Source organism: Actinophytocola sediminis, assembly GCF_054779715.1.
Genome location: NZ_BAAGXS010000011.1, coordinates 1 through 57,671 on the forward strand (window position 1 = coordinate 1; position 57,671 = coordinate 57,671).

Annotated in this window: 47 protein-coding genes and 1 tRNA gene (1 of these 48 running past the window's edge); 30 read left to right on the forward strand and 18 right to left on the reverse strand. The window is 70.2% G+C overall.

Annotated features, from left to right (window positions below):
• The 4 genes from eccD to ACYVIP_RS06905 all read left to right on the forward strand — a co-directional run.
• A partial coding sequence (eccD, locus tag ACYVIP_RS06890; RefSeq protein WP_460393232.1) for a type VII secretion integral membrane protein EccD occupies positions 1-1,007 on the forward strand: 1,007 nt, incomplete at its 5' end.
• A gap of 6 nt (positions 1,008-1,013) precedes the next feature.
• Positions 1,014-2,456: a type VII secretion protein EccB gene (gene eccB, locus ACYVIP_RS06895; protein WP_460393234.1), complete on the forward strand. Its 1,443-nt coding sequence runs from the start codon at positions 1,014-1,016 to the stop codon at positions 2,454-2,456.
• A 117-nt stretch (positions 2,457-2,573) separates the two neighbouring features.
• Positions 2,574-3,497 (forward strand): RCC1 domain-containing protein, encoded by a 924-nt coding sequence (locus ACYVIP_RS06900; protein ID WP_460393236.1) that lies wholly within the window; start codon positions 2,574-2,576, stop codon positions 3,495-3,497.
• Between the two features lie 226 nt (positions 3,498-3,723).
• A complete protein-coding gene (locus tag ACYVIP_RS06905; RefSeq protein WP_460393238.1) occupies positions 3,724-4,611 on the forward strand; it encodes a DUF2382 domain-containing protein in 888 nt (295 codons plus the stop codon).
• Positions 4,612-4,663: 52 nt separating this feature from the next.
• Here ACYVIP_RS06905 and ACYVIP_RS06910 read toward each other — a convergent pair whose 3' ends face one another.
• The 4 genes from ACYVIP_RS06910 to ACYVIP_RS06925 all read right to left on the reverse strand — a co-directional run bounded on the left by ACYVIP_RS06910 (position 4,664) and on the right by ACYVIP_RS06925 (position 8,635).
• A complete protein-coding gene (locus ACYVIP_RS06910; RefSeq protein ID WP_460393240.1) occupies positions 4,664-5,728 on the reverse strand; it encodes a cobalamin-independent methionine synthase II family protein in 1,065 nt (354 codons plus the stop codon).
• 67 nt (positions 5,729-5,795) lie between these two features.
• A complete protein-coding gene (locus ACYVIP_RS06915) occupies positions 5,796-6,935 on the reverse strand; it encodes an RNA polymerase sigma factor (protein WP_460393572.1) in 1,140 nt (379 codons plus the stop codon).
• An 8-nt stretch (positions 6,936-6,943) separates the two neighbouring features.
• Entirely contained in the window at positions 6,944-7,351 is a 408-nt protein-coding gene (locus ACYVIP_RS06920) for a YciI family protein (protein ID WP_460393242.1), read from the reverse strand.
• 96 nt (positions 7,352-7,447) lie between these two features.
• Complete coding sequence (locus tag ACYVIP_RS06925; RefSeq protein WP_460393244.1) at positions 7,448-8,635, reverse strand: NAD(P)/FAD-dependent oxidoreductase; 1,188 nt, start codon at positions 8,633-8,635, stop codon at positions 7,448-7,450.
• 156 nt (positions 8,636-8,791) lie between these two features.
• On the opposite strand from ACYVIP_RS06925, the gene sigJ reads away from it, so the two are divergent.
• The 4 genes from sigJ to ACYVIP_RS06945 all read left to right on the forward strand — a co-directional run bounded on the left by sigJ (position 8,792) and on the right by ACYVIP_RS06945 (position 13,828).
• Entirely contained in the window at positions 8,792-9,715 is a 924-nt protein-coding gene (sigJ, locus tag ACYVIP_RS06930; protein ID WP_460393246.1) for an RNA polymerase sigma factor SigJ, read from the forward strand.
• A 74-nt stretch (positions 9,716-9,789) separates the two neighbouring features.
• Positions 9,790-10,842 carry a serine hydrolase domain-containing protein gene (locus ACYVIP_RS06935; protein WP_460393248.1) on the forward strand — a complete coding sequence of 351 codons (1,053 nt, stop codon included), beginning with the start codon at positions 9,790-9,792 and terminating at the stop codon, positions 10,840-10,842.
• 80 nt (positions 10,843-10,922) lie between these two features.
• Positions 10,923-12,068 (forward strand): glycosyltransferase 87 family protein, encoded by a 1,146-nt coding sequence (locus tag ACYVIP_RS06940; RefSeq protein WP_460393250.1) that lies wholly within the window; start codon positions 10,923-10,925, stop codon positions 12,066-12,068.
• A complete protein-coding gene (locus tag ACYVIP_RS06945; RefSeq protein WP_460393252.1) occupies positions 12,065-13,828 on the forward strand; it encodes a glycosyl transferase in 1,764 nt (587 codons plus the stop codon). The genes ACYVIP_RS06940 and ACYVIP_RS06945 overlap by 4 nt, the downstream gene beginning before the upstream one ends.
• A gap of 65 nt (positions 13,829-13,893) precedes the next feature.
• Here the strand turns inward: ACYVIP_RS06945 and ACYVIP_RS06950 are convergent, their stop codons facing one another.
• On the reverse strand, positions 13,894-14,466 hold the full coding sequence (locus ACYVIP_RS06950) for a hypothetical protein (RefSeq protein ID WP_460393254.1): 573 nt from the start codon (positions 14,464-14,466) through the stop codon (positions 13,894-13,896).
• Between the two features lie 200 nt (positions 14,467-14,666).
• Here ACYVIP_RS06950 and ACYVIP_RS06955 point away from each other — a divergent pair, with 200 nt between their 5' ends.
• From ACYVIP_RS06955 to ACYVIP_RS06975, 5 genes are all read left to right on the forward strand, one after another.
• On the forward strand, positions 14,667-15,644 hold the full coding sequence (locus tag ACYVIP_RS06955; RefSeq protein WP_460393574.1) for an ArsR/SmtB family transcription factor: 978 nt from the start codon (positions 14,667-14,669) through the stop codon (positions 15,642-15,644).
• Positions 15,645-15,728: 84 nt separating this feature from the next.
• Positions 15,729-16,127 (forward strand): TOBE domain-containing protein, encoded by a 399-nt coding sequence (locus ACYVIP_RS06960; RefSeq protein WP_460393256.1) that lies wholly within the window; start codon positions 15,729-15,731, stop codon positions 16,125-16,127.
• Positions 16,128-16,919 carry a molybdate ABC transporter substrate-binding protein gene (gene modA / locus ACYVIP_RS06965; protein WP_460393258.1) on the forward strand — a complete coding sequence of 264 codons (792 nt, stop codon included), beginning with the start codon at positions 16,128-16,130 and terminating at the stop codon, positions 16,917-16,919. It abuts the gene before it with no gap.
• Positions 16,916-17,737 (forward strand): molybdate ABC transporter permease subunit, encoded by an 822-nt coding sequence (gene modB / locus ACYVIP_RS06970; RefSeq protein ID WP_460393260.1) that lies wholly within the window; start codon positions 16,916-16,918, stop codon positions 17,735-17,737. The genes modA and modB overlap by 4 nt, the downstream gene beginning before the upstream one ends.
• Entirely contained in the window at positions 17,716-18,786 is a 1,071-nt protein-coding gene (locus tag ACYVIP_RS06975) for an ABC transporter ATP-binding protein (protein ID WP_460393262.1), read from the forward strand. The genes modB and ACYVIP_RS06975 overlap by 22 nt, the downstream gene beginning before the upstream one ends.
• Positions 18,787-18,791: 5 nt before the next feature.
• On the opposite strand, the gene ACYVIP_RS06980 is transcribed toward ACYVIP_RS06975, so the two are convergent.
• From ACYVIP_RS06980 to ACYVIP_RS06990, 3 genes are read right to left on the reverse strand one after another with little or no spacing between them, the layout of a single operon-like run.
• On the reverse strand, positions 18,792-20,951 hold the full coding sequence (locus ACYVIP_RS06980) for a xanthine dehydrogenase family protein molybdopterin-binding subunit (protein WP_460393264.1): 2,160 nt from the start codon (positions 20,949-20,951) through the stop codon (positions 18,792-18,794).
• Positions 20,948-21,943 carry an FAD binding domain-containing protein gene (locus tag ACYVIP_RS06985; RefSeq protein WP_460393266.1) on the reverse strand — a complete coding sequence of 332 codons (996 nt, stop codon included), beginning with the start codon at positions 21,941-21,943 and terminating at the stop codon, positions 20,948-20,950. Before ACYVIP_RS06985 ends, ACYVIP_RS06980 begins: the two co-directional genes overlap by 4 nt.
• The gene (locus ACYVIP_RS06990) at positions 21,940-22,536 is read right to left on the reverse strand and encodes a (2Fe-2S)-binding protein (RefSeq protein WP_460393268.1); all 597 of its coding nucleotides are present in this window, start codon (positions 22,534-22,536) and stop codon (positions 21,940-21,942) included. Before ACYVIP_RS06990 ends, ACYVIP_RS06985 begins: the two co-directional genes overlap by 4 nt.
• Before the next feature lie 104 nt (positions 22,537-22,640).
• Between ACYVIP_RS06990 and ACYVIP_RS06995 the strand changes: the two genes are divergently transcribed.
• On the forward strand, positions 22,641-23,321 hold the full coding sequence (locus ACYVIP_RS06995; RefSeq protein ID WP_460393270.1) for a TetR/AcrR family transcriptional regulator: 681 nt from the start codon (positions 22,641-22,643) through the stop codon (positions 23,319-23,321).
• Here the strand turns inward: ACYVIP_RS06995 and ACYVIP_RS07000 are convergent.
• A complete protein-coding gene (locus ACYVIP_RS07000) occupies positions 23,298-24,794 on the reverse strand; it encodes an alpha/beta hydrolase (protein WP_460393272.1) in 1,497 nt (498 codons plus the stop codon). The genes ACYVIP_RS06995 and ACYVIP_RS07000 overlap by 24 nt on opposite strands.
• A gap of 140 nt (positions 24,795-24,934) precedes the next feature.
• Positions 24,935-26,158, reverse strand: a complete 1,224-nt coding sequence (locus tag ACYVIP_RS07005; RefSeq protein ID WP_460393274.1) for a cytochrome P450 — start codon at positions 26,156-26,158, stop codon at positions 24,935-24,937.
• Positions 26,159-26,243: 85 nt separating this feature from the next.
• On the opposite strand from ACYVIP_RS07005, the gene ACYVIP_RS07010 reads away from it, so the two are divergent.
• Positions 26,244-26,906, forward strand: a complete 663-nt coding sequence (locus ACYVIP_RS07010; RefSeq protein ID WP_460393276.1) for a TetR/AcrR family transcriptional regulator — start codon at positions 26,244-26,246, stop codon at positions 26,904-26,906.
• A gap of 117 nt (positions 26,907-27,023) precedes the next feature.
• On the forward strand, positions 27,024-28,421 hold the full coding sequence (locus ACYVIP_RS07015; protein ID WP_460393278.1) for a condensation domain-containing protein: 1,398 nt from the start codon (positions 27,024-27,026) through the stop codon (positions 28,419-28,421).
• Here ACYVIP_RS07015 and ACYVIP_RS07020 read toward each other — a convergent pair.
• The gene (locus tag ACYVIP_RS07020) at positions 28,418-29,197 is read right to left on the reverse strand and encodes a TetR/AcrR family transcriptional regulator (protein WP_460393280.1); all 780 of its coding nucleotides are present in this window, start codon (positions 29,195-29,197) and stop codon (positions 28,418-28,420) included. The two genes, ACYVIP_RS07015 and ACYVIP_RS07020, sit on opposite strands and share 4 nt — an antisense overlap.
• Positions 29,198-29,294: 97 nt before the next feature.
• On the opposite strand from ACYVIP_RS07020, the gene ACYVIP_RS07025 reads away from it, so the two are divergent.
• Both ACYVIP_RS07025 and ACYVIP_RS07030 read left to right on the forward strand, forming a co-directional pair.
• Positions 29,295-30,530, forward strand: coding sequence for an FAD-dependent oxidoreductase (locus ACYVIP_RS07025; RefSeq protein WP_460393282.1), 1,236 nt, complete (start codon positions 29,295-29,297; stop codon positions 30,528-30,530).
• Between the two features lie 11 nt (positions 30,531-30,541).
• Positions 30,542-31,030 carry a methyltransferase family protein gene (locus tag ACYVIP_RS07030; RefSeq protein ID WP_460393284.1) on the forward strand — a complete coding sequence of 163 codons (489 nt, stop codon included), beginning with the start codon at positions 30,542-30,544 and terminating at the stop codon, positions 31,028-31,030.
• Between the two features lie 170 nt (positions 31,031-31,200).
• On the opposite strand, the gene ACYVIP_RS07035 is transcribed toward ACYVIP_RS07030, so the two are convergent.
• Positions 31,201-31,644 (reverse strand): hypothetical protein, encoded by a 444-nt coding sequence (locus ACYVIP_RS07035; protein WP_460393286.1) that lies wholly within the window; start codon positions 31,642-31,644, stop codon positions 31,201-31,203.
• Here ACYVIP_RS07035 and ACYVIP_RS07040 point away from each other — a divergent pair.
• Both ACYVIP_RS07040 and ACYVIP_RS07045 read left to right on the forward strand, forming a co-directional pair.
• Positions 31,628-32,191: a hypothetical protein gene (locus ACYVIP_RS07040; protein WP_460393288.1), complete on the forward strand. Its 564-nt coding sequence runs from the start codon at positions 31,628-31,630 to the stop codon at positions 32,189-32,191. The two genes, ACYVIP_RS07035 and ACYVIP_RS07040, sit on opposite strands and share 17 nt — an antisense overlap.
• Before the next feature lie 78 nt (positions 32,192-32,269).
• The gene (locus ACYVIP_RS07045; RefSeq protein ID WP_460393290.1) at positions 32,270-34,084 is read left to right on the forward strand and encodes an ATP-dependent nuclease; all 1,815 of its coding nucleotides are present in this window, start codon (positions 32,270-32,272) and stop codon (positions 34,082-34,084) included.
• Positions 34,085-34,724: 640 nt separating this feature from the next.
• On the opposite strand, the gene ACYVIP_RS07050 is transcribed toward ACYVIP_RS07045, so the two are convergent.
• Positions 34,725-36,392 carry an EAL domain-containing protein gene (locus ACYVIP_RS07050; RefSeq protein ID WP_460393292.1) on the reverse strand — a complete coding sequence of 556 codons (1,668 nt, stop codon included), beginning with the start codon at positions 36,390-36,392 and terminating at the stop codon, positions 34,725-34,727.
• 215 nt (positions 36,393-36,607) lie between these two features.
• Here ACYVIP_RS07050 and ACYVIP_RS07055 point away from each other — a divergent pair, with 215 nt between their 5' ends.
• Positions 36,608-37,441: an SCO6745 family protein gene (locus ACYVIP_RS07055; RefSeq protein ID WP_460393294.1), complete on the forward strand. Its 834-nt coding sequence runs from the start codon at positions 36,608-36,610 to the stop codon at positions 37,439-37,441.
• Between the two features lie 248 nt (positions 37,442-37,689).
• Here the strand turns inward: ACYVIP_RS07055 and ACYVIP_RS07060 are convergent.
• Positions 37,690-37,762: transfer RNA gene (locus tag ACYVIP_RS07060), tRNA-Arg, on the reverse strand.
• A gap of 110 nt (positions 37,763-37,872) precedes the next feature.
• A complete protein-coding gene (locus ACYVIP_RS07065) occupies positions 37,873-38,955 on the reverse strand; it encodes a LacI family DNA-binding transcriptional regulator (RefSeq protein ID WP_460393296.1) in 1,083 nt (360 codons plus the stop codon).
• A 113-nt stretch (positions 38,956-39,068) separates the two neighbouring features.
• Here ACYVIP_RS07065 and ACYVIP_RS07070 point away from each other — a divergent pair, with 113 nt between their 5' ends.
• From ACYVIP_RS07070 to ACYVIP_RS07110, 9 genes are all read left to right on the forward strand, one after another.
• A complete protein-coding gene (locus ACYVIP_RS07070) occupies positions 39,069-40,274 on the forward strand; it encodes an MFS transporter (RefSeq protein ID WP_460393298.1) in 1,206 nt (401 codons plus the stop codon).
• Positions 40,275-40,335: 61 nt separating this feature from the next.
• On the forward strand, positions 40,336-42,396 hold the full coding sequence (locus tag ACYVIP_RS07075) for a cytochrome c oxidase assembly protein (RefSeq protein WP_460393300.1): 2,061 nt from the start codon (positions 40,336-40,338) through the stop codon (positions 42,394-42,396).
• A gap of 193 nt (positions 42,397-42,589) precedes the next feature.
• Positions 42,590-43,015, forward strand: a complete 426-nt coding sequence (locus ACYVIP_RS07080; RefSeq protein WP_460393302.1) for a single-stranded DNA-binding protein — start codon at positions 42,590-42,592, stop codon at positions 43,013-43,015.
• A gap of 126 nt (positions 43,016-43,141) precedes the next feature.
• Positions 43,142-44,818 carry an energy-dependent translational throttle protein EttA gene (gene ettA / locus ACYVIP_RS07085; RefSeq protein WP_460393304.1) on the forward strand — a complete coding sequence of 559 codons (1,677 nt, stop codon included), beginning with the start codon at positions 43,142-43,144 and terminating at the stop codon, positions 44,816-44,818.
• A gap of 16 nt (positions 44,819-44,834) precedes the next feature.
• Positions 44,835-48,797, forward strand: a complete 3,963-nt coding sequence (locus ACYVIP_RS07090; protein ID WP_460393306.1) for a hypothetical protein — start codon at positions 44,835-44,837, stop codon at positions 48,795-48,797.
• A 117-nt stretch (positions 48,798-48,914) separates the two neighbouring features.
• The gene (locus ACYVIP_RS07095) at positions 48,915-53,885 is read left to right on the forward strand and encodes an NAD-glutamate dehydrogenase (RefSeq protein WP_460393308.1); all 4,971 of its coding nucleotides are present in this window, start codon (positions 48,915-48,917) and stop codon (positions 53,883-53,885) included.
• Between the two features lie 70 nt (positions 53,886-53,955).
• Positions 53,956-54,390, forward strand: coding sequence for an acyl-CoA thioesterase (locus ACYVIP_RS07100; protein WP_460393310.1), 435 nt, complete (start codon positions 53,956-53,958; stop codon positions 54,388-54,390).
• On the forward strand, positions 54,383-55,018 hold the full coding sequence (locus ACYVIP_RS07105; protein ID WP_460393312.1) for a hypothetical protein: 636 nt from the start codon (positions 54,383-54,385) through the stop codon (positions 55,016-55,018). The genes ACYVIP_RS07100 and ACYVIP_RS07105 overlap by 8 nt, the downstream gene beginning before the upstream one ends.
• Positions 55,019-55,115: 97 nt before the next feature.
• On the forward strand, positions 55,116-55,436 hold the full coding sequence (locus ACYVIP_RS07110; protein ID WP_460393314.1) for a hypothetical protein: 321 nt from the start codon (positions 55,116-55,118) through the stop codon (positions 55,434-55,436).
• Positions 55,437-55,595: 159 nt separating this feature from the next.
• On the opposite strand, the gene ACYVIP_RS07115 is transcribed toward ACYVIP_RS07110, so the two are convergent.
• The 3 genes in view from ACYVIP_RS07115 to ACYVIP_RS07125 are tightly spaced (at most 47 nt apart) and all read right to left on the reverse strand, a layout consistent with a single transcriptional unit that may run on beyond the window.
• The gene (locus ACYVIP_RS07115; RefSeq protein ID WP_460393316.1) at positions 55,596-57,164 is read right to left on the reverse strand and encodes a glycoside hydrolase family 13 protein; all 1,569 of its coding nucleotides are present in this window, start codon (positions 57,162-57,164) and stop codon (positions 55,596-55,598) included.
• A 47-nt stretch (positions 57,165-57,211) separates the two neighbouring features.
• Complete coding sequence (locus ACYVIP_RS07120; RefSeq protein WP_460393318.1) at positions 57,212-57,601, reverse strand: globin; 390 nt, start codon at positions 57,599-57,601, stop codon at positions 57,212-57,214.
• 22 nt (positions 57,602-57,623) lie between these two features.
• Positions 57,624-57,671, reverse strand: the 3' portion of a protein-coding gene (locus ACYVIP_RS07125) for a mechanosensitive ion channel family protein (protein ID WP_460393320.1). It continues 963 nt past the right edge of the window; the window shows 48 of its 1,011 coding nt (coding positions 964-1,011); the start codon falls outside the window, past its right edge; it ends in the stop codon at positions 57,624-57,626.

Here is a 57,671-nt window from a genome sequence, read left to right on the forward strand (position 1 = left end):
GGGTCGCCGCGCTGCTGCTCGTGCTGGCCGACGTGCAGCGCGCCGGGCCGCCGTGGGACGCGCCCGCGTGGTGGGCGCTCGGCGCGACCGGCGTGCTGCTGGCGGTGGCCGCGGTACTGGCCAGGGCGGCCGGCGATGCCGGCGCCGGGGTCGTGGTGGCCAGTTGCGCGTTGCCGTTCGCGTTCGCCGGTGGCTGGCTCGTGTTGGCCGGGGACAAGCCGATCGGCGAGCTGTCGGCCGGTCACCTGCTGCTCGGCGGCGCGGTGTTGTTGTTGGCCGCGCTGCTCGGCATGCTCGCGGTGGCCACCGCCCAGGCGCTGTTCGCCGGCGCGATCACCGTCGGTTTCGGCACGGTGCTCGGCGCCTGGCTGACCACGTGGGACTGGCGGCCGCACGAGTCGGCGGCCGTGGTCGGCGGGGGACTGCTGATGCTGACCGCCGGGTACGCCACGTTCGCGCTGCGGCTGGGCCGGGTGCCGATGCCGGTGCTGCCGCGCTCCACCGCCGACCTGCTGCGCGACGATCCGCAGCCGCCGCTTTCCCGGGTGCACGCCACCGTGGCCAGAGCCGACGCGTTGCTGACCGGGCTGCTGGTGGGCACCGGGGTGGTGGTGTCCTGCTGCGGGCTGGTGCTCGCCGGTGGCGCGAGTGAGGCCGGGGTGGTGCTGGCCGGGCTGCTGGCCGCCGGGTTCCTGTTGCGCGCGCGGGTATATCCGGTGTTGCACCACCGGGTGCCGATGTTGGTCACCGGTGGGATCGTGGCCGCCGGCCTGATCGCCGGCCCGCTGATCACCGATCCCGACGCGCTGCTGATGATCGTGGGCCCGGTGCTGTTCGTGGTCGCCGCGGGCGCGATCGCGGCCGGTGTCGGGTACAGCACCCGCGCCGCCGGGCCCTACCTCGGCCGGCTGGCCGAGTACGCGGAGATCCTGGTGATGGTGGCCATCGTGCCGACGATCTGTTCGGCGCTCGGCCTGTTCGGGTACGTGCGCGGGCTGGGGGGCTGAGCGGGGATGGCGAGCAAACGCGATCAGCTGCAGGCCTACCAGTTCGTCGTGCAGCGGGCGACCTCGGCGCTGGTGGTCGGGGAGACCGATCCGGAGCATCCGCCGTTTCGCCGGCCGGTCAGCTCGTCGTTCATCGGGGTGGCGCTGGCGATCGTGGCGCTGGCGTGTGTCGGCGTGTACGGGATGATCGTGCCGGGGGGCAACGACGCGTGGCGCGACGCCAACGCGGTGATCATCGAGACGGAGACCGGGACCCGGTTCGTCTACCTGAACGAGCGGCTGCACCCGGTGGCCAACTACGCCTCGGCGGTGCTGCTGGTCGGCGGGAACGCCACCACCCGGGAGGTGTCGCGGGACTCCATGGTGGACGTGCCCCGAGGTCCCCGGCTCGGCATCCCGGACGCGCCGGACGCGCTGCCGGGGGCGGATCGGCTGCTCGACGGTTCGTGGTCGCTGTGCTCGACGCCGGCCAGCGATGTCGCCGGCGGGCGGGTGGAGGAGTCGGTGCTGCTGGTCGGGTCGGCCCCGGTGGGCGGGCAGGAGCTGCGTGACCAGGTGCTGCTGGTCCGGTTGGCCGACACCGACGAGCGGTATCTGGTGTGGCGGGGACACCGGCACCGGCTCGACGAGTTCGCGGTGACCGGCACCGGGCTCGCGCTGACCGCGCAGCCGTGGGCCAGGGTCGGCCGGGCGTGGCTGGACGTCCTGCCGGAGGGCAGGCCGATCAGCCCGATCCCGGTGCCCGGCGCCGGCCAGCCGTCCACGGCCGTGCCCGGCCGTGACGACCTGCGGATCGGCGCGCTGGTGCAGGTGCTGACCTCGGCGGGCACCACGCAGTACTACCTGGTCGGCGGGGAGGAGCTGCTGGCGATCAGCGAGCTGCAGTACGACGTGCAGCGGGCGTACGCGCCGACCAGGGCGGCCTATCCCGACGGCGAGCCGACGGCGTTGCCGCTGTCCTCGTCCCTGGCCTCCGGGGCGAACCGGCGCGAGGCGCCGGCGGGTGACGACCGGGCCGACGGTGACGTGCCGGCCCAACTGCCGCCGCTGGCCAGGATGCGGGACGGCAAGTCGACCGTCTGTGCCACCTTCGCGCCCGGGTCGGCGGTGCCCCGGTTGACGGTGGACACCGTGCCGCCACCGGCCGACCCGCTGGCCGCGACCATCGGCCGGTCGGTCGAGGGCACGCCGCTGGCCGACCGGGTGCACGTCCGGCCCGGCTGGGCCGCGGTGGTGGAGGCCATGCCATCGGCCGCCGCGCAGGTCGGCACGCTGACCGTGGTCACCGACACCGGCCGCCGCTACCCCGTGGTCTCCCCGGAGGTACTCGCGAGCCTCGGCTACGGCAACGTCACCCCGGTCCGCCTACCCGGCGGCCTGATAGCCCGCCTCCCCGCCGGCCCCGCCCTCGACCCGACCGCCGCCGCCCAACAGGCAGCCGCCAGCTAACCCCTCTGCGGTCCTCAGGGGGTTGGTGGGAACTTCACGGGAAGCGTGTGCTTTCCGTGTGGTGTGCACTGCTAGGGTCCCCGGGCCCAGTTCCCCGACCCATCTGGAGAAGAAGAAGTGCAGAAGTTGTTGGGTGTCACCGCATTGGCGGCATCAGTCGTGCTGCTCGGCGCGGTTCCGGCCGCCGCCGCGCCCGCGCCGGTCGGCGAGGTGTTGACCTGGGGCACGGCCGAGGTCATCCGCGTGCCGATCCCCGATGAGGCCAAGTCCGGCGTCGACGCGATCGCCGCCGGGTTCAAGCACAACATCGCGCTCAAGGATGGCCAGGTCATCCAGTGGGGCGTCGAGGGCCTCGGCTACCCGGAGCTGGACCGGGTGCCGGTCGAGGTGTGGGACGGCGTCGACGCCATCGCCGCCGGCGGCTACCACCACCTGGCGCTCAAGGACGGCAAGGTCATCGCATGGGGACGGTGGCTGGAGACCGACGTGCCGGCGGAGGCGCGGTCCGGCGTCAGCGCCATCTCGGCCAACCTGAACTACAGCCTGGCGCTGAAGAACGGCGGCGTCCTGGCGTGGGGTTGGGACACCCCGAACACCAACTGGGGCCAGATGAACCCGCCGGCCGAGGCCCAGTCGGGGGTCACGTCGATCTCGGCCGGGTTCAACCACGCCCTCGCGATCAAGGACGGCCGGGTGATCGCCTGGGGGTCCAACGAGTACGGGCAGCTGAACGTGCCGGAGGAGGCACAGTCCGGAGTGGACGCGGTCGCCGCCGGCGCCCAGCACAGCCTGGCCCTCAAGGACGGCAAGGTGATCGCGTGGGGGTGGAACCTCTATGAGCAGGCCGTGGTGCCCACGATCGCCCAGTCCGGGGTGACCGCCATCGCCGCCGGCCAGTTGCACAACATCGTGCTCAAGGACGGCAAGGTCATCGTCTGGAACTACAACGGCCAGGGCCAGATGCAGGTCCCGGCCACGGTCAGCGAGGGCGGCATCACCAAAATCAGCTCGACCTTCTACCACAGCATCGTGCTGCGGTAGGAGAACCGACCGCGGTTCAGCCCTCACTCGCGTTGCGGGTGGGGGCTGAGCTGTGTCACCGCCCGTGCCCGTCCGCGTGCGTTGAGTCCACAATGTACACCGGCCATGTCCCCGAACGGGTTACGCGCTGTTCACTCGTCTGGGTGACACAGTGCGGATCGGTGAATGGTTGACCGTACTCCAGGCTAGCCCCGAATATCAGCGACCGACCGTCGACAGTGGAGGGGTGAGAACCGTGATCGGTCAGAACATGGTGAGCCGGTTGTATGACTGCGAGGTCATCGACACCAAGGGTGAGAAGATCGGCTCCGTCAAGCGTGTCTGGGTGGACGACCAGACCGGTGCCCCGGTATGGGCCTCGGTACACACCGGACTGTTCGGCATGCGGGAGTCGTTCGTACCGCTGCAAAGCGCGGAACTCCGCGAGGACGAGGTCCGGGTACCGATCGAGAAGGACCGGGTCAAGGACTCGCCGAAGATCGACGCGGCCAACGACCGGATCACCGAGGACGAGCAGGCCGAACTGATGCGCTACTACGGCTTCGGCCCGCAGCGCACCAGCCCGGAAGGCTCCGGCAAGCGGCAGTCCGGCCAGCAGACCGGCCAGCAGCAGGCGGGCATGGCGGGCATGACCGGACAGCGGTCCGGCCAACAGGCCACGCAGCGTTCCAGCCAGCAGACCACCACCCGCGGTTCCACCAAGGGCTCTGGCCAGCAGTCCGGCCAGTTGCCAGACGGCGAGGCGATGACGCGCTCCGAGGAGCATCTGCGGATCGCCACCGAACGGGTGGAGACCGGCAAGGTGCGCCTGGTGAAGCACGTGGTCACCGAGGAGCAGCAGGTGAACGTGCCGGTGTCGCATGAGGAGGTTCGCGTGGTGCGCGAGCCCATCACCGACCAGAACCGGGACTCGGCCATGGTCGGCGAGATCTCCGAGGCACAGCAGGAGATTATCCTGCACGCCGACAAACCCGTGGTGACCAAGGAAACCGTCGCGGTCGAGCGGGTGCGCCTGGTCAAGGAGGAAGTGACCGACACCGAGACGGTGTCCGGGCAGATCCGCAAGGAGGAGATCGACGTGCAGGACGACCGCAAGGGCCGCCGGGCGCGTTGACGCCGTGCCGGCGGCAGTCGAGGACTCGACCGCCGCCGGCAGCCTGGACCGGTCAGACGCCGAGTTCCTCGGCGGCCAGTCGCGTGCCAACCACCCTGGCCTCGATCTTGGCGAAGGCGAGGTCGCGCGAGGTGGAGGTGTCGTCGGCGAACGGTGCGAACCCGCAGTCGTCACAGGTGCCAAGCCGCTCCACCGGGAGGTAGCTGGCCGCCTGCAGCACGCGGTCCCGAACCTCCTCCTCGGTCTCCACCCGAGGGTCGATCGGATCGATGACACCGACGAAGATCCGCTGATCGTCACGGGCGTGCTCGCGCACGATCGACAGCACCCTGGCCGGATCCCGTTCGCTGGCCAACTGTAGGTAGAACGTGCCGGCGTGCAGGCCGAACAGCTGGGGGAGCAGGTCGGCGTAGTCGACATCCAGGCTGTGCGCCGAATCCTGGTCGCCGCCGGGGCAGGTGTGCACCCCAAGCCGCGCACGTTCCCGCGGCGAGAACCGGTCCAGCACGGTGTTGTTCAGCGCGATGAACTGTTCGAGCACGCCACCGGACGGGTCGAGCTTGAGCGACAGCCGCCCCTCGGTGAAGTCCAGTTGTACCGACGCCGCACCGGCATCGAGACACTGTCGAATGTCCTTTTCGGATTCATCGGCCAGGTCGGCGAGGAATTGCTCCCGGGGGTAGCCGGCTATCCCGTCGGCCGGATAAAGCAAACTCAGCGCGGAGGGCGCGATCACCGACTGTTTGACCGGCTTGTCGGTCAACTGGGTCGCCTTGGCCAGACAGGAGTTCGCGAACGCCCCGTAGCGGAACGGGCCGGTGGTCAGCCGGGGCAGCTGGCGCTGGTGACCGTCGGCGAACGGGATCACCGCGCCGTCCGGCGCGAGCCCGGCCACCCCGGTCAACGGATAGGTGGCGAAGCTCGGTTTGCTCTGCTCCCCGTCGGTGAGCACCGGTGAGCCGGTGGCCGTCAACCGCTCGATGGTCTCCGCCAACGCCTGCGCCACCACCGCGTCCAGTTCGGCCTGACTGATCCTGCCGGCCGCCAGGTCGGCCATTCCGTCCAGTAGGTATTTCGGGCGGGGAATGCTGCCGATCGGCTCGGTCGGAATAGGCATGGGCGTCCTCCCTGGGAGTGGTCAACTGATCACTCAGACAAACTTAGCCAGCCGAGGACGTGATTCGTCAACGCCGAAGGTAGGTATTGAGCCGAGCGGCCTGGCGGGTCAGGTGGTCGCGTTCGGCGAGATTGGTGGCCTGGCCCGCGGCCTCGGTGTACAGCCGCGCCGCGCGCGCCAGGTCCCCGTCGCGCTCGTGCAGGTACGCGGCCACCGCGGCGTGCCGAGGCACCGAGTCGGCCAGCGTCGCCAGCGCCGCCAGCCCGGCACGTGGCCCGTCCGCCTCACCGACGGCCACCGCCCGGTTGAGCAGCACGACCGGACTGTCGGTCAGGCGGACGAGCTCGTCGTACCACTCGACGATCTGCACCCAGTCGGTCTCCTCGGCGGTCGGCGCGTCGGCGTGCAGGGCCGCGATGGCGGCCTGGGCCTGGAACTCGCCCAGCCGATCGCGCGCGATGGCCGCCTGCAGGATGGCGACTCCCTCGGTGATCAGCGCGGTGTCCCACCGCCCCCGGTCCTGCTCGGCCAGCGGCACCAGGCTGCCGTCCGGCCCGGTCCGGCTGGCGCGGCGGGCGTGGTGGAGCAGCATGAGGGCGAGCAGCCCCGCCACCTCCGGGTGGTCGATCGCGGCCGCGAGCTGCCTGGTGAGCCGGATGGCCTCGGCCGCGAGGTCGACGTCGCCCGAGTAGCCCTCGTTGAACACCAGGTAGAGCACGCGCAGCACGGTGGCGGCGTCACCTGGCTGGTCGAGGCGCACGCCGGCGACGGTGCGTTTGGCCCGGGTGATGCGCTGGGCCATGGTCGCCTCCGGCACCAGGTAGGCGCCGGCGATCTGCCGGGTGGTCAGCCCGCCGACGGCGCGCAGCGTGAGCGCGACCGCGGCGGAGGTGGTCAGCGACGGGTGAGCGCACAGGAAGTAGAGCTGGAGCGTGTCGTCCACCTCCGGCACCGATTCCGGCGCGGGCTCGACGGTGTCCTCTCGCCGGCGGCGGGCGGTGTCGGCCCTGGTGGCGTCGAGGAACCGGCGCCAGGCCACGGTGACCAGCCAGCCCTTCTCATCCCTCGGCGGGTCGGCCGGCCAGACCCGGATCGCCTCGACCAGCGCGTCCTGCACGGCGTCCTCGGCCGCCGCGAAGTCAGCTCCGCGGCGGACGAGGATGCCGAGCACGCTCGGGGTGAGGCTCCGGAGGGTGGCCTCGTTCATCGGCGAGGTCACTCCGTGACGGTGGGCGGCTCGGTCAGGAACGGGCGCAGTTCGAGCCACTCGTGGATCGGCCTGCCGCCGGCGCCCGGGGCCGCCGACAGCTCCCCGGCCAGCTCGACGGCGCGCTCGTAGCTGTCGACGTCGATCACCATCCAGCCGGCGATGAGGTCCTTGGTCTCGGCGAACGGGCCGTCGGTGACCGGCGGGCGGCCCTCGCCGTCGTACCGGACGAAGGTCCCCTCCTGCGCCAGCGCCTGCCCGTCGACGAACTCGCCGGTGCCCTCGAGCCGGTCGGCGAAGTCCCGCATGTACTGCACGTGCGCGGAGATCTCCGCCGGCGTCCACTGGTCCATCGGCACGTCGTTGACCGCTGCCGGCGCGCCGCGGTAGTGCTTGAGCAGCAGGTACTTGGTCATCGTGGTTCTCCTCGGTACTGGTGTGCGCCATTCTGCTCACATTCACCACGGGGACGGAGCCAGCCACCGGTTCTCGACATCGCCGGCCAGAAAAATCTAACCGGTTCGTGGCAGGTCGGCCCGCGGGTCCGGTGTGGACAGGTGCCGGCCGCCCTTCGGCCATGGCAGGGAACCTGGCCTGCTGGCCTCGCGGCGGATCTTCAGCACCCCGAGCTTGCAGGTCAGTTCCTTGTACGCCGCGCCGATGCGGCCGCCGAAGTAGACGTTCATGGAGGTGTCGTCCTTGCGGGCGAACTGGCGCACCCCCGCCCGCCTGCCCAGGCTGACACACGACCCGACGAAGGCCAGGTTGATCGCGCGGGGCACGGTCTCGGCGATCCGGCTCAGCACGGTGTCGGTGGCCTGCGCGCCAAGCGGCCCGGCGGCCTGACAGCTCATCCGCAGCGGCTGGCCGGACGGCGCGGCGGCGTCCCCGGCCGCGACGATCCGGTCGTCGTCGACGCTGGTCAGGGTTTCGTCGGTGAGCAGCCGGCCGAGGTCGTCGGTGCGCAGTCCACTGGCCGCCGCCAACTCCGGCACGCCGAAACCGGCCGTCCAGATGGTCAGCGCGCTCGCGCGTACCGTGCCGTCGGCGAACACGACCGCGTCCGGCCGGACCTCGGTGACCACAGTGGACTCGAGCACGGCGACGCCGTGTCCGGCCAGCCAGGTGGCCGTGGACCGGCGGGCGAGCGTGCTCAGCGACGGCGCCAGGATCCCGCCGCCGACCAACGTGACCCGCCGTCCACGCTCGGCCAACTCGGCGGCCGTCTCGATCCCGGTCAGCCCGGCGCCGACCACGATGACCGGGGCGTCCGGGTGCAGCGCGGCGAGCCTGGCGCGCAGCAGCCGCGCGGACTCCAGCTCGGCGACCGAGACCGCGAACGCCGCGGCGCCGGGCACCGAGGACGGGATCGCCCCGGTGCTGCCGACCGCGTAGACGACGTAGTCGTAGTCCAGGGTGCGCTCCGACGCCAGGTGTACCGTGCGGGCCGCGGTGTCGATGCGCGTCGCGCTGTCGACCACCAGGCGGATGCCGTCGCCGAGCAGCGTGCTGAAGTCCACAGTGGCCTCACCGGTGCCGGCGACGAACTGGTGTAGCCGGATTCGGTCGACGAACGTCGGGCGGGGGTTGACCAGGGTGATGTCGATGTCGTCGCGGCTGCGCAACCGGTTGGCCGCGATCGCGCCGGCGTAGCCGCCGCCGATGACGACGACCTGGTGTGCTGTCTGGCGTGTTGGCATGGTGGGTTTCCGTTCTCGATCGGGTCTCACCACTCCGACCGCCCACCACCGCGAAACGTGAGGCGGCCGGCCAGACCTCACAGTTCGCCACGCTGTCCGGTCGAACTGGGAGGAGCCGACGCGACCAACGGGAGCCGACCAGACCATGACGAGAACATGACCAGCCAACCGGTGGACCACGCGGCCGTGCTCATGCGCGAGCGGCCGCGGCTGATCAACCTGGCGTACCGGCTGCTCGGCTCGCTGGCCGACGCCGAGGACGTCGTCCAGGACGCCTACGCCCGCTGGTATGCCAGGTCCCGGCCGCAGCGGGACGCCATCGAGTCACCCGGCGCCTGGCTGACCACGGTCACCAGCCGGCTGTGCCTCACCGTGCTGTCCTCGGCCCGCGTCCGGCGGGAGACCTATGTCGGCGAGTGGATCCCGGAGCCGCTGCCCGAACCGTCGGAATGGCTCGGCGGCGGGCCGGCGGCCGATCCGGCTGACCGGGTCACCCTCGACGAGTCGGTCAACATGGCCTTCCTGGTCGTGCTCGACGCGATGACCCCGGCCGAGCGCGTGGCGTTCGTCCTGCACGATGTCTTCCGGTATCCCTTCGCCGAGGTGGCCGAGATCGTCGGCCGCAGCGCGGCGGCCTGTCGCCAGCTGGCCACCTCCGCCCGCCGGCGGATCCGCGGCGCGCGGACGCCGGCGACCCCGGTGCCCGGGCAGGCCGCCATCGTCCGGAACTTCAAACGGGCCTGGGAGGCCGGCGATGTCGGCGCCCTCATCGGCCTGCTCGACCCGGGCGCCACCGCCATCGCCGACGGCGGCGGCCAGGTCAGCACCACGCTGCGGCCGATCGTGGGCGCCGAGCGGATCGCGCGCTCCCTGGCCGCGCTCGCGGGCAGGCTCCGCGACCTGACGATGGTGGAGTGCACGGTCAACGGTCAGCCCGGCCTGGCTGTGCGGCGGCACGGCGTCATCGTGACCGTGGCGGCGTTCCAGGTCGCCGAGGGCCGGATCACGCACATCTGGGCGGTACGCAACCCCGACAAGCTCCGGCCGTGGACGGCACGTCGATGCGCCGCCTTCCTGTGAATCAGCAAGCAGGACGCTGTGCGTTCCGGAATCCTGAACAGGATCCCGGCCATTGGCTGGCACGCTTTGTTGCCATGACCAACCATGAATCTGCCCGACTTTCCCGACGGACCGTGCTCACCGCGTTCGGGGCCGCGCCGTTGGCCTTCGGCGGAGTGCTGGCCGTCACCAACACCGCCGCCGCCGCCGGCTCGGTACCGGCTGACCTGCGACCGGGCGGCCGGCTCGACCAGCTCATCGCCCGGCTGGCCGACGAGGACCAGTTCTCCGGCACTGTCCTGCTGTACCACCGAAACCGGCCGGTACTCGTGCGGTCGCACGGCATGGCCGACCAGGACCGGCGACTGCCCAACCGGCCGGACACCATCTTCTCGCTGGCCTCGATCACCAAGCTGTTCACCCAGGTCGCGATCGACCAGTTGGTCCAGCGGGGTGACCTGGCCTACGACGACACGCTGGGCACCTACCTCGACGGATTTCCCGCCGAGATCGCCGAGCACGTCACCATCGACCACCTGCGAACCCACACCTCCGGCATGGGCAACTTCCACAGCGAGGAGTTCTTCGCCGAGGCGCGTGCATGGGACAGTGCCGCCGAGGTCATGAACGGCATCATGTCCTATGTCCGCAAGGGCACGCTGTCCTTTCCACCCGGCACCGGCAACCAGTACAGCAACTCCGGATACGTGACGCTCGGCGCGATCATCGAGCAGGTCACCAAAAGGTCCTACTACAAGCACATTCGCGAGCATGTCCTCCGGCCGGCCAAGATGACCAGCGCGGACTTCTACACCACACCGCACTGGCGCACCGACCGGCGCATCGCCCGGCCCTACACGCTGCTGCCCACCGGGGAACGCGTCAACGCCATGGACAAGCACATCTTCATCGGCACGCCCGCTGGCGGGTCGTTCGCCACCGCCATGGACCTGGTCCGCTTCACGCAGACCCACCTGGCCGGCCGGCCCATCAACGCCCACGGCGGAAACCCCGGTGGGGGCGTGTGCGCCGACCTGGACTCCTATCCCGACACCGACTGGATCACCGCGATCCTCAGCAACTACGAGGACTCGACCCAGGCCATCGACGCACTGGCCAGGGAGATCATCACCGCCCACCAGGGGTAGTAGTGACGCCGCCGGCGGCCCGCGGGGTTGGGTGAGCGTCGGCACACAACCCGGTGCGCGGCCGGGCCGGTCCCGTTGGCATGAGTCGCTTCCGTGCTGAACCGCTCACCGGGGCCGCGATCGTGGTGTCCGGGGCGATCGTGCTCTTCGCCGCGGGGACCGCGGGGTTCGTGGATCTGCAGGTGTACCGCCACGCCTGGCACGCGCTGACGGCCGGGCAGGACGTGTACGGCACGCTGCCCCCGACCTCCACCGGCGACCGGCTTCCCTACATCTATCCGCCGTTCGGTGTGCTCGCGCTGAGCCCGGTCGTCGCGCTGCCATGGGCGCTGTCGGCGATCGTGATGCTGGTGCTGTCGGTCGGCGCGCTCGCGATGACGCTGTACCTCCTGCTCGGCACGCGCGCGCTGGTGTTGCTGGCGTTGCCGCTGGCGCTGGTGGCCGAACCGGTGTGGGAGACGGTGGGGTTCGGTCAGATCAACCTGTGGTTGATGGCGCTGGTCGCCGCCGACTGCCTGCTGCCAAAACCCCGGTTCGCGCGCGGCATGCTGGTCGGGGTGGCGGCGGCGATCAAGGTGACGCCGGCGGCGTTCGTGCTGTTCTTCCTGGTACGCAAGGACTATCGCGCGGCGGTCACCGCCGCGGTCACCGCGGCCGGGGTCACCGGGCTCAGCGCGGTGGTCGCACCGACGGCGTCGTTGGGTTACTGGCTGGTTGAGCCGTTTCGCTCTGGCGGGATGTCCGGGTCGCCGTTCGTCACCAACCAGTCGATCCCGGGCGCGCTGAGCAGGCTCGGCGTGCCACAGCCGGCGAGCCTGATCGTGTTCGTGGTGCTCGCCGCGATCGTGACCACCGTCGCGGTGCTGGTGATGCGCCGGGTCGACGCGCCGGTGGCGTTGGTCGTCAACGCGGCCGCCGCGCTGCTGGTCGCGCCGATTTCCTGGTCGCACCACTGGGTCTGGGCGATCCCGGCGCTGGTGCTGCTGGTCCGGCACGCGGCCAGCACGGGAGCCGCTCGCTGGTGGACGGCCGCGGCCTGCGGCTACCTGATCGTCCTCATCGGACCGAACTGGTTCGTGCCGACCGGTGACGGGCGGGAGCTTTTCTGGAGTCCCGGGCAACACCTGCTCGGCAACAACTATCTGATCGTCACCGTGGTCCTGCTCGGCTGGGCACTGTGGACGGTCCGGCGACCGGGCGCGGACCGGCAGCTGGTGCGGACATGATCTTCCTGCCCGCGCTCCTGCCCGCCAGGCCGTCGCCGCTACGCGTTCGTCAGGTGACCACCGATGTGCTGGTGGCGGTCGGTTTCGTGCTGAGCGCAGTGGTGCTCTACGCCGGGCTGTGGCGGGACCTGGACAGCGCATACCTCTACTACAGCGGATCCGATCAACAGCTGTGGGAGTGGTTCTTCTCGGTGACCGCGAAAGCGGTGACCGAGGGAAACAATCCGCTGTTCACCGACCTGCTGAACCATCCGCTCGGCGTGAACCTGATGGCCAACACCAGCATGCTGGGTGTCGGTATTCCGTTGGCCCCGTTGACGATCGCGTTCGGACCGACGGTCACCTGGACCTTCTCGCTGACCGCTGGCCTCGCCGGCACCGCGTTCGCCTGGTACTGGCTGTTCTCCCGGCACGTCGTGCGGTGGCGTCCCGCCGCGATCATCGGCGCCGGATTCTGCGGGCTCGCGCCCGCGATCGTCTCGCACGCCACCGCGCACCCGAACTTCGCCGTCGGCTTCGTGCTGCCCCTCCTGCTGACCAAGATCATCCGGATCGCGGCCGGCACCCGCCCGGTACGCGACGGCGTGCTCCTCGGCCTGCTCGCCGCCTACCAGATCTTCCTCGGCGAGGAGTCCCTGCTGATCTTCGCGATGACGTTGCTGGTGTTCGGCGTCGCGTACCTGCTGGCGCACCCGAACCCGGCGCGGCTGCTCCGCCCACTGGCCGTCGGCCTCGGCACGGGAGCGGTGGTGGCGCTGGCGATCGTCGCGGTTCCCCTGTGGTGGCAGTTCTTCGGGCCGCAGAGCTACCACTCCCTCGAACACGGCCCGACCGGCAACGACCTGCTGGCGTTCACCCGTTACGCCAGCCAGTCCGTCGCCGGTGATCCCGGCTCGGCCGGTGCGGTCGCCATGAACCGCACCGAGGAGAACGCGTTCTTCGGTTGGCCGCTGATCATCCTGGTCGTGGTCATCCTGTGGTGGCTGCGGCGCGACGCGCTGGCCCGTGCGCTCGGCGTCGCGGCGTTCGTGCTGGCGTGGCTGTCCACCGGGGTGGAACTGGTCATCGCCAACGAGCCGACCGGAATCCCCGGGCCGTGGGTGGTCCTCACCGAGCTGCCGTTGCTCGACACGATCATCGAGTCCCGACTGGCGCTCGGTTGCGTGCCCGCCATCGGCGCGCTGCTGGCGTTGGCCGCCGACCGGATCGACGCCACCACTATCCGAAGTGGACCTACTCGCCTGTGGTGGCTCGGTTCGCTCGTCGCCGCGCTGCTGCCCCTGGTTCCGCTTCCACTGGAGACCTACGACCGGCCATCGACTCCGCGCTTCTTCACCGAGGACACCTGGAAGTCCTATGTGGACCCGGGAGGCTCGGTCGTCCCGGTGCCGCTGGCCAGCCCAGGGAATGCCGAACCGATGCGCTGGCAGGTCGTCGCCGGGCTCGACTTTCCCATCCCGGAAGGCTACTTCCTTGGCCCGAACGCCCCCGACGACCGCCGAGGCCGCTACGGCGCGACGCACACCCCGACCTCCCAACTACTGGAAACCGTGGCGACAGAAGGAGAACAGCCATCGATCGGTGAACCGGAACGCGCCGCCGCCCGCCACGACCTCCGCTACTGGCGAGCCGACCTGATCGTGCTCGCACCCCGACAACACGACCAGGCGTTACGGGCGACGCTGGCTGCCCTGCTGGACCAGCAGGGCGTTCTCGTCGGCGACGTCTGGATCTGGGACGTCCGCCACCTCACCAGGTAGCACACCGGTCGCCGAGGCACTACCCCATGGCGCCTCGGCGACCGCGCCACTGTCGACTGGTGTGACTACGGGCAGACGTTCCAGTAACGGACGAACCAGCGACTGCCGACGCCGGTGTCGTTGATCGTGCTCGGGGCCAGGTTGGCGTTCAGGATTTGACGATCCGAGTTGAGAATCATCGTCTGAGTACCGTTGGACTGCGCGTTGCGAATGGAGGCGGTACTGGAATTGAACGGCGCGGAGAGCGTGACGGTCCCGCAGGCGGTGTGGGCCAACCGGGTCCCGGTGAAGTTGGTGCCCGACCACAGGCATGCGTACAGATATGCGCAGTCTGCCTGGCCTTGCGCGGTAATCGGTTCGTCGATCGCGCGGGGCTTCTTCTCTCCTGGCAACGGGATGGTGAGGATCATCTTACCGTCGTCGTAGGCGATCTCGTTGATACCAACCTGTTCGCCGCCGCCGTAGTCCCCAAGATGCCGATCGACCTGGGCCTGCAGTGCCTGTCTCTCGGCTGCGGTGAACACGACCTCCGGAGCTTTCGCGTCCGTCGGAGCCCCGGTCGCGCTGGCCGTGCCGATGCCGACTGTGGTCGCCAACGCCACCAGGGCGGCGGCGACGATCCTCGAATAAGTGCGCATCAAATTCCCTAATCTTAGTCCCTGCCAACGGAATTCCGCTGACTCGGCATGAACGGTTCCATCGCGGCCGTTGTCCGGCAGGGCGTTTCGAAGGTGGTCGAACTGCTAGGCCAATCGGATGACTTCCTGTCTCATTAGCGCGCCGAGCACCGATAGCGGAAGCAAGGCGATACCGGGAGGGGTGCGTTGCCGTGCCAGCAATGCGAATCCACTTCACCGACCTCGACCTCGCTCGTACCCGGTTGAAGCTTGACGTGGATCCCTTGTGGGAGTTGGTCAACAGCGTCCAAGCTCTCCAACATCCGCTCGGTGGCCTGAACTTCGACCACTGGCGCAGGGCGGTCCGCACCCGCGCCGGGCAGGATCCGGTGTTGCGCCAAACGCTTCCCCGGCTCATGGAACTTGCCCCACACGCGACCTACTTCCCCGACTTCCTCACTCCCGCCGACGCCGCCGACGCGGACGCGGACGCCGACACCGCGGTCGACGCCGTGCTGACCACCCCGCGCAGGCGACTCCGGACCGAGATCGGCCGACTGCACAGGCCAACCCCACAGCTGGGTGACCTCGCCGACGGAAACCTCGCCGCCCTACGAGACCTGCGGACGACTCTCCGCGCCTACTACCGACAGGCGGTCCGACCGCACCTGCCGCAGATCACCGGCGCGATCCGGCTCGACAGCGCCGACCGCATCCACGCCTTCCTCCGCAGCGGGGCTGAGGCGATGCTCGCTACCCTGGAGCCGGTCGCGGTCTGGCGCCGTCCCGTGCTGAGCTTCGACTATCCGATCGACCGCGACCTGCACCTCGATGGCCGCGGTCTGCTCATTATCCCGAGCTACTTCTGCCTCGGGAGCCCGGTAAGCCTCGCCGACCCCGGCCTTCGGCCGGTACTCGTGTATCCGGTCGCGCCGGAGGCACGGCTGCTCGGTGCTCCTCGCGGCGCGGGCGACCACCTCGGTGCGTTGTTGGGCAGCACTCGCGCGACGATTCTGCGGTCACTGGTGCGCACGGCGACCACTACCGACCTCGCCCGCCGCGTGCGGATCTCGGCGGCGACCGTCAGCCATCACACGGCGGTGCTGCGTAACTCCGGGCTCATCGCCAGCCGGCGGCACCACACGTTCGTCATTCACATGATCACCCCGTTGGGCCTGCGGCTACTCGCCAGCGGGTAGCGAAGGGCTCCTTCACCGCGCCGGACGCAGTGAAGGAGCCCTTCGCTGCACTGTCTCCGCGGTTGCGTGGCTAGACTCGCTAATATGCCGAAATTGCGGATCAGTGAGGCGGCGGCCCTGCTGGGGGTCAGCGACGACACCGTGCGTCGCTGGGTCGACCAGGGCCGGCTCCCGGTGGTGCAGGGGGCCAACAACCGCAAGGCCATCGAGGGGCACGAGCTGGCCGCGTTCCTGCAGCGACAGTCCGAGTCGCCGGAACCGGGGGTCACGGTCGCCAGGTCCGCGCGCAACCAGATGCGCGGGATCGTCACCCGTGTCGTCAAGGACGGGGTGATGGCCCAGGTCGAGCTGCAGGCCGGGCCGTTCCGGATCGTCTCGTTGATGAGCCGGGAGGCGGCCGACGAGCTCGGCCTGGACGTCGGCAGCGTCGCGGTCGCCTCGATCAAGTCCACCCATGTCGTCGTCGAGATCCCGGAGGCGTGAATGTCCCGTTCCCCACGTGTGCTCGCGGTAGCCGTCGCTGCCGCGCTGTCCCTTGCCGGCTGTGGGTCCAGCGCGTCCGAGGACCCCGGCTCGTCCTCGGCGGTCAGCGGCGATATCAGCGGTGACCTCACCGTGTTCGCCGCCGCGTCGCTGACCGAGTCGTTCACCCAGCTCGGCGAGGACTTCGAGGCCGCCAACCCCGGGGTGACGGTGACCTTCAACTTCGCGGGCAGCTCCGCGCTCGCCAAACAGCTCAACGAGGGCGCGCCGGCCGACGTGTTCGCCTCGGCCGCCCCCAGGAACATGACCGAGGTCACCGACACCGGCGCGATCACCGACGACCCGGTGACGTTCGTGACCAACACCCTGGAGATCGCCGTGCCGGCGGGCAACCCGGCCAACATCACCGGCCTCGCCGACTTCGGCAAGGCGGAGCTCAAGATCGGGTTGTGCGCCGAACAGGTGCCCTGTGGCGCGGCGTCGGCGAAGGTCCTCGAGGCCGCGGGGGTCACGGCCGCTCCCGACACCCTCGAACAGGACGTCAAGGCCGTGCTCACCAAGGTCTCGCTCGGTGAGGTCGACGCCGCGCTGGTCTACAGGACCGACGTCGAGGCGGCGGGCGACGAGGTCGATGGCATCGAGTTCCCCGAGTCCGGCGAGGCGGTCAACGAGTACCCCATCGCCGCATGTGCGGAGGCGCCCAACGCCGACGGCGCGCGGGCGTTCATCGACTACGTGCTGTCCGCCGAGGGCAGGGCCGTGCTGACCGAGGCCGGTTTCGGCGCTCCATGAGCCGACGCGGATCGGTCCGGCGCGGGGTCGGCAGGCGGGGGCGACTGCCGGTCGTCCTCGTGCTGCCCGCGCTGATCGGTCTGGCGTTCCTGGTCGTCCCGCTGGCGGGCCTGCTGGTGCGCGCGCCCTGGTCCACCCTTGGCGACCAGCTGTTCAGCGAGGAGGTCGGGCAGGCGCTGCTGCTGTCGGTGGTGTGTGCCAGCGCGGCCACCGCCATCTGCCTCGTGCTCGGGGTGCCGTTGGCCTGGCTGCTGGCGCGCAGCGACCTGCCAGGTCGCGGGGTGCTCCGCGCGCTGGTCACCGTGCCGTTGGTGCTGCCGCCCGTGGTCGGCGGGGTCGCGCTGCTGCTGGTCCTCGGCCGGCGGGGGATCGTCGGCCAGTACCTCGACGCCTGGTTCGGCATCTCGTTGCCGTTCACCACGACCGGAGTCGTGCTCGCCGAGGCGTTCGTCGCCATGCCGTTCCTGATCATCTCGGTCGAGGGGGCGCTGCGCAGCGCCGATCCGCGGTTCGAGGAGGCCGCCGCCACCCTCGGCGCGTCCCGCTGGCTGACCTTCCGGCGGGTGACGCTGCCGTCGATCGCGCCCGGGGTCGTGGCCGGCATGGTGCTCTGCTGGGCGCGCGCGCTCGGCGAGTTCGGCGCCACCATCACCTTCGCCGGCAACTTCCCCGGCAAGACCACCACCATGCCGCTGGCGGTCTACCTCGCCCTGGAGACCGACCCCGGGGCCGCGATCGTGCTGTCGATCGTGCTGCTGCTCCTGTCCGTCGTCGTGCTGGTCAGCCTGCGCGACCGGTGGATCTCCACGCCGTCATGACCCTGCACGCCGACCTGCGGGTCACCCGCGCCACGGGCTTCCGGCTCGATCTGGCGTTGCCCATCGAACCCGGGCAGGTCGTCGCGCTGCTCGGCCCCAACGGCGCCGGCAAGACCACCGCGCTGCGCGCGCTCGCCGGGCTGCTGCCGCTCACCGACGGCGGCCTGCGCCTTGACGACGAGGTCTGGGACCGGCCGCCGTCGGTGTTCGTGCCGCCGGAGGACCGGCCGATCGGCGTGGTGTTCCAGGACTACCTGCTGTTCAACCACCTGACCGCGCTGGACAACGTCGCTTTTGGACTCCGCGCGCGCGGCACGCCCCGTGCGCGGGCCCGCCGCCAGGCACGGGACTGGCTTGGCCGGGTCGGTCTCGACGACCACCGGGACACCAGGCCCAGAGCGCTGTCCGGCGGCCAGGCCCAACGGGTCGCGCTCGCCCGCGCGCTGGCCACCGAGCCGGCACTGCTGCTGCTCGACGAGCCACTGGCCGCGCTGGACGCCAGCACCCGGATGCACATCCGCGCCGAGCTCGGCCGCCACCTGGCCGCCTATGCCGGCCACACCCTGCTGGTCACCCACGACCCGCTCGACGCCATGGTGCTCGCCGACCACCTGGTCATCGTCGAGCACGGAACCGTTGTCCAGCAAGGACCACCGGCACAGGTCGCCCGCCAGCCGCGCACCGACTACGTCGCCAACCTCGTCGGCCTCAACCTCTATCGCGGGACCGCCGAGGGCACCACCGTCGTGCTCGACCCCGCTGGCCGGCTCACCGTCGCCGAGCCGGCCGAGGGGCAGGTGCACGTCGCGTTCCCGCCGGCGGCGGTCAGCCTGCACCTGGACAAGCCCCACGGCAGCCCGCGCAACAGCTGGCCGGTCACCGTCACGCACATCGAGCAACACGCCCACACGGTCCGCGTCCGGCTCGACGGCACGCCACCCGTGCTCGCCGACGTCACCCCGGCCACCGTCGCCGAGCTCCACCTGGCCCCCGGGATGCCGCTGCACGCCACGGTCAAGGCGACCGAGGTCACCACCTACCCCAGCTGACCTGCCTACAGCAGTTTGTCCTGAGTGAACGGGACGTCGCGCAGCCGGCGGCCGGTGGCGTGGAAGATCGCGTTGCCGATGGCCGCCGGGACACCGGTGAACGGGGTCTCGCCGAAGCCGCGCGCGCCGAGGGCGGTGCTGCTCGGATCTGGCTGGTCCACGAACAGTGCCTCCACCGCCGGCACATCGGCGCACACCGGCACCAGATAGGTCGACAGGTTCGGGTTGACCACGCGCCCGGTGGCCGGGTCCACCACCGTGTGTTCCATCAGCGCGAAGCCGATGCCCCAGGTCACGCCGCCGATCACCTGGCTGTGCGCGGTCTTGCGGTTGAGCACCCGCCCCGGATCGTAGGCACCGACCACTCTGGACACCCGCACGGTGCCCAGGCTCGGCCGCACCCGGACCTCCACGAACACCGCACCCCAGGACTGGCCTGGAGTGTTGAGCACGGTGCCGGTCGCCGTGACCGGACGGCCGTGGCGGGTGAGGACGTCGCGGTAGCTGTCCCGGCGATCACCCGCGCGGAGCTGACCGTTCTCGGTCACGACCGACTCGACGGGCACCCCGTGCAGCGGCGAGTTCGGATCGGCGACCGCCAGCCGGATCACCGTGTCCCTGGCGGAGCCGGCGGCCTGCGCCACCGAGCCGATCACGCTGGGCATCGTGGCCGACACCGCCGAGATCCCCGCTGCGGGGAACGCCGAGTCGCCGATCAGGGTGGTGACCTGGGTCAGTGGCATCCCGAGTCCGTCGGCGACGACCTGGCTGATCACGGTGTACGTGCCGGTGCCGATGTCCTGGGTGGCCATCCGCAGCGTCGCGCGCCCGTCCGTGCCGATCGTGATGCCCGCGGTGGCCGGGAAGGAGGCGAAACCATGGGTCTCGGTGGCCATGCCGTACCCGACGTACTCGTCGCCGTCGCGCATCGAGCCGGGCCTCGGGTCGCGAGTGGACCAACCGAACGCGGCCGCGGCCATTCGGTAGCACGCCAGGAGATGCTTGCTGCCATAGGGTTGGCCGGTGTGCGGGTGCACGTCGCTGTGGTTGCGCACCCGCAGTTCCACCGGGTCGACGCCGATGGCGTGGCTCAGCTCGTCCAGTGCGGTCTCCAGGCCGAAGTGCGCGGTGCCTTCCGGTGACCGCATCCACGTCGAGGTCGCCAGGTCCAGCCGGACGCCCTGCTGTCGCACGTGGACGTTCGGGCAGGCGTAGAGACCGAGCACCGACGGGCTGCTGTTGAAGACCGCCTCGTCGGTGCGGGACAGCTGGGCGGTGGTGGCGCTGAGGATGGCGGTCAGCCTGCCCCGCCGGGTGGCGCCGAGCCGCACCCGATGGCGGAACTCGCTGCGGTGGCCGGTCGCGGTGTACATCTCGGCGCGGGTCAGCACCAGCTTCACCGGTCTGCCAACGAGTCTGGCCGCCGCGATGGTGAGCAGGGTGTGCGCCCAGATCGCCTTGGCGCCGAAACCGCCGCCGAGGTAGGGCGCGATGATCCGGATGCTCGCGGGCGGCAGCTCGAACACGGCCGCCACGGTCTCCAGGGTGCGGTGCACGCCCTGCGTGCTCTCGTACAGGGTCAGCGCGTCGCCGTCCCAGACGGCGGTGGTGGTGTGCGGCTCGATCGGGTTGTGATGGTGCGTCGGGTTGGTGTAGCCCTGATCGACCCGCACCTCGGCCAGGTCGAACGCCGTGGCAGCGTCCCCACGGGTGACCTCGTTGGGCTCGTCCAGGAACGGCGGCGGCAGGTACACCTCGTCGAGCGCGTCGCCGATCCGCACCACCGGGCGCTCCGCCCGGTAGTCGACCCGCACCAGGCTCGCGGCTTCCTGTGCCTGCTCAAGGGTTTCCGCCACGACGTAGGCGACCGGCTGGCCGTTGTGGTGCACCACGGTGTCCTGCATCGGGATGAAACCCTTGGGATAGGGGAAGCCGATCGACGCCAACCGGGGCAGGTCCCGGTGGGTGTACACCGCGACGACCCCGGGCACCGCCAGCGCCGCGCCGGTGTCGATGGCCGTGACCTCGCCGCGGGCCACCGTGCTCAGCACCAGGAACCCGTGTAACAGCCCGGAGATCTGGTTGTCGGCGGCGTAGCGGGCCGCGCCGGTGACCTTCGCCCGGCCGTCCACCCGGTCGACCGCTCGCCCGACCAAGCCGGTCATCGGACTCCTCCCAGTTCGTGTAGGACACTCGCCAGCGCCCGCTGGACGAGCGTCGCCTTGAATCCGTTGCCGTCCAGGGGAACCGCGTCGCGCACCAGGACCCGGCCGGCGGCGGCCACCGTCGCCGGGGTCAGCTCGCGTCCCCGCAACGCCGCCTCGACCCGGGTGTCCCGCCAGGGACGCGTGCCGACGCCGCCGAACGCCAGCCGCACGTCCCGCACGGTGCCGCCGGTCATCCGCAACGCCGCGGCCACCGACACGACGGCGAACTCGAAGCTGGCCCGGTCCCGCAGCTTCAGGTACCGCGAGTGCCTGCCGACCGGGGTGCGCGGGACCGTCACCCCGGTGATGAGCTCTTCCTGGTGCCGCACGGTTTCCCGGTGCGGCGTGCTGCCGGGGAGCAGGTAGAAGTCGGCGATGGGGACGGTTCTGGCGCCGTCGCGGCCGAGCAGGTGCACGGTCGCGTCCAGCGCGGTCAGCGCCACCGCCAGGTCGGAGGGATGCGTGGCGATACAGTGCTCGCTGCCGCCGAGGATCGCGTTTCCCCGGTGGTGGCCGGTGATCGACGGACACCCGGAGCCGGGCTCCCGCTTGTTGCACGCCGACCCGGAGTCCCGGAAGTAGCCGCATCTGGTGCGCTGCAACAGGTTTCCCCCGATCGCCGCCATCGTGCGGATCTGCGGGGACGCCGAGGCGAGCAGCGCCTGCGCGAGCAGCGGAAAGGCCTGGCGCACCTCGGGATGCTCGGCGACCTGCCGCATCCTGGCCAGCGCGCCGATGCGCAGGACTTGGCCGTCGGCGGTGACATCGGCGGTGACATCGGTGAGGTCGAGGCGGTTGACGTCCACCAGGTGGTCGTGGGCCTGCGCGCCGTCGCGCATCAGGTTCAGCAGGTCGGTGCCGCCAGCGACGAACGTCGAGTTCGGGGTGCCGGCGGCGATTCGCACCGCGTCCGCCGGGCTGTCCGCGACGGTGTAGCCGAAGTTCCTCATCGCCGCACCTCCTGCGCGGCGTCGGCGACCGCGGCCACGATGTTCTGGTACGCCGCGCAGCGGCACAGGTTGCCGCTCATCCACTCGCGGATTTCCGCGGCGGACCCGGTGTGGCCCTCGTCGATGCAGGCCACCGCGGACATGATTTGGCCGGCGGTGCAGCCGCCGCACTGGAACGCGTCGTGGCGGATGAACGCCGCCTGCACCGGGTGCAGCTCCTCGCCGCCGGCCAGGCCCTCCACCGTGGTGATCTCGGTGTCCTGGCGCATCACGGCCAGGGTGAGGCACGCCTTGATCCGCTGCCCGTCGGCCAGCACGGTGCACGCGCCGCACTCGCCCCGGTCGCAGCCCTTCTTGGTACCGGTCAGGTCGAGGCGCTCGCGCAGCGCGTCGAGCAGGGTCACCCTCGGCTCGACGGTGAGCCGGCGCCGCTTTCCGTTGACCGACAACGTGATCTCCGCCGTGTTCGTGTTTCCGGTGTCGGCCGGTGCCGGTGCGGTGGACGTGAGTGAGGCGGCCGTGACGGTTCCCGCCGCGGCGGCGGTGGACTTGAGCACGGTCCGGCGCGTGTGCGCCTGGGGTTCGTTCGGCACTGGAGTCTCCCTGCCGAGGTAGCGTTGTTAAAGACATTCCTATATCGCCGTTAGATATATAACAGGATGCAAGTGATCGCAAGGTCTGCGTATATCGTTGCTATATGACCGGCACCCGACAGCAGATCCTCGACGTCACCGCCGCGCTGCTGGAGCGCGTCGGCGCGGAGGAGGTGTCCATTCGGGACGTGTGCCAGGCCGCGGGGATCACCGCGCCGACCGTCTACCACCACTTCGGTGACAAGAAGGCGCTGCTCGCGGCCGTCGCCGCGGAGGGGTTCGAACGCTACCTAGTGGCCAAGCTTGACCGCGCGCCCTCCGCCGACCCGCTGGTCGACCTGCGGCACGGCTGGGACGACCACGTCGGCTTCGGCATCGAGCACCCGGCCTTCTACCGGCTGATGTACGGCACGCCCAACGCCGACAGGCCGCCGTCGGCGGGGAAGGCGCACCTGATGCTGATCGACATCGTGCACCGGCTCGCGGCGATCGGCCGGTTGCGGCTGCCACCGGAGCCGGCGGCCACGCTGATCCACACCGGTGCGGTCGGCACCGCGCTGGCTCTCATCGCGGCGCCGAAGGGACCCGCGACGCCCGCACTGGTCGAACGCATGCGGGAAGCGGTCTTCGCCGCCGTGCTCCACCTGGACGCACCGGGGGCGAAGACCGCCGTGCCGGAGCTCGCCGGCACCCTGCTGGCCTCGTTGTCCGCCAGCCCCGCCGGCGAGCTGACGCCAGGGGAACAGGGGATCCTGCTGGAACTACTGGGAAAGCTGTCCTCCTGAGCGCCCGCAGGCGATGTCCTGGCGGGGAAGCTTGCCGGTGAGGAGGAAGTTCGTCGTGGTGTCGTTCAGGCACTGGTTGCCCAGGATCAGGTAGGCGAGGTGGCCGCCCTGGTCCGCGGTGACCATCCGGGCGCGATCGCCGAACGCCGCGCGCAGTTTCCTGGCGCCGGCCAGCGGCGTCGAGGTGTCCCGCAGGTTCTGCACGATGAGCACAGTGGACGGACCGTCGTCGGTGATCGGCACCTTGGGCTCGGCCGGCTCGGTCGGCCAGAACGCACACGGCCAGATGTTGGCCCCGCCCGCGCCGTACATCGGGTAGCGGACGCGGTCGATCTCGACGTTGCGCTGGTAGGTGGCGACCGACTCCGGCCAGTCGGTGTCGTTGCACATCACGGCGAGCTGGCTGGCGACGGCGTTGTCGAACGGCTGGTCGGCCGGCGGGTCCAGCGGCGGCAGCGGCGGCGGTGGCAGGGGTTGGCCGGTGTCCACGGCCCGCCAGGTCTCGGCCAGCGCGGGGAACTGGCTGTGCAGGTACAGACCCTCCAAAGTGGACTTACGGAACCGCTTGCCGTCGACGCCGTCCGGCCGAGGCGTCCTGTCCAGCCGGGCGGCCAGCTCGAAGTACTTCGCCCGCACCTGTTCCTGCGTGCGGCCAAGGCCGTACTCCGGCCGGTCGGCGACGAACGCCGCGAAGTCCGGGAAGCTGTCCTCGAAACCCCGGCCGAACCCGCGGGAGGCCTCGATGTCCGCGCCGTCGGGGCCAAGGGCGCTGTCGAGCACGATCCGGTCGCCTCGGCGCGGGAACAGCGTGGCGTAGACCGAGCCGAGATAGGTGCCGTAGGAGACACCGAGATAGGAGATCGTGCGCTCACCCAGTGCCACGCGGATCCGGTCCATGTCGCGCGCGGTGTTCGCGGTGGTGATGTGCGGCAGGATCGACGCGGTCGCCGAGGATCCGCACTGCTCGGCGATCCCGGCCATCCGCTCGGCGCGTTCGGCCACCTCGCCCGGGTTCAGCGCGAACTCCGGGATGTTCGCGGTCTGCGACGACTCCTCCAGCTCCAGATCGCAGGTGACCGGCGTGCTGTACCCGACCCCGCGTGGGTCGAAGCCGATGATGTCGTAGGAGTCCAGCACGCTTTGCGGTATTCCGAGGTACTTCAGGATCAGCGGGAAGTTCAGCCCCGGTCCGCCCGGTCCACCGGCGTTGGTCACCAGCACCCCGCGGCGCTTCTCCGGACTGGCACTGGCCAACCGGGACATCGCGATGTCGATGGTCTCGCCGTTGGGGGAGCGGTAGTCCAGCGGGACCTGGAGCGTGCCGCACTGGAGACCGGGCAACGGCGTCTCCCACGTACACGCCCCCCAGTCCACTGTGTCCGGTGGGCTCGGCGCCGGTTCCGCCGACGAGCCAACCGGAACAGACGTCACGACCATCGTCGCGGTGAGAACGGCCAGGACGGATGTGCGCATCAGGTGTTCCTCCACAGGTGACCTGGCGGCGCGCTGGCGCCGCACCCCTCGACCTGGCCAACGTTAGAAGTCACCGGTGTGCACGGACATCACCACAACGAACGATCGTGGTGTCATCCACCAGAGGTAGGTCAGCGTGCCTACCAGGTGACCGGCAGCTCGTGCAGGCCGTAGAGCACACCGCCGTGCTTGTAGGACAACGTGTCCACCGGGACGGCGACCCGCAGGGTGGGGATACGCGCGAACAGCGTGCCGAACACGATCTCCAGTTCCAGCCGGGCGAGGTTCTGGCCGAGGCACTGGTGCACGCCGTAGCCGAAGCCGACCTGGCGGCGGTCGCCTCGGCGGACATCGAGCCGCGTGGGCTCGGGAAACGCTCCCGGGTCCCAGTTGGCCGCGGCGAGCAGGGCGTAGACCCCCTCGCCCGCGCGGATCGCCGTGCCGCTGAGTTCGGTGTCCTCGACCGCGATCCGGCTGGGGACGAGGTCGGCGATGCTGAGGAAACGCAGTAGTTCCTCGACGGTGTCCGGCAGCAGCTCGGGGTCGGATCGGAGGGCGGCGAGCTGGTCGGGGTTCTCCAGCAGCGCCACGGTGCCAAGCGAGATCATGTTCGCGGTGGTCTCGTGTCCCGCGTTGAGCAGCAGCAGACACATCATCCGCAGATCGTCCCGGTGGAGTTCGCCCGCGGGCTCCAGGTGCTCGGTGACCAGCCTGGTCACCAGGTCATCGCCCGGCTCCCGTTGTTTGCGGGTGATCAGCTCGTCCATGTAGGCGTTGAGGTCGGCCATCGCGGCCGCGAACTGCGCGGCGGTACTCGCCCTGGACAGCGCGATCTTGCTCCGGCTCTGGAAGAGCTCGTGGTCCTCGTAGGGCACCCCGAGCAGTTGGCAGATCACCAGCGACGGCACGGGCAGCGCGAACGCCTCGACCAGGTCCACCGGCCGGGGCGCGGCGAGCAGCTCGGTCAGCAGGTTGTCCACAATGGACTGGATGCCGGCGCGCATCGACCGGATGCGCCGGACGGTGAACTCCTGGATGAGCAGGCGCCGGTAGTAGCTGTGCCGCGGCGGGTCCATCCGGATGAACGGCGGGCGCCGCAGGATCTGGGCCTGCCCGGGGAAGAGCGTGGGGTAGCCGGGGCGGGTGCCGTCGGCGCTGAACACCGGGCTGCTCAGCACGGTCCGGACATCCTCGTACCCGGTCACCAGCCACGCGGAGCCGCCGGTGGGCAGCCGCACCCTGGAGACGGGTTCCTCGGCGCGCAGTTGGTCGTACTCGGCCGGTGGGGCCAGCGGGCACTGCCGCTGGATCGGGAAGTGCCGGCTGTCCGGAGCCGTGGTCTGGGACATCAGCCGCTCCTGCATTAAGTGAAGGATAATCCTCCGGTTGATGGTGAAGCTAAGGTAGCACAATCGAAGGGATTCCCTCCAGATCTCGAGGAGAGGTCGGTTGACCGAGAGCACGGCCCCACTGCGGGCGGACGCGCGCCGCAACCGCGAGCAGGTCATCGTCGCGGCCCGCGAGGTGTTCCTCGAGCAGGGCATCCACGCGCCGCTGGAGGAGATCGCCCGCCGTGCCGGGGTCGGTATCGCCACCCTCTACCGGCGGTTCCCCGACCGCCGCACGCTCGTCCGGCAGGTCGCGCTGGACAACATGGCGGTGGTCGAGGTGGAGCTGGATCGCGCCACCGCCGCGTACCCCGACGCCTGGGACGCGGTGGCGGGACTGCTGCGCCGCCTGGTCGAGCTGCGAATCGGCGTCTTCATGCCGATGGTGGCCATGACGCTCGAGGAGGACCTGCGCGGCGAGGGCGGCGAGTTCAAGCTGGCTCGCGACCGGATCTTCGCGCGGCTGGACCGGCTCATCCACGCCGCGCAGCAGGCGGGCCGGCTCCGTCGGGGAATCGGCGCCATCGACCTGATGGCCAGCATCATCAAGCTGTCCCGCCCGCTGCCCGCCATCGGCGCGGAACTGAACGAGCTGGTGACCAACCGGCAGCTGGAGCTGTTCCTCGGTGGGCTGCACGCCACGGCGCTGGACGCCACCGAGCCGCTCGGCCGCCAGCCGGTGAACCTCGCCGAGCTGGACCGCTACCTCAAGCTGGCGGAGTAGGTCGCACGATCGGGTGATGTCGCCGACTCGCCGGTCTCGGGCGGAGTCGTCCCGGTGCCGACGGTGTAGCTCTAGCGTCCGGCCCTATCCCCGGGGTCAGATGAATGGAGAGTCGCCGTGCGCATCACCGACATCCAGCGTTGTGAGATCCGGCCCGGCCGGCTCGTGACGTGGTCGCTGCATCCGATGACCACCAACGCCGCGTCTCGGTCGCCGGAGGATGCTCGCCCGCCGGCGTATGTGCAGGAGTCGCATGTCCGAACGGCACGGTCGGTACGGCAGGGTGGCCTGTTCGTACCGACCTGGCTCGGCACCGCGTTCGACCTGCCGGGCCGGATCGACCTCGACGTGCTGCAGGACGCGTTGCGGGACTGGACACTGCGCCACGAGACGTTGCGCAGCGGGTTCCGCTGGATCGGCGACGACATGCGGCGGTTCACCCTGGACGCGGACGCCGTGGTGCTGCACCGGGAGGACGTCGGCGACTTCCCGGACGCGGCAACGCTGACCCAGTACCTCCAGGACCTGTTCGACGTCGAGGCCGACGCCCTGGTGTGGCCGAACTTCATCTACACCGCCGTCGTTCGCGACGACGACACGAGTGTCTACCTGGCATTCGACCACAGCAACGTCGACGCGCACTCGATCCAACGGATCCCCGCCGAGATCCACGATCTCTACACCGCGCGCGCCGAAGGCCGCACCGTGGACACCGAACCGGTCAGCAGCTACGTCGACTTCTGTGCGATCGAACGGAAGGACGCCGACCAGATCGACGACACCCACGCGATCGTCGCGCGCTGGCGGGAGTTCATCGCCCGCTGCGACGGCAAGCTGCCCAACTTCCCCGTCGACCTCGGCCTCGACCAGGAAGGCCTGCTGCCCACCCAGAAGCTGATGCACGAGATGATCGTGGATGACGCGGGCGCGGCGGCTTTCGAGGAATACTGCCGTCCCTACGGCGGAAGCGTGATCGGCGTGCTCGCGGCCACCGCCATGATGGTCCATCGGATCAGCGGACAGCAGGTCTACCGCACCGTCGTGCCCTTCCACACCAGGGCGAAATCGCGCTGGGCGAACTCCATGGGTTGGTATGTCGGCGGTGCGCCGATCGAGATCCCCATCGCGCAGGCGCCGGACTTCGACCACGCGCTGGAGATGGTCCGCGCCGCGCTGCGGGAGAGCCGCCCACTGTCCAGGATGCCCATCGCCCGCGTGCTTCGCCTGCTCGGCACGGATTTCCGCCCCACGTCCCCGGATCTGTACTCGATCGTCTCGTTCGTCGACGCCCGCGGCATCACCGGATCGCGGCGGTGGCAGGGCCAGAAGGCCTACGGCCTGATCCGAGTGTCCTATGGGGACCAGGTGTGCGTGTGGACCACCAGGCTGCACGAGGGCCTGCAACTGGCCAGCCGCTACCCGGACACCAGCCTGGCCTACCAGAACATGCGCCGGTACATCGAAGGACTGCGCGACCTCATCGTCGCCGCGCCCCGACGCCCCGTCCTCGTCTAGCCGTCCTGGCCGGCGGCGCGGATGAACGCGTCGGCGAAGATCCGCGCGACCTCGTCGACCGGGGGAAGTGAGTTCCCCAGCGCGTCCTGCAGTGCCGGGCGCAGCAGCATGTGCCCCGCCATCGGGCCGAACATCAACTGGATGAGCAGTGGCAGTGGCAACGGCCGCAGCGTGCCGGCCTGGAGATGCGTGCCGAGCAGGGCGCCGAGGCTGCCGAACATCCTGGGCAGGTTGGCTTTCAGCATGCGGGCGGCCGTGCCGTCCGGCCGGGTGAACAGGTCACCGAAGATGGCCGGCAGCACGCGGGGCTCCCTGGCGATCGCCTCGGCCAGCGCGGCGTAGATCGCGTGCACGGTCTCCTCGAGTCGCTCGGGGGGATCGGCGGCCAGCGCCTCCAGGTCGGGGATGGGGACGTACCGGTCGAACATGGTGGCCAGCAGCCCGTCGCGGTTGCCGAAGACGGCGTGCAGGCTGGTCGGTGAGCAGTCCGCGGTCGCCGCGACCGCCTCCAGCGTGACCGCGCCCAGCCCGTCCCTGGCGATCAGCGTCGCCGCGGCCTCGATGGCCCGCTCCCGGACCGGCGGGCGCCCGCCGGGATCGATCCCGGTCTGCCGGACCGCGTCGTCCAGCCGGACCCGGGAGCCGCCGAGCTTTCTGATCAGGGTGCTGCGGGAGATGCCCGCCGCGGCGGCGATCGCGCTCAACGGCACGTCGGCCACGTCCTTGCCGTGCTGCTCGGCGGCCGCCACCGCGGCACGTACCAGGTCCTCGTCCACGACGTCCGATGGTACTGCTTCCTATGTGAACCTCAGCTGTGTATCTTCTCCACCGATGGCTCATCGGATGATGAATTCTTTCCGGAGAGGACTGTTCATGACTGTGGAAACCACCGGAGCCCTGGTGTGCGGCGGTGGCCCGGCCGGCATGATGCTCGGCCTGCTGCTGGCCAGGGCCGGCATCGAGGTCACCGTGCTGGAGAAACACGGTGACTTCCTCCGCGACTTCCGCGGCGACACCGTGCACCCCGCCACCGTCCGGCTGATGGACGAACTCGGCCTCGGCGAGGAGTTCCGCGCCCTGCCGCAAAGCCGCCTCGGCAACCTGGCCCTGCCCGCCCCCGACGGCAGCCTGGTCACCCTGGGCGACTTCGAGGCGCTGCCCGCGCCCTACAACTACATCGCGATGGTGCCCCAGTGGGACCTGCTGTCCCTGCTGGCCACGGCCGCCGGCAAGGAGCCGGGTTTCTCGCTGCGGATGAACACCGAGGCGACCGAGCTGGTTCGCGATGGCGACAGCGTCGTCGGCCTCCGCTACCGCACGGCCGACGGCCGTACCGGGGAGATCCGCGCCGACCTGACGGTGGCCTGCGACGGCCGGCACTCCCGGCTGCGCCGGGAAGCCGAACTCGTGCCCCAGGAGTTCCCGGTGCCGTTCGACGTCTGGTGGTTCCGCCTGCCACGGTCGGCCGAGGAGACCGCCGTGCCCGCCAGCGTGACCCCGGTCGCGAAGGGCGCGGAGGCCCTGATCTCCCTGGCCCGCGACGACTACTACCAGGTGGCCTACTTCACCGCCAAGGGCGCCGACGCCCGATTGCGGTCCGAGGGCATCGAGCGGTTCCGGGAGCGCATTGCCGGCCTGCGCCCGGAGTTCACCGACCGGGTGGCGGGGCTGGCGAGCATGGACGAGGTGTTCGTGCTGGACGTGAAACTCAACCGACTGAAGCGCTGGTACCTCGACGGGCTGCTGCTCATCGGCGACGCCGCGCACGCCATGTCACCCGCCGGCGGGGTGGGCATCAACCTCGCCATCCAGGACGCGGTGGCCGCCGCCACCATCCTGGCCGAGCCCCTGCGGCGAGGCATGGTCACCCGCGCCGAGCTGGCGGCCGTGCAACGGCGCCGGCAGCGGCCCACCGTCGTCGTGCAGACCGGCCAGCGTGTGCTGCAGAAGGTCATGTTCGAAAAGCAGTTCGCGGGCAAGCGATCCGGGCCGCCCAGGGCGGTGCTGTTCCTCAGCCGGATGTTTCCCCGACTGCGCAGGATTCCCGCCCGGTTCGTTGGCTTCGGTCCCCGGCCAGAGCACGTCCCCCACTTCGCCAGAGGACACTGAGGAGCACGTTCATGCACAAGCCGAAAGCCGCGCTCGTCAGCGCGGGATTCTTCGTGGTCGCCCCCGGGACGGTGGTCGGCCTGATCCCCTGGCTGATCACCAGCTGGGAGTGGTCGGGGTGGGGCGTGACCCAGGTCGCCGGCCTGCTGCTCGTGGTCGCCGGCCTGGTGCCGGCGGCGTCGGCGTTCGTCGAGTTCGTCAAGGCGGGCGGGACCCCGGTCCCGGCCGCGCCCACCCAGCACCTGGTGGTCTCGGGATTCAACCGCTACGTGCGCAACCCGATGTACGTCGGCCTGCTGGTGTCCATCCTCGGCCAGGCGCTGCTGTTCGGAAACCTCTGGCTGCTGGCCTACGCCGTGGTGGCCTGGGCCGTGCCGGCCGCGTTCGTGCGCTGGTACGAGGAACCCACCCTCACGCGGACCTTCGGCGCCGAGTACGAGGAGTACCGCCGCGCGGTCCCCGCCTGGCTACCCCGGCTCCGGCCGTGGAACGCGGGTTGACCACACGCCAGCGAGGCCAGGCGAACCGCCGCGGTGGTGGTGCTGATCGCCGGGTCGCCTATCTGAGCCCTAACTTCAGCGTCCAGCCGGTGTTACTTCACCGGCATGCTCACGGTGGCGTTCCGGTGATTCCCGCCGGCTATGCGCTTTACCGCATCTGGACCACTGAGTCACGCAAGGTCCGCCGGGGGAGCTACGCCGACGGGTGTGAAGATATAAGTCAGTCTGCTGGGGTCGATCACCACGATCGTCAGGTCGTAGAACGAGCCGACGGTGACGGTCGTTCGTGGCTGGTCCAGGACTGAGAGCTGGGGAAGTACGTCCTCGGCGAATGCGGTTACCGCGTCGGCGGACAGGTTGTGCAGCGATGCGCCGATACCACTGAGTAGACGTGCTGGGGTGGGGACCGCCCCAGTTGGTCCATAGGTGCGTACCACGATCGCCGACACCGGTTCGAATGCGGTGCCTTCGGGGATGAGACGGATCTCGGTGCCTGGCGTGACCTGGGTGCCGAATGTTCCGTCAGCGGAGATCGCGACCGGGATTTGAGTTGGCACCTCGTCCTCGATGAGCAGTGGCAACTGAAGGTTGATCTGCGTGATGATGTCGTTCACCGACCCGGTGAACGGCTCACCCGCCGGTTCGGTGGGTGTGGTCGTCGTTGGCGTTTCCGTAACGCTGTCTGATACTGGCGCCGCAGGTGAACCGACGGTGTTGCCGCTGCAAGCTGAACTAAGAAAGATCATCAAGGCGGCGAGTACGACGTATTTTCTCATCTCTGACCCCAGACGTTCGGTGATTGCAGCCCGTCAGTCGTGTTGCGACTGTTCACTGTTACCTTTGATGGAAGGTAACGTCGAGCGTGCCCTCTGTGTGGGGAACAAACAAACGGCGGACTGTGTAACGATCTTCCGGCCACTCGGATTTTTTCGTTTTTTTGAGGTAGGGGAGCCATCTGCGTCGGCATTGATTGCCCCTCATGTCGACGCTCTCGCCCGCAACGCCGCACCCGACGACGGTCTATGCGACCGAATTAAGGAGTACCTCCTATATTATCTCGTGCCGTTCTTCATCGGTCGTTTAACGTGCGGCATAACTCGCGCGGCGATGGTCATCCGGCGTGTCGGGTCTTCATCCGTGCCCCGGGCTCGTAAGGTCTGAACACCACCGCCCGAGCTCGCGGGTCTGGGCGATGGGTCGGGGACGACCTGCACGACAATCTGCCTGGATGGTTGGCTAGTGCGCCTTGAGAAGTACTCCGTGCGCGGGTTTCGTTCGCTCGCCGACATCACGGACATCCCGATCAGCAGTCCGACGATCCTCGCCGGTCCCAACGACGGCGGTAAGACCGCAGCGCTCAGTGCGCTGGGGTTCCTCCTCAACTCGTACACCCTGACTGAGGACGACAGGTCCTACCTCGCCGGCGAGTCTGGTGGCCGCTGCGAGATCACCGAAGTGATCGGCGACTTCCGCCTGGATATCTGGGAACAGGAGAAGTTCGAACTGCCTGCGGAAGCGCGGGTTCGACGCTGCGCCGAGGCGGATCTTGCACCGCGCTACGAGATCTGGGGGCCGGTGCCCGCAGACGCGGAGTTACGTGACCTCAGCGGAAAGCTGGTGCCTGAACTCAAGGAGTTGGCCGCTCGATTCGGGATCCCGGCAGCAAAGCTGGCGAAGCCGATGCTGCTGGCTAAGTTGGTCGAGTACGGACGGAAGCACTCCAGCGGTGAGGGTTGGAGTGGCATGCCTCCGGCGTTGGCTGACCGGCTTCCGCGTGTCGCTGAGTTCGAGGGTCACTCCTTGGACCCAGAAGCGGCGATCCGGTCCGTGTTAGCGGTTCGGTTCAAGAGCTACGTGACTGAGGAGAGCGTCCAAGGTCGTGTCCGTGAGTTGGAGACCGACGCACGCGATTGGTTGGGCATCCAGGCGAAGCCGTTGGCCGACCACATCGTGGAGCGCTGCGGCGACATCGCCACGGTCACCGTCGAGGCCGACCTCAGCTTCACGCCGACCTTGCGCTCGACTTCGCTGCGACTGGAGCGGACATCCGGCGAACGGGTTCGGCTGGATCACTCCGGACGTGGTAGCGCTCGCCGTATCTCGATGGCGGTGTGGGAGAGCACCAGTGAGTTGTTGACCGAACCAGCCGGTGGCGAGATCGACCCGGAGGTCGGGCCGCCAGCGCAGGTCATCGTGGCCTACGACGAACCCGACACACACCTGGACTACCACTTCCAGCGCGAGGTCATGGGCATCATCCGCCGTCAGGGTATGGCTGAGCACATCAGCGTCGTTGTTGCTACACATTCCATGAACCTCATTGACGGTGTCGACATTCGCGATGTCGTGCTACTCAAACTGGATGATGCGCGCCGAACGATCATGCAGCGACTGGGCAATGCTGAGCATGTTGAGTTCGACCGCCACCTCGGTGCGATTGCGGCCGCAGTCGGGCTGCGCAACTCTGTCCTGCTTCACGAGCGGTGCTTCCTTGCGGTTGAGGGTGACACCGAGCAGTTGGCGATCCCAATCCTGTTCAACCTGTCTGAGGGCCTGTCGTTGCAGGCCGCCGGGATCGCGTTGTGGGCGTGCGGTGGTAACGACGGCGCACTGAACCTCGCGAGTTACCTTCACAAACACAAGCGCAGTGTGATGCTGATGATCGACGCGGACAGCGAGTCGAAAAGCAGGATCTTCAGGCAGAGCAACCTGACCCGGCACTTCGGACAGGACAAAGACAGGATTTCCAGGATGTTGGGCAAGAGGTCAAACGCTGACGAGTTGGAGGAGCTGTTTGACGACGAGACCTGGGCGCGGACGGCGAACGAGGCGTGGCCACGTGACGGCGATTGGACCCCAGAGCACTTCGCTGACCACCGTGGGCAGAAGAAGTTCAGCGTTGGGGTCGAGCGCATGCTGCAGCGGCACAGCGAGCACCACCCATCGGGCAAGCCGGCGATGCTGTGGGAGCTGGTCGTCCGACTCGATCAGCCCAAGGACGTCCCGAGTGAACTCCGAGATATCTTCGCCGAGCTTAGGTTGCTAGCTGGCTAACAAATCCTCTGCTGATCGATTACGGCGGGCCCGCCGCTCAAGCATCCGCTCCTTACGTTGCGCAGCGGTGGGCTCGACCCACGTGTGCCATCTCGCCGTCGGTGCCCAGCGCTGGAGATGATCTTCACGGTCCACACCGCACCAGCGGCAACCGTTGGGGTTGGGTACCGATTCGCGGTCACTCTCGCGCATCACATCGCTCCTTCCGTCCAGAGAGTTGTACCTCGGAGGCCTGACATTTAACGGGTCTCGCGCCTTCGAGCGGGCGGATCGATCTGCAGAGCACTGAGTGGGACGTAGACGACTCGCGGAGTATGTCGCCCCTGGCTCATTTGGTGAGGTCAAGGTGCCGTTCGTGTCGGAATCGGTACAGAAGTGGGAGCCATCGGGTGTCACGGTGGTGTCATCGGACGTGCCCGATTGTCTCGGCGCGTTCGGATCGGGCGCAGAGCGCCTGCCATGGCGAACGGCCAGTCGAGATTCGTCGGCAGCGCTTACTACGTTGCGACACGCTCGCCAGAGCAGGCTGCCGGACGCCAACGTGCTCGAGAAGCTGACAGCCACAACTGCAGGAGCTGTGGACGACTGATCGACAACGCTACGGATGGCGTAGCCGTCTGCGGCGGCTGGTGAGGCCCGGTCACGACTGGTTTGGGGCGGCCTGCCCGCGCAGCACGTCCACCCGGTCGGATCCCGTCCGCCCGAGCACCCAGCTGGACCCCGCCACCGCCTTCGCCCGCTGCGTGAGCGGTGCCAGCAGCCGCGACGCCTCCCGGTGAGACGCGACCGACCCGACCGCGCACACCAGCGACGTGAGCGACACGCTCACCGTCGCGCCTTCCGCCTGCCACCGGCGGTCGACGACCTCGGTGGCGAGCGCGCCGACCTCGTCGACACCGGTGAGCACGAGGAAGTCATCGCCGCCGACGTGCGCGACCCTGGTGTCCGGCAGCCGCGCGGTGAGTTCCGACAGGATCCGGCCGATCATGCGGATCAGGTCATCCCCGGCGGCGAACCCCTTGGTCTGGTTGACCGCCTTGAACCCGTCCACGTCCAGCCAGCTCACCACGAACATCTCCGTGCGTTCGATGCGCCGGTCGATCTCGCGGGTCACCTCGCCGGTGCCGGGCAGCCGGGTGAGCGGGTTGAGCGCGACGGCCTGCTCGACCTTCGCCTCCGCGACCCCGCGGATGACCTCGGTCAACCGCACGATCCCGACACACCGGCCGACGGGATCGACCACGACCACGTCGTCCCCGGCGCGGGAGCCCTCGGTCTCGCCGACCGCCTCCAGCAGCTGGATGCTGGAGGCGTCCGCGCGGATCGTGCGCGGCGGATCGGCGTGCCGGGCAGCCGGCTTGCTCGCGTGCAGCGCGTGCCCGTACGGGCCGGTGACCGTGAGCAGGAACCGGTTGCGGGACAACGACCAACGCGGCCGCCCGGTGGAGTCGAGCAGCACGACCCCGGTCACCTCCGGCGAGTCGACGAACACCTGCCTGACCTCCTCGGAGGCGGCCGACTCCGGCAGGGTCACGGCCGGGTGCACCAGATCGGCGACCAGCGGGCCACCGGGTCCGGCGGGCATCCCGTCCAGCCTGGTGATCTCGGGCGCGGTGAACGTCGAGCCGCCGGGCCGGGGCGCCGCGATCAGGTTGCCCTGCGCGACCGGCACTCCCAGCCTGCTGAGCACCGCGAGCTGCTCCTCGGTCTCCACGCCGACCGCGGCGAGCCGTACCCCGGTGCGGGCCCCGAGGTGGCCGAGCGCCTCGATCAGCGCGACCACCGCCGGCTTGCCGGGCACCCCCGCCAGCAGATACGCGTCGAGCTTGACCATGTCCGGCAGCACGTCCGCGATGATCGACAGCGGCAGGTCGCCGTCCCCCGCGCCGTCGAACGCGAGTCGAAACCCCTGGTGGCGCAGTGTCGTCAGCCCGTCAAGCAGCGCTTCCCTGGACAGTCCCCCGAACGGGGGAGTGACCTCGACGGTGATGTCGGCCGGTTCGCGACCGGTGGCCCGCAGGGCGGCGAGCAGTGGGCGGAGCAGGTCGTCGGGGCGGGTCGCGGTCTTCGCGAGCACGTTCACGTGCAGCGGCAGCTCGGCCGTGCTGGCCGTCCGGACCGCACCCGCGGCGAGCGCGGCGTCGACCTCGACGAGCTGGTTCGCCCGGGCGGCATCGCGCAGCAGGTCGTGCACGGTGCCGGTCTCCGGCCTGGCGAACGCCTCGAGCGCGAGCAACCGCCCCGTGCGCGTCGAGAGCATGGGCTGGAAGGCATAGGAAACACCCGGTACACCGGCCACGTGCCCCATCTTGACGATCCGACCGCGCCAGCTGCGCCTATGTCACCGAGTGTTCATGTTGACCATCCGAAGGCGCATGATCGGTCACCTGAAGTGATCGCGACCGCGCTGGCGGAGATCTCGGCCAGATTGGCAGAGCGTGGTGTCGGATCCGGTGCGCGCCGTTCGTGAAGTAGGTGAGCGGCCCCGCCACCAGGGCACCGCCACAGAGCACAGGGGATGAGATGTCACACCCGCAACCCGTAGCCCGCCGCATGTACGACCTGGTCGAGCCCATCGGCCTGGTGCCCTACCTCGCCGGCGGAGCGGACGACGACCTGATGGCGCTGGGCCTGCGCAACCAGTGGGACGCCTACTTCGCCGGACGGGCCGCGCCGTTCGGCCGGTCGACGCCCGCCGAGGTGGTCCACGCGGTGTTCTACAACTTCGCCCCCGGCGAGGTGGCCCGCCACCTCCCCCGGGTCTGGGACCTGACCACGCCCGAGGCGGCGCTGGCCGCCCGCGAGCGGGGATGCGTCGCGGCGATCCGGCGGATCCTCGGTGAACTCGCCGACGCCCCGAGGGTCACGCGCGCCGGCGACCTACTGCTGAGGGCGGCGACCAGCGCACCGGTGGCGGGACGCGCCCTCTACGCCGCTCTCCGCGCGCTCCCGGTGCCCCGGGAGCCCGTAGCCCGGCTGTGGCACGCGGCCACCCTGCTCCGCGAACATCGCGGCGACGGCCACACCGTCGCGCTGCTGGCCGAGGGCGTCGGCGGAACGGAGGCCCACGTACTCCACGCCCTGTCCGTCGACCTGCCCGCGCACGAGTTCGGCCGAGTCCACCATCTCCCCGCCGCGCAACTGACCGCGGTCATCGACGGCATGCGCGCCCGCGGTCTCATCGGCGCCGACGGCTGGCTAACCGCCGACGGCCAAGCCACCAAACAACGAGTCGAAGCACTGACCGACCGCCTAGCGGAGGCCCCCTACACCGCACTGGCCCCCAGCGAGATCGACCACCTCACCACCGACCTCGAACCGATCGCAACCGCCATCCAAAAGGACTACCCGTGGTAGCTGCAGACCGCGTCGCGGCTTCGCCGCGCCAAACGAGGTCGCACAGCACAACGACCGAAAAGGACAAGGCGCCCACGACCGACCCATGTACCCAGCTGTCGCGTGGCCCCCCCGGCGCGACTCGAACAGCACCCACACGACCAGGCAACGAGCGCCGGGGGGCGTCGGGGGTCTGGGGGTCGCTCCCCAGAAATTACGACGAGCGACCCGGTTCGCGCATTCCGCGAACACGAGTCCCCCAGAGCGAGTGCCCCCGGCAGGACTCGAACCTGCGACCCAGAGCTTAGAAGGCTCCTGCTCTGTCCGCTGAGCTACGAGGGCATGGCGGGCCGCGCTGCCGGTCGGCAAGATGCTGCCCTTGGATCTGATCGTTCGGAAGCGCTCTGTCGTTTCCGAATTCGCTCAGATCGGGGATGTGATTTGGGGCGGACCTACTGCGGCGCCGGGCCTGTTGAGCCTCGGACCTGCAGTTCTACCCCAATGGTGACCGGTCTGCCCGGTCTTGCGCCGTCGAGCATCCGGAGCGCGAGTGCGCCCGCCTGTCTGCCCTTCTCGACCAGGTCCTGGCGGACGGTCGTGAGCGACGGCTGCCCCCACCTCGCGGCGGGGGTGTCATCGAAGCCCACGATCGACACCTCCTCGGGCACCGCCAGCCCCAGTTCGTCGGCGGCGCGCAGGGCACCCAGTGCCAACTCGTCGGACATGCACAGCACCGCGGTCGGCCTCGGCCGTAGCCCGAACAGCCACCTGGCGCCCTCCCTGCCCAACTCCCGGACACTGCCCGGCGCCTCCCAGAGCGGCACCTCAGCGGCGACAATACCCTGTTCAGCGAGCCCTCTCAGGTATCCGGCATACCTGTCGAGTGACACCCGAAAATGTGCTGATCGCACACGTTCCGGAGTCGCGGGTCCGCGCCAACCGTCGGCCGTGAGGCTGAATCCGAGGACCGCCACGCGCCGATGGCCCAGCTCGGTCAGGTGCCGTGCCGCCAGCTGCGCGCCGCCGAAGTCGTCCACCTGCACCCGCGCCGAGCCGGGCACGATCGGCTGGTCGACCACCACCAGCGGCAGCCTGCGCTCCAGGACCGCGGCCAGCGCTGGCGCGTTGTCCGGCAGTGAGTACGCCACCACGACATCGGTCTGCGCGCGGATGACGCTCTCGGCCCGAGGGCCGGCGTCGGAGATCCCCGGCAGGAGCAGCAGCGACCGGTCCCCGCTGTCCACGGTGGCGGCCAACGCGTCGAGCAGGATGCACAGCGCCGGGTCGGAGAACGCCGAGGACAGGCCCTCGCAGAGCATGAACGCCACGGACCCGCCGCGCTGGGTCGCGAGCGACCTGGCCACCGGGTCCGGCCCGGCGTACCCCATTTGCTTGGCCGTCGCGATGATGCGTTCCCGCAGCTGGGGTGACAGCTGGTCGGGCCGGTTGTACGCGTTCGACACCGTCGCCCTGGATACCCCGACCTGGCGGGCGACGGTGTCCAGGGTGGGTCGTCGTACCCGGTCCTGACTCACGCGTCAAGACTATTCCGCTTCACCGCCGAAAAGCGTGGCGATCACTGAAGCGCTTCAGTTACGCTCGATGAGGGCGGGCGATCGGGAACGGCGGGCGATCGGGAGGAGCCAGGGTGCGAGCGGAACGTTGGTCAGTGTTCGTCATCTTCGCGATCAATGGCATCGTGATCGGCTCCTGGGCGCCACGCATGCCGACGTTCGCCGCCCAGATCGGCGCCAACGAGGGACAACTCGGCCTGGCCCTGCTCGGTGGCAGCATCGGGATGATCGCGGCCGCCTCGCTGACCGGCCGCTGGTGCGCCCACTCCGGCGCCCGCCTGGTCATCCTCGTCTCCGCGCTGGCCACCGTGGTCGTGCTCCCGGTCATGGCCCTGGTCGGCTCGCCGCTGCAGCTCGGCGGCGCGCTGGTGCTGATCGGCACCTCGGTCGGCATGCTCGACGTCGCGATGAACGTCGGCGCGGTCACTGTCGTGCGTCGTACCGGACGGCCGCTGATGCCGGTCTTCCACGCCGGCTTCAGCTTCGGCGCCCTCGCCGGCTCGATGGGCGCGGCCTACGCCGCCGGCAACGACATCGGCCTGCTCGGCCACTTCCTCGCGGTCTCGGGCCTGGTGCTGGTGGTGAACCTCGCGGTGATCAGGTTCGTGCCGCCGGCCGAGCGCGCCGACCCGGCCGCCGAGGCCCACCTGCCGACCGACCGGCGGATGCTGCGCCGCCCCGTGCTGTGGCTGCTGGGCGCCATCGCCCTGTGCTCGGCGATCGTCGAGGGCGCCAGCGGCGACTGGTCGGCGCTGTTCGCGGTCCGGGAGCGGGGCATGGACGAGGCAGCCGCGGCGATCACCTTCTCGGTGTTCTGCGTGGCCATGGGCGTCGTCCGGCTGTTCGGAGAGCAGGCCGAACGCCGCTGGAGCCCGGAGCGGCTGCTGGTCGTCGGCGCGCTCGCGGCCTCGTTCGGGCTGCTGCTCACCGCCATCGTCCCCGGTGCGGCGGTGGCCTATGTCGGCTTCGCGCTCGCCGGCGGCGGGCTGGCCTTCGCCTTCCCGATCGCGCTCAACCTCGCCGGCGCGGTCGGCAGGCGCGGGGACGGCACCGGCGGTGAGCACGAGATCGGCTTCGTCACGACCATCGCCTACAGCGGTTTCCTGATCGGCCCGCCGATGATCGGCGGCGTGGCGCACGTGACGAATCTCGAGGTGGCGATCGGTTTCGCGGGGCTCATCGCGGCGCTGATCATCCCGGTCGCACTCGGTGCGGCGGCTGCCCGTCGCCGCGAGGAGGCCAGGGCCGCGGCGTCGGCGCCGGTGCTGAACTCCTCCTGATCAGCTATTAGCAGGGTGAGCGACGGTCCGTGCGCGTATCGCGGTGACTACGCTCGAAAGGGTGTCCGTCGACAGCTCGCCAGAGAAGGCGAAAGCAGCCCCCCGTACCGGTGCGACCGCCGGCCTGCTGCCGCTGATCGTCATCGGCGTCCTGCTCGCCGTACTGGCCGCGGTGTTCCTGCTCTCACTGACCGCCGGTGACGACACCCCGGTCAACCTCTACGGCCTGACCGTGGCCAGGGTGCTCGCCGAGGTCGGCATGGTGCTGACCATCGGCTCCCTGCTGTTCGCCACGTTCATGGTGGCCCCGCAGCGCTCCGGTGTGCTCGACGTCAACGGCTACGCCGCCCTGCGCATCGCCGGCCTGGCCGCCACCCTGTGGTGTCTGGCCGCACTGGTCTCGCTGGTGTTCACCGAGGCGGACGCGATCAACAAACCCGTCGCCGAGGTGCTCAACGCCAACACGCTGATGACCCTGCTCGGCATCATCGAGCAGGCCAAGGCCTGGCTGATCACCGCGCTGGTGGCGCTGGTCGTCGCGGTCGGCACCCGGTTCGCGCTGTCCTGGGGCGCGACCGCGGCACTGTTCGCCCTGGCCGTCTTCGGCCTCACCCCGGTCGCGGTCACCGGACACTCCTCCAGCGGCGGTCAGCACGACCTGGCCACCAACAGCCTGCTGTTCCACCTGGTCGCCGCCTCGCTGTGGGTCGGTGGCCTGGTCGCGCTGCTGGTGTTCGGCCGGCGCGTCACGACCGGGCCCGCGCTGCGCCTGGCCGCTACCCGGTTCTCCGCGACCGCGCTGGTCTGCTGGATCGTGATGGCCGCCTCCGGCACGCTCAACGCCTGGGTGCGGCTGCCGGTCGACGAGCTGTTCAGCACCGAGTACGGCCTGCTGGTGGTGGCCAAGTCCGTCGCGCTGGTGGTGCTCGGCGGCTTCGGGTTCCTGCACCGGCAGCGGACGGTCTCGGCCATCGAGGCCGGTGGGTCGAGCAACCTGCTGGTGCGCCTGGCCGCGGTCGAGGTGCTGGTCATGTTCCTCACCATCGGCATCGCCGCGGCCCTGGCCAGGACCCCACCACCGGGGCTGAACTACCGGCCCGACCGGGTCGAGCTGCAGTTGGGCTATCCGCTCGACGGGCCGCCGACACTGTGGACGCTGCTCACCGACTGGCGGTTCGACCTCGTGTTCGGCACGGCGGCGATCGCGCTCGCGGTGCTCTACGTGCTCGGCGTTCGCCGGCTGCGCGCGCGGGGGGACGCCTGGCCGGTCGGGCGGACCGTCGCCTGGCTGCTCGGCTGCCTGGTGCTGCTGATGGCGACCTCGTCCGGGTTCGGGCGGTACGCGCCGGCCATGTTCAGCGTGCACATGGAAACCCACATGATGCTGTCCATGCTGGCACCGGTGCTGCTGGTGCTCGGCGGGCCGGTGTCGCTGGCGCTGCGGGCGCTGCCGGTGGCCGGTCGCGACGGCGCGCCCGGGCCGCGGGAGTGGCTGCTCGCGGCCGTTCGCTCGCCCGTGTCGAAGTTCCTCACCCATCCGGTGGTGGCGCTGGTCCTGTTCGTCGGTTCGTTCTACGTTCTGTATTTCTCCGGGCTGTTCGAGGTCGCCGTGGAGAAGCACTGGGCACACCTTCTTATGAATGCCCATTTCCTGATCGTGGGGTACCTGTTCTACTGGCCGGTGATCGGTGTCGACCCATCGCCGCGGCGGCTGCCGCACGTCGCCCGGCTCGGCATGGTGTTCGCCTCGCTGCCGTTCCACGCGTTCTTCGGCGTGATCATGATGGGCATGCAGACGGTCGTGGCCGCGCCGTTCTATCGGACCCTTGGCCTGCCGTGGGCCGCCGATCTGCTGGCTGACCAGCGCCTCGGCGGCGGTATCGCGTGGGCCGCCGGTGAGCTTCCGCTGCTGATCGTGCTGATCGCGCTGCTGGTGCAGTGGGCCAAGGCCGACGACCGCGAGGCCCGGCGCGCAGACCGGCGCGCCGACGACGACGGTGACGCCGACCGGACCGCCTACAACGCGATGCTGCGGAAGCTGTCCGGCGAGCCAGGCGACGACAAGCTCCAGGAAGACGAACCCGGCCAGCAGCAGGCCGACGCCCAGGGTGACCGAACCTGAGGCCACCCGGCCCAGTAGCAGAACCCACCGACATTTCCCGCCGCGCCACCCCCGTCTCGACCCCAGTTGTCCACAACCACCCCACTTGTCCACAGCCAGGCGGTTCCCCGCCGCGCACCGCGCCCCGTCCGGGCACTGTGGTCCTTGTCCGCGGCACACCCCGCGCCGCGGCCAGGAGCGAGGGAGCAGGCCCATGTTCGAGACGTACGTGACGGTGGCCGGTCGGGTCATCACCGTGCCGCAGCGCCACACGTTCGCCAGCGGCGATCGCAAGACCAGCTTCCGGCTGATGTCGGTTGAGCGCCGGTTCAACCGGGAGACCAGGGAATGGTCCGACGGCGATCGCCTGTTCGTGGCCGTCAACTGTTGGCGAAGGCTGGCCGACGGCGTGGCCAACTCGGTGGCCAAGGGAGACAACGTGGTGGTCGCCGGCCGGCTCTACGTCCGCCAGTACACGACCGAGGGCGGCGACCGGCGTGAGACCTTCGAGCTCGACGCCAGGGCCATCGGCCCCGACCTCGCCTGGTGCACGGTGGTCGTCGAGCGACCGGCCCAGCCGCTGACCGAGGCGAATATCGGTCTGCCAGGGGAGGAGGTGGTCACCCAGCAGGCCGCCTGACCCGGTTCCCGTGGCGCTTCGGCGGGCGGGTATACCCTCCGGTGACGCCAGCCGGTGGCAGATCCTCGGCGCAGTTGCGGCACACCGCGGTCACGGCCGAGTGCGGACCGCTCTACGATCGCGGCCATGGCCGAGTTCATCTACACCATGAAAAAGGTGCGCAAGGCGCACGGGGACAAGGTCATCCTGGATGACGTGACCACTGGTTTCTATCCCGGGGCGAAGATCGGCGTTGTCGGTCCGAACGGTGCGGGAAAGTCCAGCGTGCTACGGATCATGGCGGGATTGGACCAGCCCAACAACGGCGAGGCATTCCTGGCCCCTGGCGCGACGGTCGGCATCCTGCAGCAGGAGCCGCCCCTCAACGAGGACAAGACCGTCCTGGGCAACGTCGAGGAGGGGGTCGGCGAGATCAAGCAGAAGCTCGACCGCTTCAACGAGATCGCCGAGAAGATGGCGACCGACTACTCCGACGCACTCATGGAGGAGATGGGCGGACTTCAGGAGGATCTCGACCACGCCGACGCCTGGGACCTGGACTCCCAGCTGGAGCAGGCGATGGACGCGTTGCGGTGCCCGCCGCCCGACGCGGACGTCAAGGTGCTCTCCGGTGGTGAACGCCGCCGGGTGGCGCTGTGCAAGCTCCTGCTGGCCAAGCCCGACCTGTTGTTGCTGGACGAGCCGACCAACCACCTGGACGCCGAGAGCGTGCTCTGGCTCGAACAGCACCTGGCCCAGTACCCGGGTGCCGTTCTCGCCGTCACCCACGACCGGTACTTCCTGGACAACCTCTCGCAGTGGATCATGGAGCTCGACCGCGGGCGAGCCCATCCCTACGAGGGCAACTACTCGGTCTACCTGGAGAAGAAGGCCGAGCGCTTGGCGGTCCAGGGCAAGAAGGACCAGAAGCTGCAGAAGCGGCTCAAGGACGAGCTGGCCTGGGTGCGGTCCAACGCCAAGGCACGCCAGACCAAGTCCAGGGCACGCCTTGACCGCTACGAGGAGATGGCCGCGGAGGCCGACCGCACCCGCAAGCTCGACTTCGAGGAGATCCAGATCCCGCCGGGGCCCCGGCTGGGCAGCGTGGTCGTCGAGGTCGAGAACCTGCGCAAGGGTTTCGGCGACCGGACGCTGATCGACGGCCTGTCGTTCGACCTGCCGCGCAACGGGATTATCGGCGTGATCGGACCGAACGGGGTCGGTAAGACGACGCTGTTCAAGACGATCGTCGGCCTGGAGCAGCCGGATTCGGGCAAGGTCAGGGTCGGCGACACGGTGAAGCTGTCGTACGTGGATCAGGAACGGGGCGGTATCGACCCGAAGAAGAACGTGTGGGAGGTGGTGTCGGAAGGGCTGGACTACATCCACGTCGGCCAGGTCGAAATGCCCTCCCGCGCCTACGTGAGCGCGTTCGGGTTCAAGGGAACCGACCAGCAGAAGCCGGCCGGAGTGCTCTCCGGGGGCGAGCGCAACCGGCTCAACCTGGCGCTCACGCTCAAGCAGGGCGGCAACCTGATCCTGCTGGACGAGCCGACAAACGACCTGGACGTGGAGACCCTCGGTTCACTCGAGAACGCGTTGGAGCAGTTCCCGGGCTGTGCCGTGGTCATCTCCCACGATCGGTGGTTCCTTGATCGGGTCGCGACGCATATCCTCGCGTGGGAAGGAACTGAGGACAATCCCGGCAAGTGGTACTGGTTCGAAGGCAACTTCGAGGGCTACGAGAAGAACAAGATCGAGCGTCTTGGTGAGGAAGCCGCACGTCCGCATCGGGTCACCTACCGCAAGCTGACTCGGGACTAGGTTGGGGGTTCCGGTGGTGGCGGCCTTGGACGAGGTGCCGGCGGCCCGCGGTCTCGGAGAGTGCGTCGCACTCCTCCGGTCGGCCGAGGCGTTGCGGTTGAGCGCCCCGGAACTCGCCGTCCAACTGGTCCGCCGTGCCCTCGTGATCAGTGCCACCGACTCGGCCGACGCCGAAGCCGCCGACCAGGCCAGGTCGCTGGCCATGCGGGCGCGGGCCATCCTGGCCGGCGGACTCGTGCGGATCAGCCACTACGTCGACGCGGTCGAGCCCGCGCTCGCGGCGCTCGTCCTCGCGGAGAGCGCGGGCGAGGACGAACTCGCCACCTCCGTGCGGCTCGACCTCGCGGCCTGCGCCAGGGAGGTCGGCGAGCCGCTGCTGGGCTGCGCGCTGCTGCGGCCAGTGGTGGAGGCCGCGCGGTCCCGGCCGTCGGTGCGGGCCGTCGCGTTGAGCAGGCTGGTCGGCTGCACCGCGCACATCGGCCGCCGCGACGACGTGGAGGACGCGCTCGCCGAGGCCGACCGACTGCTCGGCCTGGACGACGGGCTCAACCCGGACGAGCGGCGGCTGGCGCGGGTCCGGCTGTCCGTGCGGACCGCCGCCTACCACCGTTGGTACGGCGACACCGAGGACGCGGTCGACGCCGCCCGGGAGGGCCTCGGTCAGCTGAACCGGCTGCGCGGCAGCCGGCCGGAGAACGCGCGGCTGCGCGCGCAGCTCGTGCTGGAGCTGGCGTGCGCGCTGCTGGACGACGGCGAGCTCGGCGAGGCGGAAACGATCGCCCAGCCACTGCTGGACGAGCCGGTGCGCGCGACCTCGGCCGCCGCGGTCGGGCAGCTGATGATGGCCGTGGCCACCCGGATCCACCTGCCGTCCGGCAGGGTCGAACGCGGCCGCGCGCTGCTCGATCAGGCCGTGCGGATCGGCGACCGCCACGGCCTGGACGGACTGCTTGCCGACGCACGAACCGCCGTGGCCCAACTCGACGAGCAGGCCGGCTTCCTCGGCGAGGCACTGGAGTCCTTCCGCGGCGCCCGGTCGGCCGAGCAACGCAGGCTGCGGGCAACCGCGAAGGCGGCCCGCCAGCTCCTGGTCACGGTGGGTGTCGCGCAGGACTGGGACGCGTCCGCGGCCACCGCGCTGCTGAGCAAGGTCACCCGCCAGCGCGCCTCGCCGGTGGCCGCCGTGTCGCCGATAGCCACCCCCTCGCCGACCGTTCCCGCCACGCCCACGGCACCCGCCCAGCCCGCCGTGCCTGCCACGCCAGCCGCGCCAGCTTTTCCTGCCACCTTCGCTGCGGCGGCCGCGCCTGCTGTGCCGGCTACGCCCGCTGCACACGCCGCGCCTGTTGTGCCCACGGCGCCTGCCCTCCCCGCCGCGCCTTCGGTGTCTGCCGCACACACTGCGCCCATAGCGCCTGCCGTGCCCGCTGTGCCTGCCGTGCCCGCTACATCCGCTGCGCCGGCTGTGCCTGCCACGCCCGCTGCGGCTGCCGCATATGGCGCGCCCGCTGTCCCCGCCGCACACGCAGCCGCGGCGGCGGGCGACGCGCTGGCCGTCCCCGCCATGCCAGCCGCGTACCCGGTGCCCGCCGTTCCACCCGCGCCTCCCGCATACGCCGGGCCCGCTGTGCCAACGGCCTCTGCTGTTCCCGGGCCCGATGTATCCGCGGCACATGTTGTGCCTCCCGCGGCGGCCGCGCTCGACGCACAGGCGGCGCACGCCTCGGCCGGCCCGGCCGAGACCGCCGGTGGCCTGCTCGACCGCGACGGCCTGTACCGGCGACTGCACGCGGTCCGCAACGGCGAACGCCCAGTCGCCCTGACGTTGGTCCGCCTGGCCGAGAACGGCACCCGGTCGGGCATCAACCTGACCGACCTGGCCGGCCTGGTTCGTGAGCTGGCCCCGGACAACGCGGAGCTGGCCCGCTCGGACGGCACCGAGCTGGCGGTCATCCTCCCGCGCACCACCAAGGATCAGGCCGAACAGTTCGCCAGGACGATCCGCGACACCGCGCTGCGCGCCGACTGGCTGACCCAGGCCAACGCGCAGAGCATCAGCACCGGCGTAGGCCAGTCCAGCCCCGACGCCCCCATGGTCGACGTCGGCGCACTGCTGACCTCGGCCCGCCACGCCCTGACCCCGGCCGAACCGCCCCGCCGGCCAGGCGAACGCACCCAGCCGGTACTCGCGACCGCGCGGACCGCCGAAGCCCTGGCCCAACTGCACGACACCGGCGACACCCTCCGCATCGGCCGCTCGATCATCAACTCCCTGAGCATCCCGGAAGGCAGCGGCGGCAAACGCCGCGCGGAGACCGGCACCCACCCCGCCCTCCCCACCGAGTCGCCGCGGCCGGCCCCGGCCGCCGACGGTCCGGAAGCCGTTCACGGTTCCTCCAGCGACGCGCCACTGCCGGACCACGACGCCACGGGCGTGACCCCCGACCCACCCCGATCCGTCGGCGAAACCGGGGGATACCGGCCGTTGGTCACGTTCCCGGCGACCCCCGACCCGGCCCCGCCACCGGACGACACCGTGGCCGGCGCGACCTCCGGATCGACCTACGCGGAGACCAGAGCCGAACTCGCCCGCATGATGTCCGCGCTGGAGTCCGGTGCCCTGCCCGAAACCCTGACCGAGGCACCACCACCCACGAGCGCCGAGACGTCGCCGGCGCCAGCACCGTCCGGATTGAGCACCTCGGCCGGCGGCCGGTGGTCGTTCGCCCCCGTCGGCGAGACGACCGCCACCACGCCCGCCGAGGACCACCTCCGCAACGGAGCCGCGTTACCCAGTCCACCCACGCAGTCGATCCCGACCCCGCCGGAGCCGACCGAGGTCCCCCAGCCACCACCGGGGCCCGAGGTACCGGAGCCGGACCCGCCCGACCCCATCCCGGTCCCGCCGGCCGAACCGGACCCCGCCCCGCGCACCGAGCCAAGCCCGGCACCGCCGCCGCCCGCCGGCCGGCGAGAACGCCGCGGTGAGCGGACCGGGGACTCCAGCACCCTCGCCGGCCTGCTGGCCGAGGCGCTCGTCGCCTACCAGGAGACCCGCGACGACGACGAGCGACTTGCCGACGGCCGGACCGGTCACCGGGACCACACCGACGGGTTGACCGACGTGCCGGGCCAACAGTGGTCCGACCAGCAGACCGACGGCCCCGCCGCCGCACCAGCCCCCGCCTCGACCGACCGCCAGCGACCTGACCACCTGGCAGGCGAGTCGGGCCAGTCGGGGGGCGAACCGACGCCCGGGTCGTGGGCTGACCGGCTTGCTGGACCGGACCCACAGCCGACCGATCCGCGCGTTGACCGGCCGGACCGGTCGCGTGCTGAGCGGTTGGGGCTGGGCGCGCACTCGACTGACCGTCAGGAGTCGTGGGCCGCACGGCTGGTGGGTGGGCCGAGTTCGCAGTCGACTGATCCGCAACCTGGTCAGCTGGTCGGGTCGTGGGCTGACCGGTTGGCCGCGGCGGATTCGTCGTCGACCGACCTTCATGCTGATCGGCCGGACCGGTCGCGCGCCGAGCGGCTTGGGTTGGACTCGGCGTCGGCTGACTCGCCGAGTTCGCGGCCGGACCGGTCGCGCGCCGAGCGGTTGGGGTTGGACTCGCCGTCGACCGATTCGCCGAGTTCGCGGCCGGACCGGTCGCCTGCCGAGCGGCTCGGGCCGGACTCGGTCTCGGCTGACTCGCTGAGTGCGCGGCCGGAGGAGTCCTGGCTCGAGCGGATGGTCGTCGGGCTGGACGCACAGTCGGTTGAGCGGGCGGCGGGGGCGTCGGGTCAACATCGACCCGACCGGCCGATCGGCACGCCGGACCGGTCATGGGATGATCGACCGGGCGCCGACGAGAGCGTGCCACCACCGGACACCGAGCAGCCAGGAACCACGCCCAACGAGGGGTTCGGGTCCTTCGATCGGTTGTTTGACTGGCGCTACCAGTCAGAGTCCGGACGGCATCGGTCACCTGAATGACCGTCCGCAGGCGCTCGTTCCCCCTTCTGGGCTCCTGCCACGGCCCAGCCAGACGATCCGTTTATGGTGTGCATGCCTGTGGCACACCGACGTGCCGCCAATAGTGGAGTCGCGTAGATGACCTCGACCGGAACCCGGAACCCCGCGAACACGACCGGTCACGGAGCCGGCGCCATCGACGGTCCGGAATCCCCGGAACAGACCCGGGACGAACTCATCGAGCAGGCCGCGGCGGCCGCTTCGGATCTTGCCGATCTCATCCGGCTCTACTACCGGTACATTCCGCCAGAAGAGGTCATCGACCACGATGCGGTGGACTTGGTGGGCACGGTGCGTACGCATCGTCGGCTCGCTGAGCAGCGGGTGCCCGGCCGCCCCGCGATCCGGGTGTTCAATCCGGACAACACCACCGACGGCTGGTCCACCGGCGGCACCGTCGTCCAGCTGGTCACCGACGACATGCCCTACCTGGTCGAGTCCGTCACCGCCGAGCTCGTGCGCGGCGGCCTCCAGATCCACCGCGTCGTGCACCCGATCGTCGTGGTCCGCCGGGACGCCGTCGGCGGGCTGCGGGAGGTGCTGCCGAGCGCGGAGGCCGACGACCCCCCTTCCGACGCGATCGCGGAAAGTTGGATGTCGATCGAGGTCGACCTCATCACCGACGCCAACCGCGGCCGGGAGATCGAGTCCGGCCTGCACTCGGTGCTCAACGACGTCCGCGAGGTCGTCGAGGACACCGCCAAGATGGCCGGCACCGCCCTCGCGCTCGCCGACCAGCTCGAAGGGCAACCACCGGTCGACGCGAGCCAGTCGGTCGAGGGCGCGGCGCTGCTGCGCTGGCTCGCTGACGGGCACTTCACCTTCCTCGGCTATCGCCATTACGAGCTCGTCGGCGGCGAGCGGCTCGCCCTGCGCGCCTCGCTGGCCAGCGGCCTTGGCGTGCTCCGCCGCGACAGCCTCGCCGAGCGCACGCTCCCCGCCAGTCCCAACACGCTGAGCCACGCGCTGTCCGCCGAACTGCTCGTACTCACCGAGGCCAGCGAGCCCTCCAGCGTCCACCGATCGACGTACCCGTACTACGTCGGCGTGAAGATGTTCGACACGGACGGCAATGTCACCGGCGAGCACCGGTTCCTCGGCGTCTTCACGATCAACGCGCTGCACGAGGACGTGCTCGACATCCCCGTCGTCGGTCGCCGGGTGCGGGCGGTCATCCACCGCGCCGGGTTCCCGCTCGGCTCGTACACCGGTCAACGGATGCTCGAGGTCATCCAGAACTGGCCCCGCTCGGAGCTGTTCTCCACCAGCACCGACAACCTCTACCAGACCACCACCGGCGTGATCGCCCTCGCCGACCGCAGGCGACTGCGGCTGTTCCTGCGCCGCGACCCCTACGGCCGCTTCTACTCCTGCCTGGTCTTCCTTCCCCGCGACCGCTACACCACGACCTCCCGCATCGCCATGCAGGAGGTGCTGCTCGACGAGCTCGGCGGCAAGGACCTCGAGTTCTCCACCCGAATCGGGGAGACCTCACTGGCACAGGTGCACTTCACCGTGCACACCGTCGATCCCGAACACGCCGTCGACGCCGACGTCGCCCGCATCCAGGCCAGGATGACCGAGGCGGTGCGCACCTGGGACGACCGCCTGGTCGAGGCCGTGTTCGCCGAACAGCGCGAACTGCTCGCCGAGGGCACCAACGACCAGACCGTGACCGTCGGCGCCGAGTCGGCCACCGAACAGGGCCAGCGCTTCGCCGGCGTGTTCCCCGAGGGCTACAAGGAGGACTTCGACGCCACCGCGGCACTCGCCGACCTGCGCCGCCTCGAACGCCTGCGGCACACCGGCGACATGGACCTCTCGTTCTACGAGCCGGCCAACGCCGAACCGGGGGAGCGCCGCTTCAAGCTCTACCTGTCCGGCCACGGCGTCACCCTCTCCCAGGTCCTGCCCGTCCTCCAGCAGATGGGCATCGAGGTCGTCGACGAGCGCCCGTATGACCTGTACTTCGAGGACGACACCAAGTGGTGGATCTACGACTTCGGCCTGCGCGTCGACCCGGCCGTGGTCGAGGGCCTCTCGATGGCGGAACGGGCCGAGCAGCGCGCCGAGTTCGAGCAGGCGTTCGCCGCGATCTGGCGCGGGGACGCCGAATCCGACCGGTTCAACTCGCTGGTCCTGCGCGCCGGGCTGACCTGGCGCCAGGCCACCCTGCTGCGCGCCTACGCCCGCTACCTGCGCCAGGCCGGCACCCCGTACTCCACCGAGTACATCGAGGACGCCGTGCTCGGCCACACCGACGTGGCCACCGCGCTGGTCGACCTGTTCGAGACCCGCTGCGACCCCGGCCTCGCCGACCAGCAGCGCCGTGAGGCGGTCGACGACCAGGTCGCCAGGATCACCGCCATGATCGACGAGGTCACCAGCCTCGACGCCGACCGCATCCTGCGCAGCTTCCTCAACCTGATCTGCGCGACGCTGCGCTCCAACTACCGGGTCCGCGACGCCGAGGGCCGCCCGCGCGCCTACCTCGCGATCAAGCTCGACCCGCACCTGGTGCCCGACCTGCCGCAGCCGCGCCCGAAGTTCGAGATCTTCGTCTACTCCCCCCGGTTCGAGGGCGTGCACCTGCGCTTCGGCTCGGTGGCCCGCGGCGGGCTGCGCTGGTCGGACCGCCGGGAGGACTTCCGCACCGAGATCCTGGGCCTGGTCAAGGCCCAGGCGGTGAAGAACGCGGTCATCGTCCCGGTCGGCGCCAAGGGCGGCTTCGTGCTCAAACGCCCGCCCGCGCCCACCGGCGAGCCGGGGCCCGACCGCGAGGCGCACCAGGCCGAGGGCGTGGCCTGCTACCGGATGTTCATCTCCGGCATGCTCGACCTGACCGACAACCTGCGCGAGGGCGAGGTGCTGCCGGCCAAGGACGTCGTGCGCTACGACGGCGACGACACCTACCTCGTGGTGGCCGCCGACAAGGGCACCGCGACCTTCTCCGACATCGCCAACGAGGTCGCCGCCAGCTACGGCTTCTGGCTCGGCGACGCGTTCGCCTCCGGCGGCTCCATCGGCTACGACCACAAGGCCATGGGCATCACCGCCCGCGGCGCGTGGGAGAGCGTCAAGCGACACTTCCGCGAACTGGGCAAGGACACCCAGACCGAGGATCTCACCGTCGTGGGCATCGGCGACATGGCAGGCGACGTCTTCGGCAACGGGATGCTGCTCTCCGAGCACATCGGCCTGGTCGCCGCGTTCAACCACCTGCACGTGTTCATCGACCCGAACCCGGACCCGGCCATCTCCTACGCCGAGCGGCGACGGTTGTTCGAACTGCCCCGCTCCAGCTGGGACGACTACAACCGCTCGCTGATCAGCGAGGGCGGCGGGGTGTGGCCGCGCACGCTCAAGGCGATCCCGATCAGTGAGCAGGCGCGAGTCGCCCTCGGACTTCCCGAGGGCACCAGGAAGCTCCCGCCCCCGGACCTGATGAAGGCGATCCTGCTGGCCGAGGTCGACCTGCTGTGGAACGGCGGCATCGGCACCTACGTCAAGGCGAGCACCGAGACCAACGCCGAGGTCGGCGACAAGGCCAACGACCCGGTCCGGGTCAACGGCGCCGACCTGCGGGTCAAGGTCGTCGGCGAGGGCGGCAACCTCGGGCTCACCCAGCGCGGTCGCGTCGAGTTCGCCAGGGCAGGCGGCAAGGTCAACACCGACGCGCTGGACAACTCCGCCGGGGTGGACTGCTCCGATCACGAGGTCAACATCAAGATCCTGCTCGACCAGCTGGTCACCCAGGGCGTGCTGTCCGGCGAGCAGCGCACCGAGCTGCTGGTGTCGATGACCGACGAGGTCGCCGACCTGGTCCTCGCGGACAACTACAGCCAGAACGCCGTGCTCGGCGTGAGCCGCGCGCACGCGGTGTCGATGCTGACCGTGTTGGCCCGCCTGGTCACCCATCTGGAGAAGCACGCCGGCCTGGACCGCGAGCTCGAGGCGCTGCCGTCGATCGCCCGCTTCCGCGAGATGGACAAGGCGGGCACCGGGCTGTCCTCGCCGGAGCTCGCGACGCTGCTCGCGCACGTCAAGCTCTCGCTCAAGGAGGAGGTGCTGGCCAGCGAGCTGCCCGACGCCGACGTGTTCGCCAGGCAGCTGCCCGGCTACTTCCCGAGCGAGCTGCGGGAGAAGTTCGCCGACGCGATCGGCCGCCACCCGCTGCGCCGCCAGATCACCACGACGCTGGTGGTCAACGAGGTGGTCGACGGCGGGGGCGTGTCGTATGCCTTCCGGCTGGCCGAGGAGATGAACGCGACCGCGACCGACGCGGTGCGCGCATTCACCTCGGTCACCGCGATCTTCGACCTGAAGGCGTTGTGGCGCGACGTGCGCACGCTGGACAACGTGGTGGCCACCGACGTCGCCGACAGCATGGTGCTGGAGAGCAGGCGGCTGCTGGACCGCGCGTCGCGCTGGCTGCTGTCCAACCGGCCCCAGCCACTCGCGGTCGGCGCGGAGATCAACCGGTTCCGGCGCGTGGTCGCCGAGCTCGCGCCGGAGGTCAGCACGCTGCTGCGCGGCGCGGAGCGGGACAACGTGGCCGAGCACGCGGAGCGGCTCATCGGCCACGGCGTGCCGGGGGTGCTCGCGACCAGGGCGGCCGCGCTGCTCAACGGGTACTCGCTGCTGGACATCACCGAGGTCTCCGAGCTCGCCGAGCGTGACGCGGGCCTGGACACCGAGCGCAGCCCACGGGAGACCGCCGAGCTGTACTACGCGCTGTCCGATCACCTCAGTATCGACACCATGCTGACCTCGATCAGCGCGCTGGAGCGCGGCAACCGCTGGCACGCGCTCGCCCGGCTCGCGCTGCGCGACGACCTGTACTCGTCGTTGCGGGCGATCACGCTGGATGTGTTGCGGCAGAGCGATCCCGGCACCTCTGCGGACGAGAAGATCGCGAACTGGGAGCACACCAACTCCTCGCGGTTGGCGCGTTCGCGGATGTCACTGGAGGAGATCCGCCGGGTGGCGCGGCTGGATCTGGCGACACTGTCGGTGGCCGCCCGGCAGGTGCGCAGTATGGTCCGTTAGTGAACGAGCGGGCGAACACAACGTTGATACCGGGCCATAGCGCGTGGCACCGAGCCTGCGAGGGGGCGTCGTGGGCGTGTACGTAGCCGAGGTTCGGCCGCGGTGGTCGGACATGGACGTGTACGGGCACGTGAACCATGCCAACACCGTGACGCTGATCGAGGAGGCGCGGGTCGCGCTGCTGTTCGGCGAGGCGGCCGGCTACGCCGGGGCGGAGGAGCTCGCGAAGGGCGTGGTGGTGGCGCGGATCGTGGTCGACTACCACGCGCCGCTGGTGGCCAACGGAAAGCCGATCCGGGTGGCGCTGTCCGTGCGGGAGATGCGCAACGCGATGTTCACCATGGACTATGAGGTCCACAGTGGACCGTCGGAGTCCGATCCGGTCGCGGTCACCGCGGAGACCCTGCTCGTGCCCTATGACCTGGCGAGCGGTCGACCGCGTCGGATGTCGGAGGCGGAGAAGGATTTCCTCGCCGCCTGGCGCAGTGGGAGCAATGGTGCCTGAGCTGGAGTTCATCGAGCAGTCCGAGCGTGACGACCTCGGCGCGTTCGTCGCCCGCGCGGTCCGCCTGGACGGCCAGACCGTGGTGCGGCTGCGCAACCGGGACGACGACCGGATCGACTCGTGGGTCGCGACGCCCTTCGACGTGCTGGCCACCCGGACCGTGCGCGGCCGGGTCAGGCCGGCGGACGTGACGGTGTCGGGCAACGAGCTGCTCGCGGCGCTGGCGGTCTCGCGCGGTGACCGGATCGACCCCGGGCCGGTGCTGGACATCCAGTGGCGCTCGGCGTTGCCGCCCCAGGCGCACTGGCAGGTGGTGGAGTCGCTGCCGGCGAAGGTGGTCACCGAGCTGGCCGACCGCGGCCTGGAGCTGGCGCGGGAGAACGCCGGCCCGCACGGCACGCCGCCGGCGTCGCTGCTGGACCAGACGGTGCTCACGGTCAGCGGGGACGGCCTGGAGGTCAAGATCCCGCTGCGGTGCCTGTTCGCCATGTCCGGCATGGGATTCCTGGGCACCGGGACCGCCGACGAGCACGTCCGGGTGACCGCCACGGACGCCTGGCTGCGGATCGACGCGCGCTACGGCGCGGTCGTCCGGCGACGGCACGCGTTGTTGCCCCTGCTGGTGTAGCCCGTTCGCGTGGCACCATGTGGGTGAACCGGTTGCCGAATCCTTACGGATCGGCGACCGGGGTGACCCTGGTGGCGGTTCGAGGAGTCCAATGCCCATGAGCGACGACGACGACCCGGCCCGCGGTTTCCTGGACCAGACCGTCCCGAAGGACGACGTGTGGGCGGGGCGGGAGCCCGAGGACGGCCCGGCGCGGCCCCGGCACGTGGCGTATCCGAGCGAGCCGGACAGCATGCGCACGGCCAAGGAACGGCGCAAGGACACGATCAGGAACGCGGCGTGGACCTTCGGCCCGAGCGTGGCCTACCTGGCCGGATCGGCCGCCTTCGCCGGCTCGGCGAGCGCCGCCGAGCCCGAACCCGAGCCGGACATCGACCTGGACATGGGCGGCGTCGGCGAGATCGGCAGCGGTTTCTGACCTTCACATCCGCCCCTGCCCGATGCGAACGCAAATCCCCCCGCGCACACTCACCCGCACTCGCCCTGGGGGACCCCTTGTCTTAAGGCTAGCGGCTTGCACCGACAGTTCTGGCCGGGTCGCGCCGCCGCCGAGCTGCCCGCCGGCGGCGCGGGCCGCTCAGACCAGCCAGGCGGCGGTGTCCGGCGGCAGGGAACCGTCCGCCAGCGGCCCGCTCGACAACAGCACCTCACCCGGCGGCAACGGCACCACGGCCGCCGACGTGTTCAGCGCGCAGATCAACCCGCCACCCTTACGCCGGTACGCGAAACACCCCTCGGGCGCCCCGTACCACTCCAACGTCTCCCCGGCGAACCCCGCGTGCGTGTTCCGCAACTCCAACGCCTGCCGGTACAACGACAACGTCGAGTCCGCGTCCTCCAACTGCCGCTCAACGGTCAGCGACGCCCACTCCGCCGGCATCGGCAGCCAGGTCTGCGCCTCGGTCGAGAAGCCGAACGGCGCGGTGTCGCCCTCCCATGGCAGCGGCACCCGGCACAGATCCCGGCCGCGATCGGTATGCCCGGAACGCACCCACTTCGGATCCTGTAGCGCCCAGTCCGGCAGGTCCACGTTCGGCAACCCGAGCTCCGCGCCGTTGTACACGTACACCACGCCCGGCAGTGCCAGCTCGACCAACGCCATCGCCCGCGCCCGCGCGGTCCCCACCTCGCCGCCGCCGTAGCGGCTCACCTCGCGCCACACGTCGTGGTTGGACAACGTCCACGTCGGCGGCGCGCCCGCGGTCGCCGCCGCGCTCAGGGACTCCTCGATCGTCGTGCGCACCTGGGCGGCGTCGAACTCGGTCAGCACCAGGCGGAAGTTGAAGCCGAGGTGTAACTCGTCGGGGCGCAGGTACCTGGCGAGCCGCTCGTTGTCGGTCACCCAGACCTCGCCGACGGCCATCGCGTTCGGGTAGCCGTCGAGCACCTTGCGAATCATCCGATGAATGTCGTGCACGCCGTCGTCGTCGAAGCGGGGGTCGAAGTACGGCGACGGGCCGAGCACGCCGGCCGCGCGCAGGTCCATGTCCGGCAGCCCGGCCGGCTTGGCCATGCCGTGGGCCACGTCGATGCGGAACCCGTCCACCCCACGGTCCAGCCAGAACCGCAGCGTGTGCTCCAGGTCCTCGCGCACCTCGCCGTTGTCCCAGTTCAGGTCCGGCTGCGCGGGATCGAACAGGTGCAGGTACCACTGACCGTCGGTCACCCTGGTCCACGCCGGCCCGCCGAACACGCTCAGCCAGTTGTTCGGCGGCTGGTCACCGGCCCCGTCGCGGAAGATGTACCGGTCGCGCTCCGGCCCGTACGGCGCGCCCCGCAGCGCCTCGCCGAACCAGGGGTGCTGGTCGCTGGTGTGGTTGGGGACCAGGTCGACGGTGACCCGGATGCCGTGCTGGTGGGCGTCGGCGATCAGCCGGTCGAACGCGTCCAGGTCACCGAACAGCGGGTCGACGTCGCGCGGGTCGGCCACGTCGTAGCCGTGGTCGGCCATGGGCGAGCGGAAGAACGGGGTGAGCCACAACGCGTCGACGCCGAGCAGCTCAAGGTAGCCGAGCCGGGCGCGGATCCCCTCCAGGTCGCCGACGCCGTCGCCGTCCGAGTCCGCGAACGAGCGCACGTACACCTGGTAGAAGACCGCTCCACGCCACCAGTCGGACTCCTGGCCGGCCTCACCTGTTCTACGCACGATGGGTCATCCTGCCATCTGTCGACCGCCGGGTAGCGCGATTACGCTCACGTCCAGCTGTTCATCAGGCTGTTGGCGGCCATCTCCAGGTAGGACCACAGCTGTTCGCGGTGCTCAGCCGACAGCCCGGCCTCGTCCACCGCGATCCGCATGCACCGCAGCCACGCGTCCCGCTCGATGGGACCGACGGTGAACGGCTGGTGCCGCATCCGCAGCCGGGGGTGTCCGCGTCGCTCGGAGTAGGTGTGCGGGCCGCCCCAGTACTGCATCAGGAACAGCCGCAGCCGCTCCTCGGCCGGACCGAGGTCCTGCTCGGGATACAGCGGCCGGAGCACCTCGTCGTCGGCGACCTCCTGGTAGAACCGGCCGACGATGCGGGAGAAGACCTCTTCGCCGCCGACGGCCTGGTAGAAGTTCACTGTCTCGGGTGTCGCCACGTCTCCATCCTCGCATTTCCGCTCATACTTCCGACGCGGGGAAGCCCCGCGCGCCCGGACCACGGATGCC

Bases quoted from the DNA above. Each gene is read 5' to 3' on its own strand.
- eccB (WP_460393234.1), top strand. From the start codon at position 1,014: ATGGCGAGCAAACGCGATCAGCTGCAGGCCTACCAGTTCGTCGTGCAG.
- ACYVIP_RS06910 (WP_460393240.1), bottom strand. From the start codon at position 5,728: ATGCCTATTCCGACCGAGCCGATCGGCAGCATTCCCCGCCCGAAATAC.
- ACYVIP_RS06915 (WP_460393572.1), bottom strand. From the start codon at position 6,935: ATGAACGAGGCCACCCTCCGGAGCCTCACCCCGAGCGTGCTCGGCATC.
- ACYVIP_RS06920 (WP_460393242.1), bottom strand. From the start codon at position 7,351: ATGACCAAGTACCTGCTGCTCAAGCACTACCGCGGCGCGCCGGCAGCG.
- ACYVIP_RS06925 (WP_460393244.1), bottom strand. From the start codon at position 8,635: ATGCCAACACGCCAGACAGCACACCAGGTCGTCGTCATCGGCGGCGGC.
- sigJ (WP_460393246.1), top strand. From the start codon at position 8,792: ATGACCAGCCAACCGGTGGACCACGCGGCCGTGCTCATGCGCGAGCGG.
- ACYVIP_RS06935 (WP_460393248.1), top strand. From the start codon at position 9,790: ATGACCAACCATGAATCTGCCCGACTTTCCCGACGGACCGTGCTCACC.
- ACYVIP_RS06940 (WP_460393250.1), top strand. From the start codon at position 10,923: ATGAGTCGCTTCCGTGCTGAACCGCTCACCGGGGCCGCGATCGTGGTG.
- ACYVIP_RS06945 (WP_460393252.1), top strand. From the start codon at position 12,065: ATGATCTTCCTGCCCGCGCTCCTGCCCGCCAGGCCGTCGCCGCTACGC.
- ACYVIP_RS06950 (WP_460393254.1), bottom strand. From the start codon at position 14,466: ATGCGCACTTATTCGAGGATCGTCGCCGCCGCCCTGGTGGCGTTGGCG.
- ACYVIP_RS06955 (WP_460393574.1), top strand. From the start codon at position 14,667: ATGCGAATCCACTTCACCGACCTCGACCTCGCTCGTACCCGGTTGAAG.
- ACYVIP_RS06960 (WP_460393256.1), top strand. From the start codon at position 15,729: ATGCCGAAATTGCGGATCAGTGAGGCGGCGGCCCTGCTGGGGGTCAGC.
- modA (WP_460393258.1), top strand. From the start codon at position 16,128: ATGTCCCGTTCCCCACGTGTGCTCGCGGTAGCCGTCGCTGCCGCGCTG.
- modB (WP_460393260.1), top strand. From the start codon at position 16,916: ATGAGCCGACGCGGATCGGTCCGGCGCGGGGTCGGCAGGCGGGGGCGA.
- ACYVIP_RS06980 (WP_460393264.1), bottom strand. From the start codon at position 20,951: ATGACCGGCTTGGTCGGGCGAGCGGTCGACCGGGTGGACGGCCGGGCG.
- ACYVIP_RS06985 (WP_460393266.1), bottom strand. From the start codon at position 21,943: ATGAGGAACTTCGGCTACACCGTCGCGGACAGCCCGGCGGACGCGGTG.
- ACYVIP_RS06995 (WP_460393270.1), top strand. From the start codon at position 22,641: ATGACCGGCACCCGACAGCAGATCCTCGACGTCACCGCCGCGCTGCTG.
- ACYVIP_RS07000 (WP_460393272.1), bottom strand. From the start codon at position 24,794: ATGCGCACATCCGTCCTGGCCGTTCTCACCGCGACGATGGTCGTGACG.
- ACYVIP_RS07005 (WP_460393274.1), bottom strand. From the start codon at position 26,158: ATGCAGGAGCGGCTGATGTCCCAGACCACGGCTCCGGACAGCCGGCAC.
- ACYVIP_RS07025 (WP_460393282.1), top strand. From the start codon at position 29,295: ATGACTGTGGAAACCACCGGAGCCCTGGTGTGCGGCGGTGGCCCGGCC.
- ACYVIP_RS07030 (WP_460393284.1), top strand. From the start codon at position 30,542: ATGCACAAGCCGAAAGCCGCGCTCGTCAGCGCGGGATTCTTCGTGGTC.
- ACYVIP_RS07050 (WP_460393292.1), bottom strand. From the start codon at position 36,392: ATGGGGCACGTGGCCGGTGTACCGGGTGTTTCCTATGCCTTCCAGCCC.
- ACYVIP_RS07055 (WP_460393294.1), top strand. From the start codon at position 36,608: ATGTCACACCCGCAACCCGTAGCCCGCCGCATGTACGACCTGGTCGAG.
- ACYVIP_RS07080 (WP_460393302.1), top strand. From the start codon at position 42,590: ATGTTCGAGACGTACGTGACGGTGGCCGGTCGGGTCATCACCGTGCCG.
- ettA (WP_460393304.1), top strand. From the start codon at position 43,142: ATGGCCGAGTTCATCTACACCATGAAAAAGGTGCGCAAGGCGCACGGG.
- ACYVIP_RS07095 (WP_460393308.1), top strand. From the start codon at position 48,915: ATGACCTCGACCGGAACCCGGAACCCCGCGAACACGACCGGTCACGGA.
- ACYVIP_RS07110 (WP_460393314.1), top strand. From the start codon at position 55,116: ATGAGCGACGACGACGACCCGGCCCGCGGTTTCCTGGACCAGACCGTC.